Below are 57,671 nucleotides of genomic sequence, written 5' to 3'. Positions count from 1 at the left end.
GACTTACATAATTAAAGCCATGGTCTATCCTAATATGTTTACCATAACCGCTAGAATTTGCATCAGCTCTTGTTACTGTTCCATTCCCAGATGCATATATTGGTGTTCCTGTGGCCGCAGAAAAATCCATTCCGTAATGAAATTTTCTAGCCTTAGTAAAAGGATCACTTCTCCATCCATATCCAGATGCCATTCTTTTTAAATCAGAATTTTGAATTGGTTGGATTGCTGGAATTGTTGATAGTAATTCTTCTTTTTGCTCTGCTAAATTTTTAATTTCATCTAATGAAATAGATTGCACAGCTATTTGTTTTGTAAGCTTGTCTATTTGTTTTTGACTTTCGATAATCATTTCAGAATTATCATAACCTTCATAGCCTTTATATCTATTAACACCTCCATAACCAGCACCTCTCACTTCTTCAGGAATTGGTGGCGCACCAAAGTATAATCTGTAAATATTATCATCTCTTTCAGCAATTTCGGCAAGAACAGCGTGATCTTTTTTTAACTGTTTATTCATAAGCTCATACTGCAGCTTCATGTTATCCAGTTCCCTTTTGTAAGCCTTTTCTTTTGGAGTTTCTAGTTGAGGAATGTTTAGATAGATTAATAAAAGCACAAAACCAGCCAAAAAAGCACCAAGAATTCCTAAAATGGCGAAACCAAATTTACGTCCTTTCTTTTGCTCAATTCTACGATAAGATAGCGTCTCGCTATCGTAGTAATATTTAACCTTTGACATAATCTAAAATATACTATTTTTGCAGGATATTAGCCAAAAATAGGCTTGTTTATACTTTGAGGCGAGAACAAATATAATAAATTGTCACAAAGTCCAGAAAAAACTGACAAATATCGATAGCATATCTTTAGGTTGCTTGCGGTAATTAATTGATTATAAAGAAAATATAAAAAAATGAAATCCCAAGACATCAGAAACCAATTTTTAGCGTTTTTTGAATCCAAAAAACACAGTATAGTGCCTTCTGCGCCTATGGTTATTAAGGACGATCCTACTTTGATGTTCACCAATGCCGGGATGAATCAATTTAAAGAATACTTTCTAGGAAATGGAATTCCTAAGAATAATCGTTTGACCGATACTCAAAAATGCCTTAGAGTTAGTGGTAAGCATAATGATCTAGAAGAAGTAGGGATGGATACGTATCATCATACCATGTTCGAGATGTTAGGGAATTGGAGCTTTGGTGATTATTTTAAGAAAGAGGCAATCGAGTGGGCTTGGGAATTGTTAACCGAGGTTTACGGTATAGATAAAAACATTCTATATGTTTCAGTTTTTGAAGGAGCAAAAGATGAAAATCTAGAGATGGACCAAGAAGCGTATGATTTATGGAAAAAAATTGTTCCAGAAGATCGTATTATCATGGGAAATAAAAAAGATAATTTCTGGGAAATGGGAGATCAAGGACCTTGTGGGCCATGTTCAGAAATTCATGTAGATCTAAGATCGGAAGAAGAAAAAGCTAAAATACCGGGTCGTGATTTGGTAAATCAAGATGATCCATTAGTGGTAGAAATATGGAATCTCGTATTTATGCAATTTAATCGTAAAGCTGATAGTTCTTTAGAAAAATTACCAGCACAACATGTGGATACGGGAATGGGGTTTGAAAGATTGTGTATGGCTTTACAAGGTGTAAAATCTAACTATGACACTGATGTATTTACACCTTTAATTAGGGAAATAGAAACGATTACAAATGCTGCATATGATAAAGATAGTTTACCAACAGATGAGAATGGTAAAGTTAGTGTAGCAATTCGGGTGATTGCAGATCATCTTAGAGCAGTATCATTTTCTATAGCGGATGGGCAATTGCCAAGTAATACTGGAGCTGGATATGTAATACGTAGGATTTTAAGAAGAGCAATTAGATATGGTTTTACGTTTTTAAATACAAAAGAACCTTTTATATATAAGCTGGTAGATACACTTAGTGGTCAAATGGGTGGAGCTTTTCCAGAATTAAAATCCCAGAAAAACCTAATTGTAAATGTTATTAAAGAAGAAGAGAATTCATTTTTAAGAACATTAGATCAAGGGCTAGTATTGCTTGATAATGTAATTAAAGGTACCAAGGGTAAAGTAGTTTCTGGAGAAAAAGTTTTTGAATTGTATGATACTTTTGGTTTTCCAGAAGATCTTACAGCATTGATATTATCTGAGCAAGGATATGAGTATGAAGAAGATGTGTTTAAAGCTGAGTTGCAGAAACAAAAAGATCGTTCTAGAGCAGCTTCTGAGGTAAAAGCTGGAGATTGGGAAATATTAATTCCTGGTGCTGCAGAAGAATTTATCGGATATGATCATACTTCGGGAGAAACGAGAATTTCTCGTTACCGAAAAGTAAATAGTAAAAAGGATGGAGAATTATATCAATTAGTTCTAGATAAGACTCCTTTTTATCCGGAAGGTGGGGGACAAGTTGGTGACAAAGGATATTTGGAAGTAGCTAATGGAGATGTAGTTTATATTGTTGATACTAAAAAGGAAAACAATTTAATCATTCATTTTGCTAAAACCTTACCAAAACATATCAATGAAACTCATAAGGCTGTTGTAGACGTCAAACAGCGATCTAGAACAGCATCTAATCATACAGCAACTCATTTATTACACCAAGCGTTACGTACCATTCTTGGTACGCACGTAGAACAAAAAGGTTCTATGGTTCATAGTGGGAATTTAAGATTTGATTTTTCGCATTTTTCAAAAGTTTCTTCTGATGAATTACAGGAAGTAGAGGATTTTGTAAATGCTAGAATAAGAGAGGCGTTACCATTAGAAGAAAAGCGTAGTATATCATATGATCAGGCTATTGAAGAAGGAGCGATTGCTTTATTTGGAGAGAAATATGGAGATGATGTTAGGGCAATACGCTTTGGAGAATCTATGGAGCTATGTGGAGGAATTCATGTCCAAAACACAAGTGATATATGGCATTTTAAAATAACATCCGAAAGTGCAGTTGCAGCTGGGATAAGAAGAGTTGAAGCGATCACTAGTGATGCTGCAAAGGATTATTTTACAAATCAATCTGAAGCATTTTCGGAAGTAAAAGCAATTTTGAAAAACCCTAAAGATCCTATTAAAGCAATAACTACTTTACAGGATGAGAATGCGAATCTTAAAAAGCAAATAGAAGTATTATTGAAAGATAAGGCTAAAAACCTAAAAGGAGATCTTAAGTCAGAATTTGAAGAAATAAACGGAATTCAATTTTTAGGTAAAAAAGTAGATCTTGACCCAGCAGGAATAAAAGATTTATCTTTTGAGCTAGGAGGAGAAATAGAAAATGCTTTTATGATCTTTGGAGCAGATAATAATGGTAAAGCATTATTGTCGTGTTACATTTCTAAAAACTTAGTAGAAGAAAAGGGATTGAATGCTGGTCAAGTAGTTCGTGAGCTTGGAAAGTATATCCAAGGTGGAGGAGGCGGGCAACCATTTTTTGCCACTGCAGGAGGTAAAAATCCAAAAGGAATTGAGGAAGCTTTAGAAAAAGCAAAACAATATGTTTAATTAAAAACCAATACCCCTCTTACCAATTAAGGTGAGAGTTGGTACTATGTATGAATTTACAAACCAAAATACCCTTAAAGCCTCAGCAACCGAAGATTGATTATAACTCAGAGTTATTGTTAATAGGATCTTGTTTTGCTGAAAATATTGGAGAAAAATTTTCATACTTTAAATATAAATCTTTAGTAAATCCTTTCGGAATACTTTTTCATCCCAAAGCAATTGAAACTTTTCTATGGATGGCTACTCAACGAGAGTCGTATACAGAAACGGATTTGTTTTATCATAATGAACAGTGGCATTGTTTTGACGCGCATTCTAGATTAAGTCATTCGGATAAGGAGTATTTGTTACAATCTCTAAATGGAGCATTAGAACAGACGTATATGAAGATTCAATCGGCAACTCATATATATATTACTTTGGGCACAGCTTGGGTCTATCGTTTACAATCGCTGGATATGGTAGTAGCAAATTGTCATAAAGTATCTCAAAAGGAGTTTAGTAAAGAGCTCCTATCTGTAGAAGAAGTAACTCAATGTTTGCTAAATAGCGTTGGATTAATCAAAAGTTTGAATCCCAATGTAAAAGTGGTGTTTACCGTTTCTCCAGTAAGACATAGTAAAGATGGTTTTGTAGAAAATAATCAAAGTAAATCACATTTAATCGCTGGTATACATCAGGTGATAAATAAAGACATCACAGCTGCGTATTTCCCTTCTTATGAAATTATGATGGATGAGCTAAGGGATTATAGGTTTTATAATACAGATATGATTCATCCAAGTGATGTAGCAATTGACTATATATGGGAGTACTTTAAGCAAACTTGGGTCTCTAATGAAGCGTTAATTGTTATGAACAAAGTTAAAGAAGTGCAAAGTGCCATATCACATAGACCTTTTAATCCAAATAGTCGGCAGCATCAACAATTTCTTGAGAGACTAGAACAGAAAAAAAGTGAAATTCAAAAAGAATATGCTTTTATTACATTCTGATTTTCGAGATATTGGATAATTAACAGTAAGGTTTTTAATTAAAGAAACCAGATAGTAAATGTAAGCTACCAGCTATTACTCCTGCTCCGAACGAGTCAGAATTTAATGGATTATCCCAAGATTGGTTTTGTAATGAGATGTTTGCTACTGGATCAAATAAGGATTTATGAGTGAATGCATTGTTTCTTACTATTAAATAAGGGCGAGTTCTGGAAACTCCAAAAGCAGGATAGTCCGTAAATCGAGAAATTCCAAAAAACAACCTATAGTCATTACTTTTATTATTAATTCCGGATAAACGATAGCTTTTAGTTATATCCACTGGAATAGAGTCTATGATCAACGTCTTAGGGGGCTTTTTATTACTTAAAGACGGGGACTTTATTGATTGAGAATATATTACGCCAAAGCCCATAAAAAGAATAACAGAAAGTAAAATTTTAAAATTCTTCATAATTAGCAAACTGATTTACTTCATTGCATCAAAAAACATTCCATAAATATACGTTTTATAATGTTAACCTATTGATTTTTAGTCTCACTAATGTGTAGGATAGATATATGTGTATAGAAAACTTTATTGTGAGGTTTTTTTACGTGAGATCGGGTTATAACTATAAAAGTTATGCCCGATCTTTATTTAGTTATTTCTTTTTAATTCTTCTTCTAACAAAACAATTTTAGTCTCCAAGTCATGTAAACGATCGTAAACATCCACAGGTTCAGGCATTTGTTTAGAAGCAAACATAGTGATATACCAGGCTTCCATGATTTCTTCAGAATTTATAGTATATGTGGGGTAATTGCCATCTTTATTGTCAGATTTTAGAATAAGCTTACCTCGTTCTTCAATTCTATTGATAATTCGTTTTAAAACAATACCATCATTTTTACTAACGATTACGTAGATCCTTCCATCTTTTATGTCATTTAGGTCTTCTACATATTTTCCAAAAACAAGATCTCCATCAAAAAATGTTCTGACCATAGAATTACCTTGTACTTCGAAACATCTAAAAGTGCCGTTACTCAGATGAGGCATATTGAATGTAGGAAGAGTTTCTATATATTCTGTGTCACCATAACCATCTAGGTATCCCGCTCTTGCTTTTATGGGGACATAAACTACATTTTCATCTCCTTCTTGATTTACAGCGACTACTTGTGGGATTCCACCATATGTTGTAGTTTCCTCTTTTTTGTTTATTAATATGTTGCTGCTTTTTCCAAAAAGATATTCTGGGTTAATAGAGAATTCATTAATAATGCGTTCTAGTAAATCGTAACCAGGTTTGGTTCTTTTTCTAGAGCCATCTGGTTGGAGTCTTCCTGTAGTAATACTATCTATTGTAGTACTGGTGACTCCTATTTTTTTAGCGAAGGAATGATTGTTTAAACTAAAAAAATCTATTATTTCCCTAATTTTTTCATCAATTGCTATCATTATGTTGATTTTTTAATTTAAAACTTCTAAAATAAATAAATTCAAACAAAATACACAAAACATCTGTATTTTGTTGGTTATTTCTGTAAAATGTTGTATATTTGTATTGTAATTAGTTGCTAAAATAGGAAAAATTATTCATAATCAAACATTTGTGTTAATTCTATTGCAACATTTTCGGGTAAAATAGCATAAGACGTCGTGCTAGAGTCACTTTAGAAGGATAACTATTCAAACTTTTGTTTGAATAAGGTGGTGTTTTTATGTTTAATTTAAAATTAAATGGCTTATGCAGCGAAGTAAACTGTTATTAGAAAAGCGTAAACAGTTTGTTCAGAATTATGTCGAAAGCAATTCGGAAAAACAAATGAAGGTTATTGTAGAAGAGTTGATAGAACAACTTTTTATTTCAGAAAAAACAATTTATAATATTCTAAAAAACTAAGGATGAGTCGTGATATTAAGAACTTATAATGCAGATTTAAGATTAGATTATTTCCAAAATTATATAAATAATGCTTTTGTAAGAAGGTTCGTTTTAGGTTTATAGAAAATCAAAATAAGGACTGATTTAGGATGTTTTTTACTAGTTAATCTATTGATAAACTGGAGTATTACAAAGGGGAAAAGATCTGATTTTGCATCGCTGTTTTGATGTTTTTTAACTTATCTTTATAATTATTAAAACCAATTTAACTATAAAGACTGCTTATAACCAAAGTATGTCTTACACAAACACTCTTAAAACCATGAAGAACAAACGAATACTTGCCTTATGGGTCTGTCTGATCCTAGGTGTGTCGCTATTTGCGCAGAAAACTCAAAAAGAACAGGCAATTGAGTATATAAACCTCAAAGGAGAGGTGATATTCGATATTAAGATAGAAAGCCCGTCTCAGCTACAAACCTTTACAAAAGGATTATCCATTGTCCATTATGATCAGGTGACAGGTGTTGTAAAGTTAATGGCTAATAAGTCTCAATTTGATGAATTTCTAGATAAGGAGATTCCTTTTACTACAACCGAAGATGATAATATCATCGGGTATAGAACAATGACATCGGATCTTTCTATTAAAGCTGCAACATTTCCTTTAACTGCTTACCCAACATATGCTGATTATGTGAGTATGATGAATGATTTTGCTACCAATAACCCAACGATATGTCAAATCCAAAATATTGGCGCCACCACAGAAGGGGATAAAGCATTGCTTTTTGTGAAATTGTCTGATAATGTAGGTGCAAATGAACAAGAGCCACGTGTTATGTATACGTCTTCTATGCACGGAGATGAGATTGCTGGATATCCAATGATGCTTAATCTTATTGATTTTTTATTAACTGCTTATAATGATACCTCTCATCCAAGGCATGTAGAAATTAAGCAGCTTTTGGATAATAATGAAGTATGGATTAATCCATTAGCGAATCCTGATGGAACGTATAGAAATAGTGCTAGTAATACATCGGTAGCTAATGCTACTCGTGGTAATGCTAACAATGTAGATCTTAATCGTAATTACCCTGATCCAGATGATGGAGCGAATCCTGACGGAAATAGTTATCAAATAGAAACACAACATTTTATGAATTTTGCTGCATCAACACACTTCGTACTGTCAGCTAACTTTCATGGAGGTATTGAGTTGATTAATTATCCTTGGGATACTTATGCTGGAGCGCATCCTGATGAGGATTATTTTGTTCATGTTTCCGAAGAATATAGAGATTTCTGTCAGCAGAATAGTCCAAGTGGATATTTTGATGCCTTAAATAATGGAGTTACTAATGGATATGATTGGTATGAGGTACAAGGAGGAAGACAGGATTATCAAATACATTTTCATAAAGGGAGAGAAGTAACTGTAGAGCTTTCTAACGCAAAAACTCCTCCTGCAAATCAATTAGTGAATTTCTGGAATTATAATCAAGAAGCACTTATTGGTTTTTTAAAACAAGTAAATTATGGAATACGTGGTATTGTTACTGATGCTGCAACGAATCAACCTATAGATGCAAAAGTGACTGTTGTTGGGAAAGAGGCGTATGAAACATGGACACCTACCGAATTGCCAGAAGGGGATTATTATAGACCAATTAAAGCAGGAACGTATACCGTTCTTTATGAAGCGGAATGTTATGAGTCAAAAACTATAACAGGTATCGTAATTGCAGATGGTCAATCGGTAATACAAGATGTTCAACTTACCCCATTAGGAGCAACTGCTCCAACAGGATTAACAGTTTCTTCTGTGCAATCGACTAGTGCTGATTTAAATTGGTCAGGTAGTGCCGGAGCTAGTTTTGATCTTCGGTATAGGGAGATAGGCACTGTTAATTGGACGGTAGTTTCAGTAAATACTAATACGACTAGTATTTCAGGTTTAATGGTCGATACTGATTACGAAGCTCAGGTTCGTAGTATATGTACAGCAACAATTGTTTCTCCCTATAGTGATTCTGTATCCTTTACTACAACTACTACACCTGCTTGCACTGGGATTACTATATTTCCATATGCAGAAGGTTTTGAGTCGAATATTGGACTATGGACGAATAATACTGATGATGATATTAATTGGACTCGTGATAGTAATGGAACACCTTCTAGTGGAACAGGACCATCTTCTGCTCAAGAAGGCTCATTTTATATGTTTATAGAAGCTTCAGGAAATGGTACTGGATATCCTGGGAAAATAGCATTATTTGATAGTCCTTGTGTCGACCTTTCGGTATTAACGGGTGCAACGTTAGAGTTTGGATATCATATGAATGGGACTAATATGGGATCTTTAGAAGTTTTGGTTAGTAACAATGATGGATCAAGTTATGCATCGATTTGGAGTAAGAGTGGAAGTCAAGGAGATCAATGGAATCAGGTCTCATTAGATATTTCTGCATATGCTGGTTCGGTGATGCAGCTCAGGTTTAAGGGAACTACGGGAAATGGATTTCGAAGTGATATGGCTATTGATGATTTAAAAATTATTTCCACAACACCTGATTCTCAAGCTCCGTCAACACCGACCAATCTAATTGCGTCTAATATTACAGGTACTACTGTGGATTTATCTTGGAATGCGTCTATAGATGATATAGGTGTTTCTGAATATGAAGTATATCAAGGAGCAACTTTAATAGGAACTTCGGCAGCTACGAATACTACTATTGGTGGATTAAACCCAGATTCAGAATATACTTTTGTGGTGATAGCAAAAGATGCTGCTGGGAATAGTTCTTCTGCAAGTGATTCTGTGACTTTTACCACAACTGGTGTTGTAATTACATATTGTAATAGTCAAGGTACTAATGTAAATGATGAATATATTGATTATGTAGGTATAGGAGGTATAGATAATGTTTCTGCTGCAACGAGCGGATATACGGATTACACAAGCCAAACTGGTGCTGTGTCTTATGGACAAAATACTATTGTGTTAAGTCTTAATTATACAGGGACAGTATATACAGAATATTGGAATGTTTGGATTGATTATAATAAAAATGGAGCTTTTGAGAGTTCGGAGTTAATAGTTTCCGAATCTACACGTAGTGATGCAAATCAATCATATGATTTTACGATACCTTCTAGTGCATTGTCAGGAGCAACAAGAATGCGAGTAACTTTAAAGTATAATGCAACAGCTACACCTTGTGAGACTTTTACATATGGAGAAGTAGAAGATTATACTATAAATATTGGAGGAGTTACTGCTTCCCGAGAAAGTAATGTTTTAAGTTTTGGGACGAATGAAAAATTACAATTATACCCTAACCCCGTTAGCAAAGGAGTTTTATTTGTTAGAGGAGTTTCTGATGAAGAGTCAAAAGTTACTATTTATAATTATGCCGGACAGAAAGTAATAAATACTAAAATCATTAATGGTAATATTGATGTAAGTAGTTTGTCTAGTGGATTATATCTTTTACAATTAGGGAACAATGATCATAAAAGAATGAAAAGATTTATAGTTCAATAAATATAGTTTTGAAATAACAAAATATAAAATTATAAGAAGGTTAAATCAAGAGGTTTTCCTCCGAAAGTTTAGCCTTCTTTTTTACTCCCGTAGTTGCAGTATTTGCCAATAAAAAACCTTTAGAAATCTTTACTGTTTTCGTATATTTATATATGCTTTTCAACGCACTGTATGTATTGGTTTTATTGTAAAATCTATGACAAAAGTGTGCAAATGGTTTACTGTAATTATGTGCAAAAAAGAAAAAAATTCTGGGTTCCTGCAGGTTCATAATTAAGCCTTGGAATTTTAACTTTTTAGTACTCTTAATCAAGCTCTAGATGATGATTTAAATTCAAGAAAAAGTCTGAAAAATTTAGTTATATGGATAAAGGTTTTTTCGAATAAAGTAATTCTTGTAGAGGTAATCAAATTTTTTTAACGTATGAATATTTTAGAAATGGCGCTATCTCAGTATGGCGTTACAGAGATTAATGGTTCTAAAGATCACCCACAGATCGTTTCTTATTTTAATGAAATTGGTTTTGACGGTCCCCAATTACGTAATGACACTGCTTGGTGCAGTGCATTTGCTAATTGGGTAGCAAAAAAGACTGGATATTCCTATTCAGGACAGCTTAATGCTCGTAGTTGGCTTAATGTAGGTGAATCTACAGATACACCGACTGCTGGTGATATAGTGGTTTTGTGGAAAGAAAAGCCGTGCAGTAGAAAAGGTCATGTAGGTTTTTTTATTAAAGAAACTAGAGGGTTTGTATACGTTCTGGGAGGAAATCAAGATAATAGAGTATGTATAAGAGCATATCCTAAAAATCGAGTATTAGATTACAAAAAATTAATGAAACATGGATAAAATTATAAGTATGGTATTTTGGTTGCTTACGATTCTTTCACCAGTTAATGGAGTAATGATGACAATGGTCTTCCTTATTTTGGTAGACTTTATTACAGGTTCGTATGCGGCTTATAAAAATAAAATCCCAATAAGTAGCGAACGAATTGGGAATACGATCTCTAAGTTTTTTATATATAACTTAGTAATTCTAGCATCGTTCTTATTAGAAGAGTATATTGTAAATGAGGTTCCCTTTCTTAAGATAATAGCAGGTTTTGTTGCTATTACAGAGATAAAATCTATTTTAGAAAATTTTAATAAAATTTATGGTCTTGACCTTTTTAGAGCTTTAGTAAGTTTATTAAAGTCCGGAGACCTTTCAGATACAATACGAGCTATCTCAAAAGAGGGAAAAAAGTAATTAAATAAAAAACTGGTATATTCTGATTATTTCTTCATCAAAATTACAACAACCGCTATTTTGATAATATCGTGATAAACGAATGCTTGGGTAATGTCAAAATCAAGAAATAATCAGAGTATATCTTATTTACTAGACTAAAAGTAAAACTTTAAAATTAGGCTATTAAAGTCTTTTGGTTAATAATTTTAATCCCGCTATCTATTAGGTGTCTTATTTCTGTCTTTTTTGTTTTAATATGATCTAAATGATTTAATATTTCAGTTGCAAATTTAGGTTCTCTGTCATGAACTAATTCGTAAATCTCAATAGATAATAACCAATCCTCTGAATGATCTTTTTTTATAATGTCAAATACCGATTCTAGGGAAAATTTAGAATTTTCTCCATTTCGTATATTTTTAACCGCTTGATATAAGGAATGTAATTCTTGCTCTTTTGTAGAGTATGTTCGTTTTATTGTATTCATATCTGGGTTATGAGTAATCATGTCAAATGAGTAATCATCAGCAGGTCCAGAAAATGCTGAAAGAATCTCTTTTCCTACAGCTAAATCAAATGTCCCCCATTCAGGTTTAAACAAATATTCATTTTGATATTTAATAGTACATTCTTTAAACTGAATTAAAATAAGTTCTCCTTTAATGTTTCTCATTCCGGTAATATTTATTCCTGCGATTGTAATCCCACTTTCGAACTCAAATTCTATATATTCTCCATCATAGAAATTATAGGCTTTTAAATCTCTCGGTGACATGTTTTCAATAGCTAAATTGATACCTTTAAGTTTACCAAGAGGTGATCTAAAACCATTAGGGTGTATGTCAATACCTTGGCCAATTAATTCTTTTTCTCTAAACGAAAGTGCAGTAGGACCTTCAGTTTCAAAATAAATTACTTCATTATCTTCGTTCTTGATCATTCTTGTAAATACACCAGAAATTTGTAAACCAGTACTTAATTCTATAGTTCCCAAATTCTGAGATTCAATAAGTTTGGCTAGTCCTCGATGTCCTCCTTTTCTTAAAGCCATGGTATCCGCAAATTCTTCTAAAACTTGACATAGATAGGCAAAATCTGGAGTGACGAATAATTGGGGTTGAGGTTTTGTAATATCAAAATCACGGAACGCAGCATCAGGTGTGTAAGAAAGTTTTTCTACATTATCAGTCATGCACCATTCGCTTTCTCCGATAGATGAAAGTAATCCTGCACCGTAAATTTTAGGATCCTCTACAGTGCCAATAAGGCCGTATTCCACTGTCCACCAATGTAGATTACGAATTAAAGCCATTTCCGAAGGCTCTGATTTTTGATTTTGTAGTTCATTTACTCTGTTTTCAGCGTCTTTAATAGCTTCTGGATCAGTATCTGGTGATTCTTTAAGAATTGACAATGTCCGCACTGCATCATACATATCGTAGTCTCTCTTAGAGGAAATAGCTTTGCAGCCAATTTTTCCAAATCGTCGCAAATATTCGGCATAATCTGGATTAGCAATAATGGGAGCATGTCCTGCTGCTTCATGGATAATATCTGGAGCAGGAGTATATTCTATGTTTTCTAGCTGTCTTATATCAGATGCTATAACTAGTATGTTATATGCTTGAAATTCCATAAAAGCATTGGGAGGAATAAATCCGTCTACAGCAACTGCTGCCCAGCCAATTTCTTTTAGGATTCTATTCATGCCATACATACTTGGAATTTCATCGATAGAAATTCCTGTTTTTTCTAACCCTTTTAAATAAGATTTATGAGCCACTTTGCTTAATGAAACTATGTTTTTTCGCATCACATATCTCCAGACGGCTTGATCAATAGCAGTGTATTCATCGTAATTCTGAGGTTTGATAAATTGCTTGAGGTGTGGGGGTAACCTGTCAAGTAATGGATTGGATTCTATTTGTGATGACATTTTTAAATCAAATTTTGATGCTAAATTCTACAAGCCGAAAAGTACTAGTTTTAATGCTAAGATTAGAATTAATTAACTAATTTTGTTTAGATAGTGTAGGGTTTTAAGCAGATATGTTGTTATTATTACAAGTGATTTTGAGATCTTTATCTCGTCTAAAGTAATACATCTTAAAATCATAACAATTTAATGGATTAGACAAATATTATGAAAAAATTTATTTCTTATGTTCTTATATTGTTTTTTAATGCTGCCATTTTTGGTCAAGTAACTAATGAACTTCCTAAGAGTTTAGATGTTAATCTAGTTAAAACAATAAATGAGGTTAAAGTACCATCAGTTAGAATGCCGTATTTTGATTTCCAAAAATTAAAAGAAGAAGATAAAATCAATGATAAGGACAAGTCGAAAGTGTATAGGTTTGGTCATGAGTTTAAAGTAGATCTTGGGATTACAAATGCTGGATTATGGACGGATTTGCCTAATGGCGATAGAATATGGAGAATAAATATTGTCTCTGAAGGAGCGAATACACTGAATTTTGTGTTTGATTCTTTTAGGCTGCCAAAAGGAGGTAAAGTGTATTTGTATAATGAGGAGAAAACATTTCATTTAGGAGCCTATACTGATAAGATGAATAATCCTGATGAAACAATTGGTACGTGGCTTGCTGATGGAGAAAGTATTATAATTGAGTATTATGAGCCTAGCGCAGTTAAAGGAGAAGGGAAATTAAATATAGGTTCTGTTGTACATGGATATAGAAGCGTTAGTAATTATAAAGCGTATCAAAAGGATTTAAATACATCCGGTGATTGTAATCAGGATGTAAATTGTCCTGTAGGATCCGATTTTGATAATATAAAAGATATCATCAAAAAAGCTGTTGGAATTACTCTTGTAGGAACTAGTGGGTTCTGTTCTGGAACCTTAATTAATAACACTAGCAATGATAAAGCTCCTTATTTTCTTACAGCAAATCATTGTGGAACAGCCAATGCCAATTGGGCATTTCGATTTAATTGGATAAGTACCAATGCGGTTTGTGCAACTTCCGACAATAGCACTGATAATGGTCCATCTAATTATTTTCAAACAACTAGTGGAGCTATTTCTAGAGCTAGTAACCCAGAATCTGATGTGCAACTTGTAGAAATTACAGGTGGTTTGGATGAAGACTGGGATATTGATTGGGCAGGTTGGGATAGAACGGGTAATACTCCAAGTTTTGTTGTTGGGATTCATCATCCTGATGGAGATATCATGAAAGTATGTAGAGAGAATGTAAGTCCTACTATCGCTGATAATATAAATATTGGAGGAATACCAGATCCTGTTGATACTTGGAGAGTAGATGATTGGGATTTGGGAGTTACAGAAGGAGGATCTTCTGGGTCTGCTATTTTTGATCCTTCGGGTAGAATTGTGGGACAGCTTGCTGGAGGTGGTGCTGCCTGTTCTGGAACTAATGATAATGGTGCGCCTGATTTTTATGGAAGATTTAGTATTTCTTGGGATTTTGGGACTACAAATAATACTAGATTGTCAAATTGGCTTGATCCAGAAAATACTGGGAGGACAACACTTAATGCACTTTCGCAAGGGGATGACCCAGGAGATGGTGGTGGAGAAACTTCAGAAGAAATAGTTCTTTTTCCTAATCCAACAGAAGGTGTATTGATGATTTCTGATGGAGATGAAAGTGAATTTAGTTATATGGTTTTTGATATATTCGGTCAATTGGTTTTAGAAGGACAAGTCAATGATAATAGGCAAATAGACTTATCCTCAATGTCTTCAGGGATGTATTTTGTATGTATGGAAAATCTTTCGGTCGGAGGTAGCTTTACTAAAAAAGTGATAGTACGATAATAATATTAGAGGATTTTTTTTGCTACAATAATTTTTTGATCATTTTGATTAATTAAATGAAGAGTATTTCCATCTAGTTTTGGGTTTTTCTCATCAGAGAAGATCTTAAAAAAATCTTTTTCAACAGCACTAGTTTCTTCACAATGTATTTTAGTGCCAATAGGGAAACTAGTTGTTAACGAGTTTTCTTCTATATTGTAATTGCAGGAGTAAGAGTTGCATCCGGAAAAACCAGAAAGCGTCTTTTTAGAAGGGTTAAAAATTAAAGTTAGTTTGTATTCAGAGACATCATTTCCGTAAAGTGATGTTACGGCATATGTACCTTCGAGTTCTGATTGTGTGACTGCTTTAGTATCATTAGAATTAACAGCGTTTATAGTATTACAGTTGCCAAATAATAATAAAGAAATTAAAAATAAACCTGCATATTTCATAGTAATTTATATTTCGTGTAAAATATCAAAGAGATGTAGTAATGTTTCCAATATAACAAATTTATTATATTTTTAGTCTTTAATCTCTAAAGAAGGTTTTTGTTAGAGTTTAATGTTTTTATCAATAAGTAAACCCCATTTCCAATGAAACAAGAAAGTAGAAAACAAGAAATTGTAAACGCTGCAGCCATTCTTTTTAAAGAAAAAGGATATAGCGCGGTTACAATGAGAGATTTGGCAACCGCTATGGGGATCAAAGCTGCTAGTTTGTATAATCATATCCAATCCAAACAAGAAATTTTATCTACAATTATTATTGAACTTGCAGAAGAATTTACTACAGGAATGAACCTTATAGTAAAATCTGATCAAAATGCTATTCAGAAGTTAGAAAACATAATAAGTCTTCATATCGATGTTACTTTAAGAAATGCTGATGGGTTGGCATCACTTAATAATGATTGGATGCATTTAGAAGAAGATAATCTTTTGTCATTTGAAAAAATGCGAAATGATTATGAGGAAAATTTTAGACGAATAGTGAAAAAGGGAGTGGATGCAAAAGAGATTAAATCCAACAATATTGAAATTATAGTATTCTCTACTTTATCTACGTTAAGAACTCTTTATTTATGGTATCCGAAGCAAAAAAATATTGATGCTGGGATACTAAAAAAAGATATGATTGAAGTATTACTAAAAGGTGTAGTTTAAAATTAACTGTTAATTAATTGTTTATCAAACTAACAATTGTTAGTTTTGTTATACTATAACGTTATAGTATAATATTTCATGAGTGATTTTCATACCATAAAAATAGCTGAGGTTCTTAAAGAAACTAAGGACTGTACTTCAATAACTTTTGACATTCCTCAAAGTTTAAAGGAGGAATTTGCATATAAACAAGGTCAGTATTTAACTTTAAGAACCGAATTAGATGGGCAAGATGTAAGGCGTAACTATTCCTTATGCTCAAGTCCTATTGATGATGAGTGGAAAGTTGCTGTTAAAAGAATAGAGGGAGGCCTTTTTTCCAATTATGCTTGTAATGTTTTAAAAGCTGGAGATGAATTAGAAGTCTTGCCTCCCAATGGGAGTTTTTTTACAGACGTAGATACAACAAGATCTAAGAATTATATTGTTTTCGCTGCAGGTAGTGGGATTACTCCAATTCTTTCGATCATAAAAACTCATTTAGCTTTAGAACCCGATAGTACATTCAAGTTATTTTACTTGAATCGAACTGTTAAATCTATTATCTTTAAAGAAGAGATAGAAGCATTGAGAAACACTTATTTTGGAAGGTTTGAGATATTTTATTTTCTAACAAAAGAGCATAGGGATATTCCTTTGTTAAATGGAAGATTTACCTCGGATAAGTTAAAAGAACTTACTAATAAGATTATTAATGTTCCTGAGGTAGATGAGTGTTTTATTTGTGGTCCAGAAGAGATGATTTTTCTTGTTAGAGATGAATTAGCTGATGCGGGACTATCTAAGGATCATATTCATTACGAGTTGTTTTTTTCAGGCGCTTCAGAAGAAGATAAGAAACAAGCTGCAATTGCTGTAGAACATAAGTTCGAGGGGACTGAGGTTACAATAATTGATGGTGGAAAAGAATTCCATTTCGGAATGGATGATGAATATGATAATATTCTAGATGGAGCATTGGCTGCTGGAGCCGACCTTCCATTTGCTTGTAAAGGTGGTGTTTGTAGTACTTGTAAATGTAAATTGATAGAAGGAGAAGTAGCAATGAAAATAAATTATGCACTCGAAGAAGATGAAGTGGCAAAGGGCTTAGTGTTATCTTGTCAAGCAGTGCCAACTACAGAAAAGGTAGTAGTTGATTTTGATGTGTAATCAGGATATTTTGTAGTTCTGATAAGAAAACTGAACTTGGTTTCAGAATAATAAAACTCCAATGTTATGAGTGAAAAAGAAATAAAAAATCTGGAAGAACTTTTTGACCAAAGAATTGCCAGAGATGAAAAAATCGAACCTAAAGATTGGATGCCAGAAAAGTATCGAAAGACTCATATAAGGCAGATATCGCAACATGCACATTCGGAAATAGTAGGAATGCTACCAGAAGGTAACTGGATATCTAGAGCTCCTTCTATGAGACGTAAAGTAGCATTATTAGCTAAAGTACAGGATGAAGCTGGACATGGGTTATACTTATATAGTGCTTGTGAAACTTTAGGGATTTCTAGAGAGGAATTATACGAGCAATTACACTCTGGAAAAGCTAAATATTCTAGTATTTTCAATTATCCTACATTAACTTGGGCAGATATAGGTGCAATAGGATGGTTGGTTGATGGTGCAGCAATAATTAATCAAGTACCTCTTTGTAGTACTTCATATGGTCCTTATGCAAGAGCCATGATTCGTGTTTGTAAAGAAGAAAGTTTCCATCAACGTCAAGGATATGAAATTATGATGACATTGGCTAAAGGAACACCAGAGCAAAAAGAATTAGCTCAGGATGCTTTAAATAGATGGTGGTGGCCATCTCTTATGATGCTTGGTCCTACCGATGCAGAATCTGTGCATACAGAACAATCCATGAAATGGAAGTTAAAAAGAAAAACAAATGATGAACTACGTCAGCAATTTATAGATCAAACTGTTCCTCAGGCAGACCTTATTGGTTTAACGGTACCGGATCCAGATTTAAAATGGAATGAGAAAACTAAGCATTATGATTTTGGAGAAATTGATTGGGATGAGTTTTGGCAGGTAGTTAAAGGTCACGGACCTTGTAATAAAGAAAGGTTGTCAGCTAGAGTCAATGCTTGGGAAGAAGGAGAATGGGTACGTGATGCTGCTATGGCTTATGCAGAAAAACAACAGAATAATAAAATAAAGAAAGCAATTTAATAAATACCTTATTAACTCACTTCTTTCTTTTTTGAGAATTAATGAGAATAAGGGCTTAATGATTATGAAAAAAAATTGGCCACTTTGGGAAGTCTTTGTAAGAAGTAAAAATGGATTAGAACACCGACATTTCGGGAGTTTACATGCTGCTGATGAGGAAATGGCATTAGAAAATGCTAGAGATGTATATACTCGTAGAAGCGAAGGAGTTAGTATATGGGTTGTAGAATCTAAACATATAACTGCTTCTAATCCAGAGAATAATGGAGAGTTGTTCGAGCCTGCTCAGGATAAAGTATATAGGCATCCTACATTTTATACATTGCCGGATGAGGTAAAGCATATGTAATGCATAAAAGGCAATAGTATATCTGTAAAATGGCAATTTGCTTAATTAATGCGATTTTTTAAAATGGAAAAAGAAAATTTAATACAATATATCTACGGAATTTCGGATAATGCTCTAATCTTAGGACAACGACTTTCTGAATTATGTGGGCATGGGCCAAATTTAGAGACAGATATTGCATGTACTAATATAGCATTAGATTTATTAGGACAAACACGTAGTTATTATCAATACGCTGCACAACTTTCTGGAGATAAGGTAACAGAAGACGATATTGCTTTTTTGAGAACAGAAAGACAATATAAAAATGTACTACTAGTAGAGCAACCAAATATTAATTTTGGATATGTTATCACTCGTCAGTTTTTTTACGATGTTTTTCATTTGTTACTACTACAAGAGTTACAAAAAAGTAAAGATGAAACACTTTCTGCAATAGCTAAAAAATCGATAAAAGAAGTTAGTTATCATCAACGTTTTTCGTCGGACTGGATCAAAAGATTGGGGGATGGAACAGAGATTAGTAGAAATAAGGTTCAAGAGGCGGTGAATGATCTTTGGAAGTTTACTGATGAATTATTTCATATGACAGAAGATGATAAAAAGATGCTTGAAAATGAAGTTGGAGTGGATGTTAGTCTTTTAAAAGAAAAATACTACCAGGTTATAAACGAAATTTTAGAAGAAGCAACTCTAGTGATTCCTGAACTAAAATGGTTTAGAAAAGGAGGCAAAGAAGGAATTCATAGTGAACATATGGGATATCTTCTTTCAGATCTTCAGTATATGCAGAGAACTTACCCAAATATGAAGTGGTGATGATATATTAGACATCATTCAAACGATTTATCAAAAGGGTTGTTTTTCAAGAGTAATATTAAAAGTAATATGACAATCACATTAGAACAACATATTGATCCAAAATTATACGAGATTCTACAGAAAGTTAGTGATCCAGAGATTCCCGTATTATCTATTATGGATATGGGAGTGGTAAGATCTGCCAAAATCGTTGATGATACTGTGTATGTTAATATTACTCCCACATATAGTGGGTGCCCAGCAATGGATGTTATAGGAGATGATATTGTAAGTGCTTTTCAAAAAGAACGGATGGATGCTAAGGTGTCATTAGTACTCTCTCCTGCTTGGACTACAGATTGGATAACACCTAGAGGACGAAAAGCCCTTGAGGATTATGGGATTGCTGCTCCTTTAGAAGAAGAAGCTGATAAAGAAGTTTTATTAGGGAATAAGCGAATAGTAAAATGTCCTCAATGCGGATCAACAAATACAAAAATGGTAAGTCAGTTTGGATCTACCGCTTGTAAAGCTTTGTTTCAATGTGATGATTGTTTAGAACCTTTTGATTATTTCAAATGTCTTAAATAATATGCTAGGATTAAGAACAACTATATATAAAGTAACTGATTTAGAAAAAGCTAAACAATGGTATGCTAATGCTTTTGATACAAAACAATATTTTGATGAACCCTTCTACGTAGGTTTCAATATTGGAGGATATGAATTAGGGTTGTTACCAGAAGAGGATGTAGTAGAAAACAAAACCGATAATGTGCTTTCTTATTGGGGAGTGAATGATATTCATAAAACCTATGAGAAACTTCTAAAGTTAGGAGCTATAGAACACGAAAAACCAACTAATGTTGGAGGAGAATTAATGGTTGCTTCGGTAAAAGATCCTTGGAGTAATGTTATCGGAATTATATACAATCCGCAGTTTAAATTAATAGAAAAATAATTCCTTAGAGACGTTGTAGTATTTAAGGTAATAAAAACATAAAGTGTGAACTCAATAGAATTAAAAATAGAAAATAATATAGCTAAGATAACTTTAAACCGTCCTGAAACTTTTAATAGTTTCAATAGAGAAATGGCATTAAGACTTCAGGATACTTTAGATACTTGTGAGGCTAACGATGAGGTCAGAGCGATACTGTTAATTGGTAATGGTAAAGCGTTTTGTGCAGGTCAGGATTTAAATGAAGTTACCTCTCCAGAACTAAACCCAGGATTCAGAAAAATATTGGAAGAACATTATAATCCAATAGTACAGAGAATACGAAATATAGAAAAACCAATTATTGCAGCCGTTAATGGAGTTGCTGCTGGAGCAGGAGCAAATATTGCTTTGGCTTGCGATATTGTTGTAGCATCAGAAGTAGCAAGTTTTATTCAGGCTTTCAGTAAAATTGGTTTAATTCCTGATAGTGCAGGGACTTTTTTCTTACCAAGGTTGATTGGTTTTCAGAAAGCTTCAGCCCTAATGATGTTGGGTGATAAAGTGAGTGCAGAGCAAGCCGAAGATTTAGGAATGTTATATAAGGTATTTCCAGTTGACACTTTTGAAGATCAAGTTCTTAAACTAGCAAGTAAAGTTGCGCAAATGCCAACTAAGGCTTTAGGGCTTACCAAAAGATTATTAAATCAATCGATGGTAAATACATTAGATCAGCAATTAGCGATGGAGTCTGATCTACAGATAGAAGCAGCTGAAACTAATGATTATGCAGAAGGAGTAAATGCTTTTATAGAAAAAAGAAAACCTGTTTTTAAAGGAAATTAAGATATGGTGGTAGGAGTTATAGGATCCGGAACAATGGGTAGTGGGATAGCGCAAGTTGCCGCAACAGCCGGATGCAAAGTAAAAGTGTTTGATACAAAACAAGAAGCACTTGATAAAAGTCAAAAAGCTTTGGAAAAAATTCTTTCTCGTTTAATTGAAAAAGGAAGGATTGATAAAGAAGAAAAGGATCGGATTCAAACAAATATTACATATGTAAACGAGCTAAAAGAGTTGAGTGATGCCAATCTAACTATAGAGGCTATCATCGAAGATTTATCAATTAAGCAACGTGTGTTTTCTGAATTAGAAACCTATGTTTCTGATGATACTATTATAGCATCAAATACATCTTCATTATCTATAGCTTCTATAGCTTCTTCGTTAAAAAGACCTGAACGTTGTATCGGAATTCATTTCTTTAATCCTGCTCCCTTAATGAAATTAGTAGAGGTGATACCGGCTGTACAAACGTCGGATGCCGTAATAAATGAAGTGACTGATACTATTAGGGATTGGAAAAAAGTAGTAGCCATTGCTAAGGATACTCCTGGTTTTATTGTGAATCGTGTAGCGAGACCTTTTTATGGAGAATCACTTCGTATTTATGAAGAAGGACTGGCAGACCTAGCAACCATAGATAGTAGCTTAAAGGAATTGGGAGGTTTTAGAATGGGACCTTTTGAATTGATGGATTTTATAGGGAATGATGTTAATTATACGGTAACTGAAACCGTATTCAAAGCATTTTACTACGACCCTAGATACAAACCATCCTTTACTCAAAAAAGACTGTCAGAAGCAGGATACCTTGGAAGAAAATCTGGTAAAGGATACTATAATTATGATGAACAAGGAAAAATAACATCTCCGAATATTGGTAGTTCAGTTACTCCCAACGGAGCTGAAAAGTTATCCAAAGAAGAACTCTCACAGTATATATTTAATCGTGTATTAGTGATGTTGATTAATGAAGCTGCAGATGCACTATTTTGGAATATCGCTTCTCCAGAAGATATTGATAATGCAATGACTAAAGGTGTTAACTACCCTAAGGGTTTACTTGCTTGGGCCGATAAAAAAGGAATTGACTGGTGCGTAAATAAACTTGATAAATTATATGATGAATACCGAGAAGATAGGTATCGATGTAGCCCATTATTAAGAAGAATGGATAGAGAGAATAGAACATTTTTTCCAATTAATTAATTAGAAAAAGATCTAAGATTATGATTGACTCTCAAAAAATACCTCAAAAAATGCTAGACCAAGACCCTTTTAGTCAATGGTTAGGGATAGAAGTTATACAAGTAGAAGTAGGAAGATGTAAAGTGGGAATGACGGTACGAAAAGAGATGCTTAATAGTATGGGTAAAGCTCATGGAGGGATATCATATAGTTTGGCAGATACAGCATTTGGTTTTTCTGCAAATACCCATGGTAAGTATGCAGTTTCTATAGAAACATCGATCAACCATATTGAAGCTTTAGAAGAAGGAGATTATCTTACTGCCGAGGCAGTTACCGATATAGCAAAGACTAAAATAGGGTTTAATATTGTTGAGGTTAAAAGAGGTGATCAAATAGTAGCACTATTCAAAGGAGTAGTATACAGAACCAATAAAGATTGGCAATAATTAATCAACTAATACACAAACCAATGAGAATATTTTTAGTATCCATTTTATGTTTGTCAATTTTTTCTTGTGGAAAAGAGACGAAATCAAAAAAAGAAACTTTAGAAGGCACAGAACCAATTGTTACCGAAACAAAAGAAAAAGTATCCGAGGATGTTCAAAATGCTATGGGAGATCTTTTTAATGATCAAATAGTAATGGAAGTGGATGAAACTGTTTTTGTTATTGACAATGGAACTAATCGTGCGAACGAGGATATGTCTGCGGGAATTATGAAAATGGTAGCTCCTCAATCTTATGATGCCTTTAAAGTAAAGATGATGCAAGAACCAGAAGAACAAAATGGAGTTACTTCATTAGGAATTAAAGAAGTTGAGTTGGAAGGTAAAAAAGTACTTGTTCAGAAGTCAATGACTTTAGACGAGACAGGTGATAAAATGATTATGATGATGTATGCAATGCCTGCAGGAGAAAAAACAATAATGATATCTTCCTATTTTATGGAAAAGGAAGAATCTAAATACTTACCACTAATTGAAAAATCAGTGGTAACGGCAAAATTGAAAGAATAAAATAGTGATTAAAGTACTATAACCAGATACGCACATATCAAAATGAAAGAAGCATATATAATAGATGGAGTTAGAACTCCTATTGGAAATTATAAAGGAACATTATCTGCGGTAAGAACAGATGATTTAGGAGCTTTAGTTATTAAAGAATTAGTAAAAAAGAATCCAAATATTCCTAAGGAAGATTATGATGATGTGATTATGGGATGTGCTAATCAAGCAGGAGAAGATAATAGAAATGTAGCTAGAATGTGTTCTTTATTAGCTGGACTTCCTTTTACAGTTCCAGGAGAAACAGTAAATCGTCTTTGTAGTTCTGGACTTTCGGCAATAATACATGCAAACAGAGCTATAAAAGCTGATGATGGAGATATCTTTATTTCTGGAGGAGTTGAGAATATGACACGTGGTCCATACGTAATTGCAAAACCATCTTCGGCATTTGGTAATGATTCCAAAATGTATGATTCAAGTTTTGGATGGAGGTTTGTAAACCAAAAGATGCATGAGTTATATGGTACGGATGGAATGGGAAATACAGCTGAGAATTTGGTAGAGAAGTATAATATCTCTAGAGAGGATCAGGATGCTTTTGCATACTGGAGTCAAATGAAAGCTACCAAAGCGCAAGAATCTGGGAGATTAGCAAAAGAAATTACTACTGTAGAGATACCGCAACGAAAAAAAGATCCTATTAAGTTTGTTAATGATGAGTTTGTAAAACCTGCTACAAGCAAAGAAGTTTTAGCAAAGTTACGTCCTGCTTTTAAGAAAGATGGAAGTGTAACTGCAGGAAATTCTTCAGGACTAAATGATGGAGCAGCTGCTACAATTATTGCTTCTTCAGATGCAGTCAAAAAATACAACCTTACACCCATTGCACGAATTGTTAGTTCTGCAGTGGTTGGAGTAGAGCCCAGAATTATGGGAATTGGTCCGGTTCAGGCATCTAATAGGGCATTAGAAAAAGCAGGTATTACTATGGATGATATTGATATCATAGAATTAAATGAAGCTTTTGCTTCTCAAGCATTGGCTTGTATAAGAGAATGGGGATTAAAAGATGATGATCCTAGAATCAACCCTAATGGAGGCTCTATAGCAATTGGACATCCACTTGGAGTTACAGGAACTAGAATCACATATTCAGCTGCTTTAGAGTTACAAGAGCAAAATAAACGATATGCACTAATCACTATGTGTGTAGGTGTAGGACAAGGATATGCTTGTGTAATAGAAAACACGAATCTATAATTTATGAAAACACTAGAAAGCTATATAACTGGAAAATGGGCAACAGGTTCAGGTGATGGTATTGTGATGAACGATGCAGTTACTGGAGAAATAATTGGTACATCCACAACAGATGGTCTAGATATTCCAGAAGTTTTACATTACGGTAGAACCAAAGGAGGAGAAGTACTTAGAAAAATGACTTTTCAGGAGCGTGGAAATATGCTAAAGTCATTAGCTTTATATCTTACTAAAAGAAAAGAGCAATTTTATGAGCTTAGTTATAGAACAGGAGCAACTAGAGTTGATAGTTGGATTGATATTGAAGGTGGTTTTGGTAATCTTTTTGCAAATGCATCTTTACGTAAATTATTTCCGAATCAATCTTATCATGTAGAAGGAGATCCTATTGATTTATCGAGAGGAGGAAGGTTTATGGCGCATCATATCCTAGTACCAAAACGTGGAGTAGCGGTTCACATCAATGCTTTTAATTTTCCAATTTGGGGGATGTTAGAAAAATGTGCGGTTAATTGGATGGCTGGAATGCCGGCAGTAGTTCTACCAGCTCCGCAAACTGCTTACCTTACGGAAGCAGTGGTACGAGTAATTGTAGATTCAGGAATTTTACCAGAAGGAGCATTACAGCTTTTAAGCGGAATGACTAAAAATATCTTAGATACTGTTGGATCACAAGATGTGGTAACATTTACAGGTTCGGCACATACTGGAAGAGTTTTAAAAGCACACCCAAGGTTGATAGAAGAATCTGTACCGTTTACTATGGAAGCAGATTCACTAAACGCTTGTGTGCTTGGAGAAGATGCAGTACCAGGAACACCAGAATTTGATTTGTTTGTAAAAGAAGTTAGAAAAGAAATGACCGTTAAGACAGGTCAGAAATGTACTGCTATTCGTAGAATCATAGTTCCTTCAAAATTAGTCGAAGATGTTCAGATTGCTTTAGGTAAACAATTAGATAAGGTAACTATTGGGGACCCTAGATTGAAAGAAGTGAGAATGGGGGCTTTGGCAAGTAAAAAACAAGTCGAAAGCTTTAAAAATAATGTTGCAGAAATAGCTAAAACAGCTCAAATAGTTTATGGAAATTTAGATACAATAGAAACTGTTGGTGCTGATGCACAAAAAGGAGCTTTTGTAAGTCCAATTCTGATGAGACAAGATAACCCGTTTCAGCATAAAGGTGTTCATGAGATAGAAGCTTTTGGACCAGTTTCTACAATTATGCCTTATGATACACTTGATGATGCTATAACATTATCTCAGATGGGTAAAGGATCTTTAGTATCCTCTATATTTACTTATGATGATCAGATTGCGAAAGAATACGTAGTAGGAGCAGCTTCTCATCACGGACGTATTTTGATTGGTAATAGAGAAAATGCTAAACAAAGTACAGGGCACGGTTCTCCGCTACCAATGCTTACTCACGGAGGTCCAGGAAGAGCAGGAGGAGGAGAAGAAATGGGCGGAATGCGCGGAATCAAGCATTACATGCAACGTTGTGCAATACAAGGAACACCAACAACTTTAACAGAGGTTACTGGAATTTATCAAGCAAATTCTAAATATAAAGAGTCGGATAAACATCCGTTTGCATATCATTGGGAAGATATCGAACCAGGAATGTCTCTTAAAACTCATAAAAGAACAATTACAGATACAGATATTATCAATTTTGGTAATCTTACTTGGGATCATTTTTACGCACATACGGATATAACTTCTCTTGATGGAAGTATTTTCGAAAAAAGAACTGCGCACGGATATTTCATTCTTGCTGCAGCAGCTGGATTGTTTGTATATCCAAATAAAGGACCGGTTGCCGCAAATTATGGGTTGGAGGAATGTAGATTCTTGCGTCCGATTTATCATAATGATACCGTTTACGTAAGATTAACTTGTAAACAAAAAATTGATCGTGATCATCGAGGAAAAGAATTGCCAAGTGGTATCGTAAAGTGGTTTGTAGAAGTATTTGATCAAGAAGATGAGTTGACTGCTATCGCAACGATTTTAACGATGGTACAAAAAAAATCACCATTTGTACAAGTAAATCGAGCAAATATTGAGGGATATTTAGCAAGGCTAAAAGAGGATACCAAAGCTACATGGGGATTGATGACCGCTCAGCATATGATAGAACATATAGAGAAAACCATTAGAATTGGTGCCGGAGAGATTCAAGATTTTGAAATAGCTACACCAGAGCAGTATTTAGAAAAAGTACAAGAAATGGTGTATAACCATAAACCAATGCCTAAAGGTCATAAACATCCTTTAATGAAAGAAGAGTCGTTGGAAGCGTTAGTTCACGAAGATCTAATAACTGCTAAAAAGAAGTTGTTGGAAGCAATGGATGAATTTGAAATCTATTTTAAAGAAAATCCTGACGCAATTACGAAAAATGCCGTATTTGGTGAGATGAACAAGTTTGAATGGGATTTGTTAAATGTAAAACATTTGAATCATCATTTCGAACAGTTTGGATTATTGTAAAACATTTAAGAATAAACATTGACACAACCATACGTAAATATAACAACAGAAAATGGAGTAGGAACCATAGAGTTTTTTCATCCAGCACATAATTCTTTACCTGGTGATATTTTAGCCAAATTAGCTAAAACTATAACAGAAGCAGGAGATAATGATGATATTAAAGTAATTGTCTTGAAAAGTGGAGGAAATAGAACATTTTGTGCAGGTGCAAGTTTTAAGGAGTTAATAAATATTAACGATGCAGAAACTGGTAAGATATTTTTCTCTGGTTTTGCAAATGTAATTAATGCAATGCGTATCTGTCCAAAATTTATTATTGGACGCGTACAAGGTAAAACTGTAGGAGGTGGAGTTGGAGTGGCGTCTGCAACAGATTATTGTATGGCTACAAAATTTGCCGCTATTAAATTAAGTGAATTGAATGTGGGAATAGGTCCTTTTGTTGTGGGACCCGCGGTGGAACGTAAAATAGGATTGTCAGCAATGACGCAAATAGCCATTGATGCTAATTCTTTTTATGATGCAGAATGGGCAAGAGATAAAGGGTTATTTACTAAAGTTTTTGAAGATACAGAGGCATTGGATATTGCGGTAAAAGAATTTGCCGAACATTTATGTACCTATAACCCCGAGGCGATGAAAGATATGAAAAAGGCATTTTGGGAAGGAACAGAACATTGGGATACATTGTTAGCAGAGAGAGCAATCATCAGTGGTAGGTTAGTGTTAAGCGATTTTACCAAAGAAACGCTTAAAAGATTTAAATAAAACGCTTTGTTATTTCAGCTCAGGCTGGAATCCATATAATATAATAATGATTTATAGTTTTAAAGGATACATACCAGTAGTGCACGAAAGTAGTTTTGTACACCCGTTAGCAGCGGTAACAGGTAATGTTATTATAGGTAAAAATTGTTATATAGGTCCTGGAGCTGCTATCAGAGGAGATTGGGGCGAGATTATTCTTGAAGATGGAGTAAATGTTCAAGAAAACTGTACCGTACATATGTTTCCTGGGAAATCTATAGTGTTAAAAGAAAGTACGCATGTAGGTCATGGCGCTGTTATTCACGGAGCTAATTTGGGTCGTAATTGTCTTATAGGAATGAATACAGTGATAATGGATGATGCGGAGATTGGTGATGAGTGTATTGTTGGAGCAATGTCTTTTGTAAAAGCAAATACCATTTTTCCAAAGAGAAGTTTGATAGTAGGAAATCCGGCGAAAGTAATAAAAACTGTTAGCGATGAGATGATTGGGTGGAAAACAAAAGGGACTAAGTTGTACCAACAATTACCTGAAGATTGCTTTGATTATTTAGAAGAAGTGGAGCCTTTAAGAGAGATTCCGAAAGATCGTCCAACACAAGAAGCTTTCTATAAAACTTTAGAAGAATTTAAAGATAAAAAGTGATCCCTATGGGTTGAACAAATAGTGTAAATATCTAAGAAGTAATAATTACAAACTAACTAACATTAGTTAACTAAAATGTCAAGAGTAGAACTAAAAATGCCCAAAATGGGTGAAAGTATATCAGAAGCAACCATTCTTAATTGGTTAAAGAATGTAGGAGATACTGTAGAAGAAGATGAAACTATTTTGGAAGTGGCTACTGATAAAGTAGATTCTGAAGTACCTTCTCCTTGTGATGGTATCATCACAGAATTACTTTTTCAATCTAATGATGTGGTAGAAGTTGGTAAAGTAATAGCCGTTATTGATGCTGATGATGATTCTGGATCAAGTGAAAAAAAATCACAATCAGAAGGAAAGGAATTATCTAATAATAATGTAAATGTAAAACCTCAATCATCAATTAAATCAAAGGTTAAGCCGGATATTAAATCTGATTTTAAAATTCAAAATACAGGAGATAATGATGGTTTCCTTTCTCCTTTGGTAATTAGTATAGCTCAAAAAGAAAACTTGACAATAGAAGAGGTTCAAAGTATCTCTGGAACTGGCGATGGTGGCAGGATTCGTAAGAGTGATGTTATGTTGTACCTTAAACACAGAAAATATCCTTTACCAAGTAGACCGCAACCAACTGCACCAAAACCATCATATAACGCACCTCCAATTTCCTATATAGAAGGAAAGGATCGCATTGTAGAAATGGATCGTATGAGAACGATGATAGCAGACCATATGGTGTATTCTAAACATACATCACCACATGTAACAAGTTATATAGAAGTGGATGTTACCAATATGGTGAATTGGCGTAATAAGATGAAACTAGAATTTTTAGAAAAACATGGAGAAAAGTTAACGTTTACTCCAATTTTTATAGAAGCAGTTTCAAAAGCAATCCAAGAATACCCTATGATTAATGTTTCTGTAGACGGAAAGAAGATTGTGGTCCATAAAGATATTAATGTAGGTATGGCTACGGCATTACCTAGTGGTAATTTAATTGTTCCCGTAGTAAGAAATGCTGATGAAAAAGACTTACTAGGTTTAGCGCAACGTGTAAATCATTTAGCGAATAATGCTAGAAATAATGCATTAAAACCTGATGAAATAGGAGGAAGTACGTTTACAATTTCTAATGTAGGAACATTTGGTAGTCTCATGGGGACACCTATCATTAATCAACCAGAGGTAGCTATTCTAGCCTTGGGAATTATTAAGAAACGACCAGAAGTTATTACAACAGATAGCGGAGATGAAATTGCAATTAGAAGTATGATGTACTTATCGTTATCATTTGATCATCGAGTTGTAGATGGGTTTTTAGGAGGATCTTTTTTAAGAAAGGTTGGGGACGAATTAGAAGCTTTTGATAGTAATAGAGAAATATAATAAATGTACAATGGATAGCATATACCCAACAATAGTGTTTATCCAATAGTTTGTGTGATTAAAATAAAATAAGAATGGAACAACAAATCAAAATTACAAAGACCGCAAATTCAAAACTTAAGGATATTGATTTTGATAATATTCCTTTAGGAACAACTTTTACAGACCATATGTTTATCTGTGAATATGAAAATGGCGCTTGGAACAATCCCAGAATAGAACCATTAGAATTAATTCCAACACATCCTGCTGCAATGGCATTGCATTACGGACAAGCAATTTTTGAAGGAATGAAAGCTACCGTAGGTAAGGAGAATACACCATTACTTTTTAGACCAGAAGAGAATGCAAAACGTTTTAATCATAGTGCTGCGAGATTAGGAATGCCTTTAGTTCCGGTGGATTTATTTGTAGAAGCGGTAAAACAAATTGTTGGGGTAGAACACAGTTGGATTCCTCCAAAAGATGGAAGCGCTTTGTATCTAAGACCTTTCATGTATGCAGATGAACCTTTTATAGGTATGAGAGCTGCTACAAGTTACAAGTTCATAGTGATCTGTTCTCCTGCAGGACCATTTTTTACAAAAAAGATTAGATTATATGCAGAAACAGAGTATATAAGAGCTGCAGATGGTGGTACAGGAGAAGCAAAAGCTGCGGGTAATTATGCAGCAGCAATTCTACCAACAGAAAAAGCCAAGGCAAAGGGATATGATCAAGTATTATGGTTAGATGCTAACGAGCATAAGTATATCCAGGAAGTAGGGACCATGAATATATTTTTCAAAATAGGAGGCAAATTTATTACACCTTCTACAGACGGTTCTATATTAAAAGGAATTACAAGGGATAGTGTTATCACTTTATTGAAAGATAAAGGTTTTGAGGTAGAAGAGCGTCCAATTACAATTGATGAGTTAATAACATGTGCTAACGAAGGACAATTAGAAGAAGCCTTTGGTACAGGAACAGCAGTAGCTATTGCTATGATAGAAGCTATAGGGTATAAAGATGAGGTACTTACTTTATCCGACAACAACCCCGTGAGCCAAGATGTAAAAAATACACTTGATAATATCAAGACTCAAAAAATGGAAGATACGTTTAATTGGATAATACCGGTATCAATAACAGAGAAGGTAGGATAATAGTTATCGCCAATACTGGTGATTCGTAGATTGTAGATCAAAAAAATAAGGGATATATGGTAGCCTCAACAACTATAGAAAAAGAAGTTCTTAAAAAAGCATTTAGCACACTTTGTACTGCTAAAAGCATGACAGAACTATATGAAGAAAATTTTAAAACAGTTTCAAAATATGTTCATGCGACATCAAGAGGTCATGAAGCAATTCAGATAGCGGTAGCTATGCAATTATTGCCTCAAGATTATGCTTTTCCTTATTATAGAGATGATTCAATGTTATTAGGAATAGGGATGAGACCTTATGACTTAATGTTACAACTGTTAGCAAAGAAAGATGATCCTTTTTCTGGTGGAAAAACCTATTACTCACATCCAAGTTTAAATGAGGATGATAAACCAAAAATCCCTCATCAATCCTCTGCTACAGGTATGCAGGCGATTCCTTCTACTGGTGTAGCACTGGGAATGCAGTATAAAGAGTTATTAAATATTCCACATAATGATTCCAGCAAGAGTGAGATAATAAAAGCACCACTAGTGGTGTGTTCGTTAGGTGATGCTTCGGTAACAGAAGGAGAGATTGCAGAAGCTTTTCAAATGGCAGCTTTAAAGCAGTTACCAATATTATACGTTGTACAAGATAATGGATGGGATATTTCTGCCAATGAGAAAGAAACCAGAGCACAAAGTGCGTACGAATATGCTGCAGGATTTCATGGGTTAGAAGCGATTACAATTGATGGAGCTAATTTTACAGAGAGTTATATAGCTGTTCAAAATGCTATTCGAATTATAAGAGAAGAACGAAGACCAATTTTAGTTCACGCAAGAGTACCTTTACTAAATCATCATACATCTGGAGTACGCATGGAATGGTATAGGGATGACCTGGAAGAAGCTCGTTCTAGAGACCCTTATCCGGTATTGCGAAATCAATTATTAGAAGCTGGTTTTACAGGTGATGAGGTAGATAGTTTGGAAGAGGAGGCTAAACAAACCGTTACTACAGATCTTCAGGAAGCAATGAAAGCAGAAGATCCAAAACCAGAAGATTTGTTTACCCATGATTTCGCGCCTACTCCAATTACTGAAGAAAAAGGAGAACGATCTCCTTCTGATAAGGATGAGGTAGTAATGGTAGATTGTGCTCTGTTTGCAGTAGAAGAGCTAATGAAGAAACATAAAGAGTGTTTATTATATGGACAAGACGTAGGAGGAAGATTAGGTGGAGTATTTAGAGAGGCAGCAACATTAGCGCAAAAGTTTGGTGATGAACGAGTTTTTAATACACCTATACAAGAAGCATTTATTGTAGGGTCTACTGTAGGAATGTCTGCTGTAGGCTTAAAACCAATTGTAGAAGTACAGTTTGCGGACTATATATGGCCAGGATTGAATCAGTTATTTACAGAAGTAAGTAGATCTTGTTATTTATCTAATGGTAAATGGCCTGTTTCTATGATTCTAAGAGTTCCGATAGGGGCATATGGAAGTGGAGGACCTTATCATTCCTCATCGGTAGAATCCGTTGTTACTAATATAAGAGGTATTAAAATAGCTTATCCAAGTAACGGAGCAGACCTAAAAGGTTTAATGAAAGCGGCATATTACGATCCTAATCCCGTGGTGATTTTAGAACATAAAGGATTGTATTGGTCTAAGGTAAAAGGTACAGACGCTGCAAGAACTATAGAACCAGCAGAAGATTATATACTACCTTTTGGCAAAGCTAATGTAGTACAACAAATATGGCCTGAAGATGAGAAGGAGACGTTAACGGTAGTTACTTACGGAATGGGTGTACACTGGGCGCTGAATGCTTCTAAGGAGTTAAAAGAAGTTGTAGAAATAATAGATTTGCGAACACTATATCCATTAGATGAAGAAACTATAATAGAATCAGTAAAAAAGACAAAGAAGTGTTTGGTGGTAACAGAAGAACCAACTAATAATTCCTTCGCAAGAGCATTATCGGGAAAAATTCAGGAAGAATGTTTCCGATATCTTGATGCACCGGTGATGACTATTGGTTCAGAGAATATGCCAGCAATCCCATTAAATAGTACATTAGAACAGACCATGATTCCTTCTACAGAAAAAGTAAAAACTAAGATAGAAGAGTTGTTGAGGTATTAATCATATAGATAGGAAGTAAAATAATAGTCTCATTTGTTGCATAACAGTTGAGGCTATTTTTTTTGTTTAAATTTTAAAAGTAAGAAATAGACTACACAAATGGTAATTATAGATATTTAAATATGTTAAAACGCATTTATTTTAGATAAAATACACAAAAAATTTGGTGGATTTAAAAAAAGCTGTATCTTTACACCAGAGTTAATGAGTTAGCGTTTTCATTCCCCCCAAGATGAAAACATTTAAAAAAAGTGAGTTTTAATTTTAGAATAAGCCCCTAAATTAAGATGATTTGTGTGAAGAAAAAGAGCGTGGAGACGCTCTTTTTTGTTTTTCCAGTATTTTGTATGAATACACTGTAGTGTGTGTTATTTACAATTTTAACAAAAGAAAGAAAAAGACTACAAAATATTATATTTATTTTTATTAAATATGTTAAAATGCATTTATTTTAGATAAAATACATAAAAAGTTTGGTGAATTTAAAAAAAGTTGTATCTTTATATCAGAGTTAATGAGTTAGTACTTTCATTTTCCCCAAGATGAAAGTTTTTATAAAAAGTGAGTTTTAATTTTAGAATAAGCCCCTAAATTAAGATGATTTGTGTGAAGAAAAAGAGCGTGGAGACGCTCTTTTTTGTTTTTCTAACTTTATTGGTTGAATTATCTATACTGCTAATACTTCCAAGAATGTAAAACTACTTGTTTTTTAAACTTAATTAATTTTTTTTATTCTTTAAACAAATGATTATCAATTTTTTGTAATTTAATTTGATTTTTGCTGAATATTTTTTTAGGGTGTTTTGATAGATATATGTTTTAGGGTTGTAAAAATTTTAAAAACGTAAAAAAACAATCATGAAAAAAATCATTTTATTATTAACCGTAGCCACTTCGATTATGTTTACATCTTGTAGTTCTGATGATGATAATTCTGGACCAGTAGATACACAGGACAAATTTATTGGAGTTTGGAAAATAACTCAAGAGTTTGAAGATGGAGTAGAAGTGACTGTCGAAACCTGCGACTTACAGGATGTTCTTACAGTAACAGAAGATGAAAAATTTAGTGGGACCAGTCATGTTATGGAAAATGGTACTTGTGTATTGGAAGATACATTTACAGGTACTTGGGAAAACTTAGGGGATAATAAATACAAGATTACTTCGGATATGGATGGAGCTGAAGCTGTAGAAGCAACCATTACTTTTTCTGGTAATACAATGACAGCAGTAACCAATGATGAAGATGGTGAGTTTAAACAAATATTAACCAGAGTTTAATATTTTTAATCAAAAACAAAACTGTATAAATATACAGTTTTGTTTTTGATTATACTAAAAATTGAATCGTAATACAATATCCGGTGTAAAACGTAAAGATTCATTTTGGGAAGTTTCTAAGGTTCTATTAAAATTAACGTCTGTAAACTCACTGTAACTTTGTCCGATTATATTTTTTCTATTGTAGAGGTTCCTAATAGAAACACCTATCATACCATTCCAATCCTTTTCTTTATCTAATTTAAAGCGATAAACTGCAGAAGCATCTAATCGATGATAATCTCTAAATCTACTAGAATTAATGCCATTTGGATCTATAGTACCTCCAAATATCGCAGCACTATCTGCCACAATTTTTGTGTATGGTCTTCCAGTAGCGTAGTTCCAACCAAGTGCAATTTCAAACTTATTTAGAGTTAGTGTTTGGGATAGATTAAAAACATGTCGTTGATCAAAATTCCCATTGTAGTACGTGTTTTGAACTAATGGAAACGAAGTTATTGTTTTACTCAGCGAATATCCAGCCCAAAACCTATAATTGTTGATTCTTTTTTTAATTAACAAATCAAAACCTATTCGTTCTTCTTCTCCATAAAATATATCAGTTTCAACATCATCTTGGGTAGCTATATCTAATATAAGATCACTAAGAGAAGAAACATCAGTTATTTTTTTGTAGTAACCCTCTAAATCAAAATTCCAGCCATCGTATGTGTATAAGCCTCCAACCGTAAATTGCATACTCTTTAAAACTCTAATTCTAGGAGTATCTGGATTATTACTTGAAGAATTATTAGAAAGAATCCAAACATTATCAGAAACTGGTAATGTAGATAGTCTCCCATCTTCAGTACTAATATAAGTTAAGTAATTATTAAGTTGCTGATTCTTTAATTCAGCAGAAGTATTTATAGTGAAATTTTTAAACAACTCATAAGAAGCAAACATACGAGGCTCGATGAAAAAATCTTTTACATTACTTAATTGAGATGCTCGAAACCCTAAATTAAGATAGGTTTTAGGTGTTTTGTATTGATATTCTGAGTATAGTGTATGATTGGTCCCATTGCCATCTAAAGTGTTTGGGTCATCTCCAAAACCTGTATCGAATAATGCTTTATAACTTGATTCATTATACGAAAATTGATATCCCGTATGAAGGGAATGATTATTAACTAAAGGAAACCGAACAGAATATTCAAACCCTATATCTTTTACAGCATTTTCTATATTGGTACTTTCGTCTATATTATCATCTATTTTATTTAATATAAAGGAATACCTTTGATCATAGGATGAGAAGTAAAAATTGGCATTTTGGGATATAGAATTATTATAATTTTTATCCCAATTTATGCTCGCACCAATATTCCTTAGCTTTAGAACATCCTGAGTTTCATTTCGTTTATCATCAATAATGATGTTTTTTTTATTGTCAAGTCGATTTTCGGCAAGAATAGAACTGAACTTTATTGTAGAGGTACTGTCCGGATGCCAAACGAGTTTGAAATTAACATCAGAAAATGAAATATCATCTTCTCTAGATTCTTCTTCCGAGGTAACCTCGTCACCTACATCAGGAATTGTTGCTCTAGTATTTTGAAAAACTTTTCTTACCAGATTGTTATAAGCAATATTTTGGTAAACATCTGTTGTAGACCTTCTTCCTGCTAATAAGATACCAGCATTTTTAGAGATAGGCATTTTTAAATAAAGATCTCCGTGCGTTAAATTAATACCACCACCAGTTTTTATTTCTTCTATCACATCATCATCAGATTCTACAACGACTACTCCTGATATTCTATCTCCATAGCGAACACTGGTTCCACCTCTGTATACTTGTACATTTTTAGTAATAAAAGGGTTAAAAGTAGAAATTTGGTTAAAAAAATGACCGTTATGATACATCTTAATTCCATCCCAAAGCACTAAATTTTGTCCAGGTGTTCCTCCACGAATATATAATCCAGCCGGATCTTCTGTGGGACTATTAATTCCTGGAAGTAGCTGTAAACTTTGTAAAACATCTGGTTCTACAAGTCCAGGAAGAATACGAAGTTTTTTTGTAGATATATTTACCGACGCATCCTGATTTTTTTGGATACCACCAGTAAGGTATTCTTTTACTAAAACCTGTCCTAGGCTCTGAATTTCTGGTTGTAATCTAATAGTATCACAAGAATTATTAGTCAATTCTGAAATAGTAATTGTTTTGTTTTTATAACCAAAGTAAGATATACTAATGGAGTCAGAAGGGTGAAGTTGTAACTTAAAAACACCATTATTCTCGGTAAGACCAATAGTTTTTTTATTTAGGTGAATATCTGCCTGTGGAAGTTCAAATAGAGAGATAGCATCTACAACTATAGCACAAACATCTATAACTTTTTTGTTTTTTACTAAAATGAAATCTGTCTCACTTACTTTTTGTAATTCATAAGAAGTTTTTTGGGCTATTATTTCTTTAAGCGATATTATAGATAGATTCGCTTTTTGGAGTTCTAAAGATATATTTTCGATAGCCGTAACATCGTAGGAAAAATTGAATTTAAGTTGGTTCTCAAAGGCTTTTAGTATGTCCGTTAGAAGTTGTTTTTCATTTGTTACGGGTAATTTCACTTCTTGTGAATAACCAATAGTGATAGAGAAAAATATAAATAATGTAGTTAGTTTAAATAATCTCACTTAGTTCTTAGCGCTAGGTTTTTTTAATTTTTAAATATAACTATTATTAATGATTCTCGTATATGTTATAGTTTTTGAATCATACTCGCAGAGTTTTTTTTAAAAATATTAATCAGAGTATAGTAATGAATAAAACATATAAATAATTGTAGCATCTACGATTATCTGCGGTCATTTTTTTAGATAAATTAAAAATTAAAACGAAGAACAAAATCTGGAGTAAAACGTAAAGACTTATTTTCATAACCCTCAAGATAAAAATTGAAATTCTCATCTTGATTTTCTCTAAAACCCTGACTAATGGTGTTTTTCCTGTTATATATATTCCTTAGTGAAATCCCAATCATTCCATTTGTATTTTTTGATGTACTTAGAGGAAATCTGTAGGTCACGGAGGCATCTAGTCTATGATATGGTTTAAATCGACTAGAATTAATACCTCTAGGGTCAATAACTCCACCATCTAGGTCGTTATCGTCTCTAAATATTTTAGTAAAAGGCCTTCCAGAAGCATAATTCCAGCCCAAAGCAAACTCAAATTGATTTACTTCTAAGGTCTGCGAAAGATTAAACACATGACGTTGATCATAACTGCCATCAAAATATGAATTTTGTACAAAAGGAAATGATGTAATGGTTTTACTTAGTGAGTAACCAGCCCAAAATCTATAATTGTTGATTCTTTTTTTTATTAAGAAATCAACTCCAATTCTTTCTTCTTTTCCGTAAAAAATAATAGTTTCATCATCATCAGGAACTGCTATATCTAGTACAAGATCACTTAATGAAGAAATGTCGGTTACTTTTTTGTAATATCCTTCTAAGTCAAAATTCCAGCCTTTGAAGGTATATAGAGCTCCTAACGTAAATTGCGCACTTTTTACCACTTTAATAAAAGGAACATTTACATCTTTATTATTTGAAGAGTTATTAGAAAGAATCCAAACATTATCAGCAACAGGAAGTGTAGGAATTGTTCCAAATGCACTATTATACGTAAGATAGTTATTAAGTTGTTGGTTTTTTAGCTCTGCAGAAGTGTTGAGGGTAAAGTTATCCAATAATTCATAAGAAGAAAACATACGTGGTTCTATGAAAAATGAATTAGCGTTACTTACTTGTGATCCTCTCAAACCAATATTTATAAATGTTTTAGAAGTCTTGTATTTGTATTCAGAATATATTGTGTGATTGGTCCCATTTCCATCAATAATAGATCCTCCTTCCTCAAACCCAGTTTCATCAGAAAAAATGTTTTTCGTTTCAAACTCTGTTTGATTATAGGTAAATTGATATCCAATATCTAAAGATTGTTTTTTATTAAGTGGGAAATGTACAGTGTATTCTCCTCCTATATCTTGTACCTTATTATTGTTAATTAGACTTTCTGTTACATCATCACCAAAAGTTCGAGTTTCAATATTGTTATATCTTTGATCATAAGATGAGAAATAGAAGTTCACATTTTGATGTATACCTTCAAGATATTTTTTATCCCAATTTAAACTAAATCCAAAATTTCTGATTTTAAGTATATCTTGAACTTTCGCTTCAAGATTAGCTTCTGAGACGATGACAGTTTTATTATTATCAAGTCTATTTTCTGCGAAGATAGAACTGAACTTTATTGTGTTATTATCATTAGGTTTCCAAAGAATTTTAAAATTGCTATCAGAAAAAGAAAAATCATCTTCTCTACTACGTTCTTCTGATGTTGATGTTTCGCCATTATCCGGAATGTTAGATCGCGTATTCTGGAATACCTTTCTTATTAGATTATTATAGGCTATATTTTGATAGACATCTGTTGTTGATCTCCTACCGGCCAGTAAAAACCCTATTTTTTTTGATAATGGGACTTTTAAATATGCATCTACATGTGTGAAATTAAGGCCTCCTCCAGTTTGTACTTTTTCCAAAAGATCATCGTCAGATTCTATAGCAACCACACCAGATATTCTATCTCCATAACGAACACTGGTACCACCTCTATATACAGTTACATTTTTGGTAATAAATGGATTAAAGGTAGAGATTTGGTTAAAAAAATGACCACTCTGATACATTTTAATTCCATCCCAAAGCACTAAATTTTGTCCTGGTGTTCCTCCACGAATGTATAATCCAGCGGGATCTTCTGTAGGACTGTTAATACCAGGTAATAATTGCAAACTTTGTAAGACATCTGGTTCTACAAGTCCAGGAAGGATACGAAGTTTTTTTGTGGATATATTTACAGATGCATCTTGATTTTTTTGGATACCTCCAGTAAGGTATTCCTTTACCAAAACTTGCCCCAAACTTTGTATTTCCGGTTGTAGCCTAATAGTGTCGCAATTGGTGGTTAACGCAGAAATTTTAATTGTTTTGTTTTGGTAACCTAGATATGAAATGGAGATAGTATCGGAAGGATTAAGTTGTAATTTAAAAATTCCTTTTTTATCAGTAACACCAATAGTTTTCTTATTTAAAAGTATATCTGCGTGCGGTAATTCGAATTTAGAAATCGCATCTATGACAACAGCGCAGATATCTATAACTCTAGTATTTTTAATTAGAATGTAATCATTTTTATCTACTTTTTGTAGTAGATAAGAAGTCTGAAGTTCTATTGCTTTTTGCAATGATGTAATTGATAGTTTTTCTTCATCTATATTTAATACTATATTTTTTATAGCATCTACATCATAGGAGAAATTTATTTGTTGTTGATTCTCAAAAGTTTTTAGTACCTCTTCTAGAGATTTATAATCAGGTTCTTTTGATTGAATCACATCTTGTGAATAACCTAAAGCAGTATAGAAACAAATTAAAAATGTAGTTAGTTTAAATAATCTCACTTATTTTTTAACGATATATTTTTTTGATTATTGACTGTATAATTAATATTCATAGGTTCAAAACAAGTTTTCAACGCTTTATCAAGATCATTGTGTACGAAGAAACCAGAGAATAAGCGTTTGGTATCAATATCATTTGTGGTAATACGAATGTCATACTGCCTTTCTAATTCTTGGATAAGTTGTTGTAAAGTAACTTGATTAAACGTGCTTTTACCCTGCATCCAACTAGGTTTAGATCCTTTGATTTCATTAGGAGATAATGCGCCTTCAGAATTAGATTTAATAGCTTTTCCAGGAGTTAGAATTACTGTTTCTTTAGAGTTACTTACTTGTACCTTGCCTTCAAAACACTGTACTTCTATATGCTCATTTCTAGAATAGACATTGAATTCTGTTCCTAATACAGTAACATCTCCATTTTTAGTTTTCACGGTAAAACTAGAACCCTTCGCTACATCAAAAAAAGCTTCTCCTTTTAAGTGGATAATCCTTGTTTCGGCAAAAGATCTTTTGTCATATTCAACAGAAGAATCAGCATTTAAAGTAACCAATGAATTATCTGGTAATGTCAAGGTTTTAGTTTCTGCCATTTCCGTATATATCTCTGTAGTTGAAAAGAATATTGTTCTTAGTCCAAACAAAACTACTATAGCTGCTGCAGCTGCATACAGCCATGGGCGTAATTTAATTACTTTCTTTCCAGAGGACTTTTTGTATCTTTTATTGTATTCTTTTTGATTTTTAAGTCCTTTATCGAGATCAAAAACAGGGCGGTCGAATTTGTCAACACCTTTTAAAATATCTTTATAAGCAAGATAATCTTTTGAATTTTCGAATTCTTTCTTCTCCTCTTCAGAGATATCATCTACCAGCCATCTTCCTAGAAAATTATCTTTTTCCATAATGTTTTTATTATTACTATACCTTTAACAGGAAACTTTAATACTTTCCAATGTAATTTATACGTTACCTATTTTTTTTCTTAAAACTACTAATGCTAAATGCATTCTTTTTTCTACAGCTTTTACAGAAATGTCAAGCATTTCTGCAATTTCCTTATATGTTTTCTTTTCAATCCGATTTAAAAGAAAAACCTCTCGTTGTCCATCTTTTAATCCTCCAATAGCAGAATTTAAACGGTGCATGAACTCCTTTTCTTCCATCTGAAACTCTGGAGATTCATTGGTGTAGGTTTTTTGTTCAGTTGATTTATATTTTAGTACGGTTTTTTGATGCTTATAATCGTTGATCGAAGCATTATTAGCTATTTTGTATAGAAAACTTTTAGCCGCTCCAAAAATAATTTTAGAGCAATTAGTCCAAAGTTTTGCAAAACTATCCTGTACAATATCTTGAGCTTTTTCCATATCACCATATTTATAATATAGATAGTAGCATATTTTTTCTGCGTGTTCTCTATACAGTTGTTCGTATACTTTCTCATCACATACGCTAATTACATTTTCAGGCATTCTTTATAAAATTTTAGGTCAATTATAAGATTACAATGAATAATATATAAAGTTGTTAATTTAACAATATTACCAAGAATAACCTATAGATATTTCTGGCAAAACATCTATATATGTATTCATTGGTCCTGAAAGTTCCTGCGTATATTGAATGCGATTGGCCGCGCCAACAGTAAATCCAGATTTAAAAACCCATTGATAGCCTCCTTTTATAGAACCTCCAATCATAACCGTGTCATAATCTCTAGGGTTAAATATAGATGCATTATAATCTACTTCCTTATATCCACCAATGATTCCGGCACCAATAAACCAACCTTTTGGAGCATTTTTACGTTTTGAAAAATAATACCTACCTCCAATTTCTAATCCTATCTCGTACGCTGTGATATTACTTTCCGGAACTAGAGTACCATTTGATACAACATCAGTATTTGAAAAATCTCCGTATGCTTGTAACAATAGAGAGAAATTATTTTTTAGGATGCGTTCATATTCAAAATTGATCTCTCCATATAAAGCTGATAGAGGAAGTAAACGGATACTATTTTTATAATTAGCGCTTGCGATTTTATCTTGATTACTCGTAATCGTTTCTTGTGAGTATCCAGTACGTAGTAATGAAACCATAAAGGTTAAGATTAAAACTATTTTTCTCATCAACTTTTTGCTTTATATGTTAAAAATTACAACCCTAAAACAAAAAAGAAAGAGTATACCCTACCTACATTTTAATATATTTTTCAAAACAATAAAATGAAAGAAAAATACTACAAAAAATTGTTTTTTAAATTTGTTTAACGTGTTTAAATACATTTTTTTTAGATAAAATACATAAAAAGTTTGGTGAATTGAAAAATAACTGTATCTTTACACCAGAGTTAATGAGTTAGCGTTTTCATTTTCCCCAAGATGAAAACATTTATAAAAAGTGAGTTTTAATTTTAGAATAAGCCCCTAAATTAAGATGATTTGTGTGAAGAAAAAGAGCGTGGAGACGCTCTTTTTTGTTTTCCTTTATTTTTTTACCTGAAAGTTTAAAAATTACTAGTTTAGATTTACCTATTAAAAATAAAAAATACACTGATTATAATAACCAGTGCATTTTTTTTCACACCTACCTATTCACAGAGAATATGTCTTTCAATTGTTTTACCATTCCACCATTACCAGAAACTGTGATCTCACCAATTTTTTCAGCTATTTTCTCTACATATTCCATTTCTTTAAGCTTGTAGAGCATTTCGTTATCTTCCATTAGTTTTGCTGTATTCAGTAAACTTCTAGTAGATGCTGTTTCCTCACGTCTAGTAATGATATTAGCCTGAGCTCTCTTTTGTGCTACTAGTACTTGGTTCATGATTTCTTTCATTTCACCAGTTAAGATTATATCCCTAATACCACAATTCAATACTCTTACACCTAGTTTGTTTGTTTGATTTTTGGTAGTTTCCAATATAGCTTCTGCCATACTATCTTTACGTTCCAAAAGTTCATCTAAGGTGTAATTTCCTACGAAAGCTCTAAGAGCTAATTGCATCGCGATGTATAATTGTTTTTCGTATTCTTTATTATCAAGCAATGCTTTTTCAATATCTACAACTTTATATTGTATATAGAAATTGATACGAATAGCAGCTTTATCTTTTGTCAATAATTCTTGACCAGCTATTTCTAACTGTAGCTGACGCAGATCTGCCTTAGCGATCTTGATAGTTGTATCATTTCTCCAGAAACGATATGTGCCACTACCTAAAGTTTTAGCGTATACATCATCTACAATGAGTACAGCTTTTTCATACGCGGCAACTTCAAAAACTCGGATATATTTATTGAGCGTATAATTGCTGAATAAAGATTTATCGATTTTTTCGGTAATATAAATTTTACCAAGATCTATTCTTGTAAATTCATACTCTATCAATCCTTTCCAGAGTGTATATCTTCCAGCGGAGAATACGCTTTTAAAATTTCCGTTCTCATAAACTAATACAATTTCACTATCCTTTACCTCAATAACATGTAGCATATCTTCTAACGCCTTATCTTGTAGTAAGAGTTCCAGCGCTATTGGTGTTGAAAAAGGTTTAGAAAGATCATATTGTATTACCTGCTCGTTAAATCCAACCCAATGGATTCCTTGGGTTATTACACGGCTGTAATCTCCTTTTCTGAAAACCAAGCCTACTTTACCAGCGTTGATTCTTACTCTTTTCATTTTTTTTAATTTTTGAGTCTGTTTTCTAACAGACAGATTTAACATTAATTGATCTGATAACTCTGTAACAGAGGTGTTATCTATTTCCTTTTATGCCTATCAAGCATATTTTAAAGATTTTTTAGTTAAAAACGCTGAAAGCAAACCATCTTTCCAGTACGGAGAAAGTAGTATGTGATATTTTCTATAATTAGTTTTTAGTATCGAGATAGAAGAATAGGTATTAAAAAATACTATTATTCTAAAATCTGGATTCAAAAAAGTAACCACTTCTTAGCACCATCATTCTAAATATCTCAAAGAACCTTTAAGACTGTCCTTGTTCCAAGAGTAGAATAAGAACTGATCTACTAGCCAACGTTTTTGTCATTTTTACAGCGTGACAAGCCGTGGATTAGTTTTAGAAGATAACCCGAACTTCATTAAAACGGATTTTGAGTCCATTTTGGCTACATTAAAAGTGTAGTGCTCTACCTACTGAGCTACAAAGCAAATGGTGCTTTGACGGGAATCGAACCCGCGACAACCAATAAGTCTGTTGTTCTAACCACTGAACTATCTGCCTGAGGCAGAGTGGGAGTCGAACCCACGACCCACAGAGTCGAGACTATTATTTGGTTAATAGTCAAACCTTCAAGGCAAGTTGGATATGAAGTGATCATACAAATCTGCAATACTTCATACAATAGTGCTATATAGAAACACCCAACAAGACTTGCTTGATATTTTTAAAGAGTTCAATAAATTTTTCTTTTGAAGCGCAATGGTTCAAAATTGAACTACTCATAAGCTTTAAGGGGTTTGTATTTATAAATAAAATGACCTCATCTATATTGGATAGGACGTCTTTAGAATTATAAAAAGAAACAGTTTTTTCTATATGTTCTTTTGAAAAATCAAAAGCATCAATTCCACAGCATTCAGCAACACAGTATGTTTCTAAATCTCTCCAAAATTCTTTATTGTTTTCTAAGAATTGATCTATATCAATAGTTTTAGATATTTTTTTAGTATTCATAATCATGTTTTTTATCAAAAGCCCTGCTATTTATTCCCCTTACTTAATAGCAGGGCGCTACTACAAACCTTCGTTTTTTTACCCCTTATAAAAGAAGGTTTGTTTAATTACTCTGCAAATATTTAATGTAAAAGCGCAATGTATTTGCGTAGTAATTATTTATTTATAAAAAATTCGATTTTTATCGTTTCTACTTTTTACAGTATCCGTATCAGGATATAGTGCTTTAGTCATACTATTGATATACTTAGATGCCCATTTTAAAAGTAAATTTTGTAAACCGTTTGTTGTTTTTTCTTTGATAATTGTTGGTTGTGTTTTCATGATATTAATTTTTACATCATATTATTACTTATGGATTATTTAATAGCTCATATTCGTGATCACGTCTATCGATTTCACCCAGAGGGCTTCCACGAAAAATAGAGATGTTCTTAAATCCATTTTCTTTCAGAATTAATGAATCTTCTTTTTTAACAGCTCCTCTTCTAGAATTTCCGTAATCACCAGTAAGCTTTTTAGTAGCAGGGTCTAGATCACCCCAAAGCTTATCTGGTTTGCCATTATCGATTGGTTCTACGAAATAGGTAATACCAGTAATTTTGGATTGAACTATGAACCTTCCTGTGTCTTCAGTTTTACATAAAAACCTTTGTAATAGATTGTTTTTCATAGTTTAAAGTTTAATTGTTAGTGGAACAGATAGGATTTGAACCTATATCTTCGGATCTTCAATCCGACGCATTGACCAACTTTGCTACTATTCCTTTTAGGGTGTACTCCGGGACTTGAACCCTGTTCTTCTCATTCACAGTGAGATGCTTTACCAGATAAGCTAGAGACACCATTTTCTAATTTTAGAGTATTTGATTTTCAGAGTATTGATAAATAATTCTTTATATTAGTCCGTAAGATTAGAAAACAAGTTTTATGGATAATATATCGACCATTGTTTTAGCTGCATCCTTATTTATTATAATGTTAGGTATGGGGTTATCTCTTGTTATAGATGATTTTAAGAGAATACTTATTTATCCTAAAGCAATTTTGGTTGGTTTAGCGAATCAGCTTATAGTCTTACCACTTGTAGGTTTTCTGTTAGCATCTGTGCTATCGCTAAAACCGGAAATAGCTATTGGAATTATGATATTAGCAGCCTGTCCAGGTGGAGCGACTTCTAATTTGATTTCTCATTTAGCTAAAGGAGACATTGCATTATCTGTAACGCTTACAGCATTTAGTAGTTTGATAACGATAATTACGATACCGTTCATAGTTAATTTTTCGTTACTTTACTTTTTATCAGAGGATCAAACTATTCAATTAAATGTAATTGAAACTATTATTCAGATTTTAGTTATAATTATTATACCTGTTGCTATTGGCATGATCATAAGAAAGTATAATGAGTCTTTTGCATTAAAGATGGCTAAACCGGTAAAAATAGCTTCAGCATTGGTACTTGCTTTAGTTATTGTTGGTATTCTTATTAAAGAGAAAGACAATTTCATTTTTTATTTTAAAGAAGCTGGTCTTGTCGCTTTATTATTGAATATTTTGACAATGGCTATTGGTTATTATTCTGCAAAGCTATTTCGTGTTCATCAAAAAGGCGCCATATCTATCGGAATAGAATCTGGTATTCAAAATGGTACTTTGGCGATAACCGTTGCAATTGCTATACTTCATAATACTTCTTTTGCAATTGCTCCAGCCGTATATAGTCTGTTAATGTTTTTTACAGGTGGGATCGCAATATTTTTTGGTATTCGAAATAGTAAAAAATAAAGTACTATATATTGACCTTCTTTTTATGAATTGATAGTAACTAAGGCATTGGGAATCGAACCCAAGACTTCCGCGATATAGCCGCGGCACTCTGCCACTGAGTTATACCTTAGTTTGATGACCTGAAAGGATTACTCATTAGGTCAATATTTGATAATTTTGTACTTGTGAATGCTTGGCATTTCGAACCTTTACACCAAGAGTCAAAGTCTTGGATGCTGCCGTTACATCACAGGTTAGTTTGTAAGCTCAATAGGAGTCGAACCTATACTTCAAGGGTCGTAACCTTGGGTGCTTCCATTTACACCATGAGCCTTTCTTGTACTCCACCTAAGATTCGAACTTAGACTGAACCGGGTTTAAACCTGAGCTTCGCTCGCAATCTTCGATAAAGCGTTGCTTTTTCTCGCCTGTCTCTGCCATTTGGGCTAGCGGAGCATTCGTACAGGAAGAGAGATTCGAACTCTCAAGATCTTGATTCTAAGTCAAGCGCGTATGCCGTTCCGCCATTCCTGCATTAAAATTGTACTCTGTAGGAGAATCGAACTCCTATTTCCTCATAGAAAGTGAGGTGTACTAAACCATTATACGAACAGAGCATTTGTATATCTACTAAGACTTGAACTTAGACTTAGGGATTAGAAATCCCTTGTGCTTCCAATTACACCATAGATATAAGTTTAGACCGAGAAACAGAGTTGTCTCTGTTTTCTTAGAGAGTCTAGGCTTGAACTCATTACTGTTAGTTTCAAAATGAGTTAATTTGTCTGAGAAGCAGGATTCGAACCTGCGACCTCTCGCGTCCAAGGCGAGTAAACAAAACCACCGTTATCTTCCCAGATTATATAGCGGAAGAAGTGGGAATCGAACCCACACGAGTCATTAGCTCCTAACAGTTTTCAAGACTGCGGCCACCACCTATTGGCTTGCTCTTCCGTTTTTTAGCAGTATCGAAGGGATTCCCTTCGACCTAGCTCAGGATAAACTTCTCATCCCGAGTCCTGCTTTGCAGTACCGACGGGATTCGAACCCGCGACCTTCCGAGAGACAGTCGGGTGCACTAGCCACTGTGCTACGATACTATATTCCTAAATAGATAGGAGTCTTTAATTTTATAATTTGTATTTAGCGCGCTTACTAGGATTTGAACCCAGATTAAAGATTTTGGAGACCTTTGTGCTACCATTACACTAAAAGCGCCTTATTATTATATTTAGTGGAAGTAGTAGGACTCGAACCTACAAGCCCCGAAGAGACCAGATTTACAGTCTGGTGAGCCAACCAATTGCTCAATACTTCCATTTTTTAGAGACAAGAACAGGAATCGAACCTGTAAAAAACGGAGTTGCAGTCCGTAGCCTTAACCATTCAGCCACCTTGTCTTAGCGATACCAGTAGGATTTGAACCCACATCTTAAGAGTTAACAGCTCTTAGCTTTACCAGTTAAGCTATAGTATCAGTATTGCGGAGGACAAAGGAATTGAACCTTCACTGTGATTAGACAGACTTGTTTAGCAGACAAGCGCAACAAACCAATATTTGCCTATCCTCCTTAAAGTTGACACAGAGGGATTTGAACCCACATCACCTCGATTAAAAGTCGAGTGCTTTTCCAATTAAGCTACGTGTCAATTTTGGTTTTCAGTATGTCAATGAACTATGTAAATAAAAAAAGGCGCCTTATTCGGGCGCCTTTATATATCTTGTGGTTGTATGTCGGTTTATAATCGCATACGTTTCCTTTCTATATAATAGACACCATATATATTCCAATCGGAACAATATTCTCCTTGCTTGCTAAAGAGACGGGTAATACTATGTTGTAACTTATTCGGTATCATTTTAATTTATTTGTTTTAGTAACTATGTAATCAATATTGATATTTAGTTGCACTTTGATTACGATGCAAAGATCAAATTTTTTTTTGAATCTCCAAACATTTTTTGAATTTATTTTACTGATAATCAGTTAGTTATATTTATTTTTGGATATAAGAATCCCTGCTCGTTTTTCAACAAGTTTTGGATGTTTTGGCAATCGTCTGTCTCTCTGATGCTTACTTTCCAAATGCTATTCTTTATGTACTAATTAACTTTTAAACATTTTTTGATTTTTTTTAATAAAAAAAGCGTCCAATTTCTTGGACGCTTGTTATTATATATAGGTTTTATCTAAATCACTTCATAATTTAAGGATTAAAATAGCCACATAACGTCCGGTTTCGATTGGATAATTCTACTATCCATCGATAATCACACTGACTAAACAGCGATTTCGGGTTAATATGTGCTCTATTTCTTGTCATTTGTTATGCAAATATTGGATAATCTAGAGGTATTAACCAAATTTCATTTGCGTTTTTTATATTTAATCCTCTAGTTTAGAATGAATTTAAGCGATTTTTCTTTAAAAAGCAAAAAAGTATTATATAAAACTATATTTGTATTTTTATCAATAATGACGGTACAAGACTTTTTAAATTGGTTCAGCAATCACCCTAATTTATTATTAGGTTATTTTGCAATTATTTTAGCGTGCACTTTAATCGGCTTACTTTTTGTAAAGCCGTCGAATTTTAAACCACCTATTAATTATTTCTACGGAATTTTAATTTATGCGGTAACAATACCTGGCTTGTTATCTTTGGTTTTACTTCTTTATAGTTTTTTCTTTCTAAAAATTAATTTATTACAACTTGATTTGGTAACATACTTTGTTCCATTATTATTCATGATTGTAGCCTTAGTTATTATAAATAAAACGATCCCTATGTCTCGAATTCCTGGTTTCGGAAAGTTATCAGGACTATTCATAATTATTATAATAACGTTCATAATAACATATGTCCTACAGAGAATGTTTTTTGGTGTATTCTTCGTAGGAAGGTTTCAATATTTACTGTTGTTTTTCTTGGCTTTATTATTTGGGCTTAAAATAGCTTGGGACCGTATAGTAAAATGATTGAAAAAATAATAATTGTAACATTTTGATGCTAGATGATACCTATATTATAAAGGTATATAAGGAAATACTTATCTTAGGTCCTTCTAAAAACACTTATTTTTTTAAATTTGTTTAAATTCACTAACCATGCTAAAAAATTTAAAGTCCTTATTTATAGTAGATGATTCTGAAGAAGAGAATAAAGAGACTTCTGGATCATCTGAAAAAGCTGATGTAAGTTCGGATAAAAAGCCAGCCGCTTCGACACCACCGCCGCTTCCTAATAATCCAATAAGTTCTTCCTCAGAAGGAGTTTTGGACACTAAAATCGTAGAAAAGTTATTACAAGCTATAGAGAAAAATAATCTAGATGGTTTTGATTATTTAGAATATAAAAAATCTCTAAAAGCGTTGGAGAAAATGCCAATGGATGAAGCGACGAAATATCGTTCTGCATTTGCCACTGCATCAACAATGGGAGTTACCTTAGATAAGCTTTTACAAACTACTAATTTTTATATAGGAGTTTTAGATAAAGAAAATGAGCAGTTTATAGGCGCTTTTAAAAATCAATTTGACAGCAAGGTATCAGGTAGAGAAAGAGAGATTGCTCAGTTTGAATCAATCATAAAAGAAAAATCAGAGCAAATTAAAAAGCTAACAGAAGAAATTGCGAAACACCAAAAACAGATCGGTGATTTAAAAGCTAAAGTAGAAGAGAGTAATAGTAAGATTAATAAAACACAAAATGATTTTAAGGTATCTTACAGTCATCTAAAAGCTCAGTTCGAAGAAGATATTGTTAAAATGCAGAAATACTTAAAATAAATGGACAACAACTCATTGAAACCAAAAACATTTTGGAAAAGACCCGAAGGTAAAACCGGGATGTTATTTATGGGACTTTTAGGAGCTGGTGGATTATACGGATTGTATAAAGTACTTCCCTTTCTAATTAATATTGTAGAAAATACATTATACCTAGGAGTTTTATTAGCTGTATTAGGGGCATTAATATATATTGTATTAGATCCTAAGATGAGAAACCTTATTTTCTATATGTATAAATCTTTTATGCGTTGGTTAACAGGTCTTTTTATACAGATTGATCCGATAGGGATTCTTAAAAGTTATATTGATGATCTTCATAGTAACTTAAAGAAGATGAATAAGCAAATTGCTGTTCTAAAAGGACAGATGAAACGTTTGCAAACCATTATATATGATAATAAGAAGAATATCAATAATAATCTAAAGCTAGCAAGTGCTGCAAAAGAAAGAGATAAGAAAGGGATTATGATTCTTAAATCTAGAAAAGCTGGTAGATTAAAAGAATCTAATATGAAATTAGATGAACTTTATAAGAAGATGGAAATCTTATATAGAGTTTTAGTTAAGATGTACGAGAATTCAGAGATATTATTGGAAGATATAGAGGATCAAGTGATGGTTAAGGAGCAAGAAAGAAAAGCAGTAAGAGCTGGACATTCTGCAATGAAATCTGCAATGAACATTATTGCAGGAAATAATGACAAGAAGGAAATGTTTGATCGCGCATTAGAAGCAATAGCTGATGATGTAAGTATGAAGATAGGAGAGATGGAGCGTTTTATGGAAATGTCTAATAACTTCATGGATTCTATTGATTTACAGAATGGAATATTCGAAGAAGAAGGTTTAGAATTACTTGAGAAATGGGAGAATGAAGGAGTTTCTCTTATTCTTGGAAATCAAAAAGACCTGTTAGTGCATGATCAACATAGTGTAGATCTGGATGCACCTATAGTTAAAACTAAAACCCAAAATAATCAATACTCAGACTTATTTAATTTTGAGGATTAAAAAATAACACTAATCAAAAATCATGGCAAAAGGAAGATTAACACCGTTTTCAAAAATTTTAATTGTAGTGCTCATTATTGGAGGACTATATTTTTTACTAAATAAATTTGTAAGAAATAACCCAGAGGCTAAAGAAAAAATAGAAGAACTAACTTCTTCTTCTGATAAAGGAGAAACAAAAGAAGGATATAAAGATGTTATTAATGTAGGGGTAGTAACTTGGGGAGGATATGCTGGAGGACAGTATTTCAACGAAGGATTTAAAGCCAATACAGCATCGAGATTCTATAAAGATTATGGATTTAAGGTAAACTTCGAAGTTATTGATGACTTTGATGCTTCTAGAGATGCATTTAAAAATGGTTCTATAGATCTAATGTGGGCAACAATTGATGCGTTCCCGACAGAAGTAGAAGGGTTATCGCAATACCAACCACAAGTTGTGTTCCAGGCAGATTGGAGTCGTGGAGGAGATGCTATTGTAGCAGCAAGAGGAATTAATAAGGTCAGTGATCTTAGAGGTAAGAAAATAGCCGTAGCGCCAATGACACCATCACATTCTTTTTTAATTTGGTTATTGGAAGCTAGTGATATGACGACCAAAGATGTTCAGTTGGTAGAAGTACCAAGTGCAATTGATGCTGCTGATTCTTTTAAAAGTAATACTGTTGATGCCGCTGTTGTTTGGAGTCCGGATGATGCGGATTGTGTAGCAAAAGTAGCAGGTTCTAAAGTATTAGAAAGCACTAAGAATGCAACACATATTATTGCTGATGTATTTGTTTCTAAAAAAGAATTTATAGAAACGCATAAAGAGCAGTTGCAAGATTTATATGAAGGATGGATGATAGGAGCTTCAGAATTAAATAATTCTGATAGTAACAAAAGAAAAGCAGCAAAAATTCTTGCAGAAGGATTATCACAGCCAGAAGATTTCTGTTATGACGCTATAAATAATGTACGATTAGCTACTCATGGAGATAATAAAGATTTCTTTGGGTTGAATTCAAATTATACAGGTGTTACAGGAGAGGATTTGTATAATAAAATGAAAGTGAAATATAATGCTCTTGGATATAGTACTGCTGGTGCAAAAAGCTGGAGGTTACTTTCTACAAAGGATTTAGTGAATAAAACATCACTATCTGGTGCTTCTCATAATGCCGAACAACAAAAGCAGTTTACTGCAGTTGATAAAACATTGGAGAAAAAAGAATCGCTTTCGTCAAAAAAAGTAAGTATTAGTTTTAGAACTGGAGAGTTTCAATTAGATGAAAATTCTAAACAATTAATAGATCTTCAGTTTACGCCAATCGCAAAAGCATTTGCGAACGCACGTATTAGAATTGAAGGAAATACTGATAATGTTGGATCTAGAGGTCCTAATGTTGCACTATCTAAGAAAAGAGCGCAATCAGTTGCAGATTATTTGATCCAGCAACACAGCATGCCAACGAACAGATTTATTATTTTAGGAAATGGTCCAGATAAACCAGTTCCTGGATGCGAAAGAAATCAAAATGCAGATTGTAAGTCTAAGAACAGAAGAACAGATTTTGAACTGGTAGTAGACTAATGGTAGGGATCAAAAAACTGTTTGAACTTAGGGGAAACTTAGAATCAAAGGATAAAGCGATACTTACTGTAATCGGTGCTTTGATTCTAATTGGATTATGGTTTTTGTTAGCAGAAGTTTTATCTACCTCTGTAATTACACAAGATGAATCGATAGATATTTCTAAGATCGCTCAAAATGAGCGTAAGTACTACGAAAACGATTCACTGTTAGTTGCTAGTTATGATGCTCTAGAGCAAATGAGTCTTGAAGAGTTAACAACATTTGGATTAAAGAAAAACAAGGTATATCCTTTACTACCATCACCAATTAAAGTGATTAAAGCTTTTCCTGATCTAAATAAAAACGATGATGTAATCGGAAATACTTTTTATTCTATTAAATTAAATTTTTTAGGATATCTGGTAGCAATCCTTGTATCTATACCTATTGGTTTTTTATTAGGTTTGATTCCGTTATTTCGAGGGTTATTTAGTCAGATTATAAACTCTTATCGTTTTATTCCGTTGACTGCGGTGACTGGGATTTTTATTATGTGGCTGGGATTAGGAAGTGATATGAAAGTATCTTTTCTAGCATTCGGTATTATAGTATATCTGATACCTGTCGTCATCCAGCGGATTGATGAAGTCCAGAATGTATATCTTAATACTGTTTTTACCTTAGGAGCTACATCTTGGCAAACTATTAGAACAGTATATATTCCATATGTATTCTCTAAGATTATTGATGATATTAGAGTGTTAACAGCTATCTCTTGGACATATATCACTATTGTAGAGATGTTGAATAAAGGAGGAGGAATAGGAGAATTAATTTGGACTGCGAAACGACAAAGTAGAATAGATAAAGCTTTTGCTATACTAATTATCATAGTGGTTATAGGGATATTACAAGATCGATTGTTTGTAATGATCGATAGAATATTATTTCCATATAAACACATAAATAAAGGAAACAAACATTAATATGGCATTACAGTTTACAGATACTCCTCAGGCTCCTAATGTTATAGAACTTAGAGGGATTTCTCAATCATACGATGGAGGAAAAACTAAAATTATAGAAAACTTAGATTTATTAGTAGAGGACAAACCAATGCAAGGGCAGTTTTCTGTCATTTTAGGAATGTCCGGATGTGGTAAGTCAACTTTACTGAGATATATTGCGGGATTGCAAGAGCCAACTGCAGGAACGGTGTTAGTCAAAGGGAAACCAGTAAGTAAAGAAAATAGGGTAAGCATGGTATTTCAGCAATATTCATCTTTGCCTTGGATGACTGTGTTGGATAATGTTGGTTTGGGGTTACGTTTTAAAGGTGTTTCTAAGAAAGAACGTGATGAAAAAGCGATGGAAATGATCCAGCTGGTTGGATTGGATGGGCACCAAAAGAAGTATGCACAATATCCTACATTATCTGGGGGACAATTACAGCGTGTAGCCATAGCTCGTAGTTTGATGTCTAATCCAGAAATTTTATTGATGGATGAGCCTTTTGGAGCACTTGATATTAAGACACGTTTACAAATGCAAGATTTACTAATCGGTATTTGGGAAAAGTTTAGCCCTACAATTTTATTTGTTACTCACGATATACAAGAAGCTGTATACTTAGCAGATGATATTTATATAATGAAACATGCGCCGTCTCATTTTGTTAAGCATATAGATGTTGATTTACCGTTTAATAGAAATAGAGAAACGAAGCGATTAGCTCATTTTGACGAATTGGTGCATCAAGTAGAAGATGCAATGATGCAGATTGATGCAGGGAGTTAATTCTTAATTTTAGTATTGCTTTATAGTTTTTAGTGATCTATAAACTATATTATAAAAACGAAAAAAAGGAAGAAATGAGAAATATAATCAGTATTGTGCTAATTCTAGTATCATTTACAATTTTTGGAGTTCGAATCGCTAAAAAGATACAGTTTAAACAGAATGTTTCTGGATATTTAAAGAGAGCAGCAGATGCAAATACTATTGAACTTGCTCATGAAGAACTGACCAAAGTTATTGATTATTTAGAAGCTAATAATATCACTAGTGGATATACTTCTATGATATGGGAAACTCCTGATGAAGATATTAGTTTTTGGTATAGAAATTTAAAAGCCAGTCAAGCTGAACTTCAAAATTTAAAATCTAATAGTGCTTTAGAACGGACTAATGTATTGATAAAACTACGAGAAACATTGGTAGATACTGGTAAAAGTACTAAAGTTACCGTGCCGAGAGGTTTAGCGGTTTATCCTAATAATGGATTGTGGGGGATTTTAATTTTAATAGCATTATTGTCCTTGTTTTTTAGTTTTATATTATTTGCAATAGAATCCGAGAAAAAATCTAAAAAGAAGAAAGAACAACAATTATCATCATCCTAAATTAAATAGTGTAGGAGTATTATGACCAATAGAAAATACCATAAAACCACAGATCATTTTTTTTCAAAATTAACTCAGGAACATAAAGCTTCTTTTTTTAAAGGAAAATCGGTTAATCCTTTAAAGATATTATCTATTTTTTCTGCATTTCCAACGCTAAGAATAAAGGATGAAGATCTGTTAGTGTTATATTCTTTAAAAGATTCAATTGACGAATTAGATTTTATTATTACTACACAACATATCCATCTTGCGGATAACAAGATTCCATTAGTTAAGGATGTGTTTCTAGATGTCAAGTTTAGTGCTTTTCCTAAGGAGCAGATTACGTTACTTAATAATTTGGTAGATGATTTGTTATTAACTAAGAAAGATGAGAAAAAAAATCTTTCTGATTTTACCAATAAGTTTAAAGATTTCGTAAATCAAAAAGAAGATACCACTCAAGATTTTGATATCGATTATGAGTTTCTACAAATTCTAAAAAACGAAGGAGAGAAGATTCAGAATTTGGCAGAAGACTTAAATAATAACAAGCGTTTTTCTAATACGATTAATGCTATCGTTCATAAAACAGATGATGCTATTGAGTTTAAGGCAGAACATGTAATTCTTCAGGACATCATTAGGGTATTCAATATGATATATCCGCTAAGTGATAAAAAAAATACGGTTGCAGATGCTAAGGTGAAATTTTTATTAGCATTTATGTTCGAGAAGCTTCAGGGAAATGATATTATAGCTTCTTTGTCTATAGAACGGATTAACAAATTTGTTCAATCAGAAAAGTTTGATGAAAACATAGAAGTAATTAAAACGGCTAGTCTTTTTGATTTAGGCAATGAATATAAGAATGAATTTTTATTACCGTCACTTTTAAAACGATTAGATAGCCAGCATTTTGCTAATTCTGCATCATTTTTATATAGAATAGCTTCTTTGATAACTAAAGCGGATGGGACAATCTCTGAGGAAGAGACAACCTTACTGAAGAAGATCAATAGTAAATTACAACATCCTAAAGAAAAATTAGAAGGAGTAAAGCAAACAGAGATCGATGAAAATGAAACGTTAGATGATGTAATGGATGAATTGAATGAGTTAATTGGTCTAGACAATATCAAAACTTCTGTAAAAGAATTATCTAACTTTTTAAAGGTACAAAAGCTACGAGAAGAAAAGGGTCTTAAGAATGTAAATAACTCATTACATTCGGTTTTTATGGGACCTCCGGGAACTGGTAAAACAACAGTAGCACGTTTGGTGTCTAAAATATATAAACATTTAGGATATTTAGAAAAAGGACATCTTGTAGAAACAGATAGAACAGGAATGGTAGCTGGGTATGTAGGTCAAACTGCATTAAAGGTAGAAGAGGTAGTAAAGACTTCGCTAGATGGAGTGTTGTTTATTGATGAAGCATATTCTCTGGCAAAGGATAATAAAAAGGATTTTGGTAATGAAGCTGTAGAGGTATTGCTAAAAAAGATGGAAGATCATCGAGATCAATTGGTTGTTATTGCTGCGGGATATCCAGATGAGATGGAAGAATTTATAGAGTCGAACCCTGGATTACAATCACGATTTAATAGATACTTTACATTTGATCATTATAAGCCAAAAGAACTCATAGGTATTTTTGAATTGTTTTGTGGCAAGAATGATTTTGTATTGGCAGATGAAGCAAAGGAAAAATTAGAGTTTATTTTTGATAAACTATACGAAAAAAGACATAAAAGTTTTGGTAATGCTAGAGTTGCTAGAAATTTGTTTGAAAAGATTATAGAATACCAAGCGAATCGTATTGTATCAATAACTCCACTTACCGAAGAATTATTAAAGACAATCATAGAGGATGATATTCCACCGATTAATCAAACCGTAGATGATTATTTAAGATTTCAGAAGGACGAAGAAGAAGCTTAATTTTAGTAGGATATGCATATAGAAAAAGTACTATCATACTATCAGGATTGTTATAAGCAAGAATTTAGAGATAATGATATATTAAATTTTTTAGGAACAAAAGTTCACAAGCGATTCTTTCTAAGTAGTATTGATCAGTTATATCGTGAAGATGATTCCGTCTTTATGAAAACAGATTTTGGAGAAGAGTTGTATAAGTATCTCGAGATCCATAGAAAAGAAAAGACATTTGTTGCCTGTAGTTTTTTTATTACCGGAAAGCTAACTTTTTTAGGTAAAAAGAGAACAATATGTGCTCCCTTAATTATTACTCCTGCGTCATTAGAAATTAATAATGAAGCATTATATCATATCAA

The 57,671-nt window shown here is 33.1% G+C and carries 49 protein-coding genes and 14 tRNA genes (2 of these 63 only partly in view); 35 read left to right on the top strand and 28 right to left on the bottom strand.

The genetic code is table 11. The annotated features are described in order from the left end of the window. Positions 1-745, bottom strand: partial view of a M23 family metallopeptidase gene (locus tag D1815_RS13345; RefSeq protein WP_027395259.1) — the 5' portion only. The gene continues 233 nt to the left of window position 1, outside the view; the window shows 745 of its 978 coding nt (coding positions 1-745); it begins with the start codon at positions 743-745; its stop codon lies beyond the left edge, outside the window. Between the two features lie 174 nt (positions 746-919). Here D1815_RS13345 and alaS point away from each other — a divergent pair, with 174 nt between their 5' ends. Beyond that, the gene (alaS, locus tag D1815_RS13340; protein WP_118387523.1) at positions 920-3,550 is read left to right on the top strand and encodes an alanine--tRNA ligase; all 2,631 of its coding nucleotides are present in this window, start codon (positions 920-922) and stop codon (positions 3,548-3,550) included. 50 nt (positions 3,551-3,600) lie between these two features. After that, positions 3,601-4,548 carry a GSCFA domain-containing protein gene (locus D1815_RS13335; protein ID WP_118389985.1) on the top strand — a complete coding sequence of 316 codons (948 nt, stop codon included), beginning with the start codon at positions 3,601-3,603 and terminating at the stop codon, positions 4,546-4,548. A 34-nt stretch (positions 4,549-4,582) separates the two neighbouring features. Here D1815_RS13335 and D1815_RS13330 read toward each other — a convergent pair whose 3' ends face one another. Together D1815_RS13330 and D1815_RS13325 are read right to left on the bottom strand one after the other, a co-directional pair. Next, positions 4,583-5,002 carry a hypothetical protein gene (locus tag D1815_RS13330; protein ID WP_120650250.1) on the bottom strand — a complete coding sequence of 140 codons (420 nt, stop codon included), beginning with the start codon at positions 5,000-5,002 and terminating at the stop codon, positions 4,583-4,585. A gap of 186 nt (positions 5,003-5,188) precedes the next feature. Then, positions 5,189-5,992, bottom strand: a complete 804-nt coding sequence (locus D1815_RS13325) for a S24 family peptidase (protein WP_199726728.1) — start codon at positions 5,990-5,992, stop codon at positions 5,189-5,191. 289 nt (positions 5,993-6,281) lie between these two features. Between D1815_RS13325 and D1815_RS23690 the strand changes: the two genes are divergently transcribed. The 4 genes from D1815_RS23690 (at position 6,282) to D1815_RS13305 (ending at position 11,231) form a co-directional block, all read left to right on the top strand. Then, complete coding sequence (locus D1815_RS23690; protein ID WP_155839766.1) at positions 6,282-6,437, top strand: hypothetical protein; 156 nt, start codon at positions 6,282-6,284, stop codon at positions 6,435-6,437. Positions 6,438-6,741: 304 nt separating this feature from the next. Then, positions 6,742-9,975: a M14 family zinc carboxypeptidase gene (locus D1815_RS13320; protein WP_158594502.1), complete on the top strand. Its 3,234-nt coding sequence runs from the start codon at positions 6,742-6,744 to the stop codon at positions 9,973-9,975. A gap of 424 nt (positions 9,976-10,399) precedes the next feature. Continuing rightward, on the top strand, positions 10,400-10,828 hold the full coding sequence (locus tag D1815_RS13310) for a TIGR02594 family protein (RefSeq protein ID WP_027395264.1): 429 nt from the start codon (positions 10,400-10,402) through the stop codon (positions 10,826-10,828). After that, the gene (locus D1815_RS13305; RefSeq protein ID WP_027395265.1) at positions 10,821-11,231 is read left to right on the top strand and encodes a phage holin family protein; all 411 of its coding nucleotides are present in this window, start codon (positions 10,821-10,823) and stop codon (positions 11,229-11,231) included. The genes D1815_RS13310 and D1815_RS13305 overlap by 8 nt, the downstream gene beginning before the upstream one ends. Before the next feature lie 157 nt (positions 11,232-11,388). Here the strand turns inward: D1815_RS13305 and D1815_RS13300 are convergent, their stop codons facing one another. Next, entirely contained in the window at positions 11,389-13,149 is a 1,761-nt protein-coding gene (locus tag D1815_RS13300) for an aromatic amino acid hydroxylase (protein ID WP_027395266.1), read from the bottom strand. Between the two features lie 207 nt (positions 13,150-13,356). Here D1815_RS13300 and D1815_RS13295 point away from each other — a divergent pair, with 207 nt between their 5' ends. Beyond that, positions 13,357-15,021 (top strand): T9SS type A sorting domain-containing protein, encoded by a 1,665-nt coding sequence (locus tag D1815_RS13295; RefSeq protein ID WP_118387517.1) that lies wholly within the window; start codon positions 13,357-13,359, stop codon positions 15,019-15,021. Positions 15,022-15,026: 5 nt separating this feature from the next. On the opposite strand, the gene D1815_RS13290 is transcribed toward D1815_RS13295, so the two are convergent. Further along, positions 15,027-15,455, bottom strand: a complete 429-nt coding sequence (locus D1815_RS13290) for an META domain-containing protein (protein WP_118387514.1) — start codon at positions 15,453-15,455, stop codon at positions 15,027-15,029. Positions 15,456-15,599: 144 nt separating this feature from the next. Between D1815_RS13290 and D1815_RS13285 the strand changes: the two genes are divergently transcribed. The 19 genes from D1815_RS13285 (at position 15,600) to D1815_RS13195 (ending at position 34,615) form a co-directional block, all read left to right on the top strand. Further along, positions 15,600-16,169, top strand: coding sequence for a TetR/AcrR family transcriptional regulator (locus tag D1815_RS13285; protein WP_027395268.1), 570 nt, complete (start codon positions 15,600-15,602; stop codon positions 16,167-16,169). A gap of 78 nt (positions 16,170-16,247) precedes the next feature. After that, the gene (gene paaE / locus D1815_RS13280) at positions 16,248-17,321 is read left to right on the top strand and encodes a 1,2-phenylacetyl-CoA epoxidase subunit PaaE (RefSeq protein ID WP_118387512.1); all 1,074 of its coding nucleotides are present in this window, start codon (positions 16,248-16,250) and stop codon (positions 17,319-17,321) included. Between the two features lie 66 nt (positions 17,322-17,387). Next, positions 17,388-18,344, top strand: a complete 957-nt coding sequence (gene paaA, locus D1815_RS13275; RefSeq protein WP_027395270.1) for a 1,2-phenylacetyl-CoA epoxidase subunit PaaA — start codon at positions 17,388-17,390, stop codon at positions 18,342-18,344. A gap of 64 nt (positions 18,345-18,408) precedes the next feature. Then, positions 18,409-18,693: a 1,2-phenylacetyl-CoA epoxidase subunit PaaB gene (gene paaB / locus D1815_RS13270; protein WP_027395271.1), complete on the top strand. Its 285-nt coding sequence runs from the start codon at positions 18,409-18,411 to the stop codon at positions 18,691-18,693. A gap of 63 nt (positions 18,694-18,756) precedes the next feature. Continuing rightward, entirely contained in the window at positions 18,757-19,512 is a 756-nt protein-coding gene (paaC, locus tag D1815_RS13265; protein ID WP_118389981.1) for a 1,2-phenylacetyl-CoA epoxidase subunit PaaC, read from the top strand. 69 nt (positions 19,513-19,581) lie between these two features. After that, positions 19,582-20,085, top strand: a complete 504-nt coding sequence (paaD, locus tag D1815_RS13260; protein WP_108805179.1) for a 1,2-phenylacetyl-CoA epoxidase subunit PaaD — start codon at positions 19,582-19,584, stop codon at positions 20,083-20,085. A 1-nt stretch (position 20,086) separates the two neighbouring features. Further along, the gene (locus D1815_RS13255; protein ID WP_108805485.1) at positions 20,087-20,455 is read left to right on the top strand and encodes a VOC family protein; all 369 of its coding nucleotides are present in this window, start codon (positions 20,087-20,089) and stop codon (positions 20,453-20,455) included. 45 nt (positions 20,456-20,500) lie between these two features. After that, entirely contained in the window at positions 20,501-21,280 is a 780-nt protein-coding gene (locus tag D1815_RS13250) for an enoyl-CoA hydratase-related protein (RefSeq protein WP_118387510.1), read from the top strand. Between the two features lie 3 nt (positions 21,281-21,283). After that, positions 21,284-22,486 (top strand): 3-hydroxyacyl-CoA dehydrogenase NAD-binding domain-containing protein, encoded by a 1,203-nt coding sequence (locus D1815_RS13245; protein WP_118387508.1) that lies wholly within the window; start codon positions 21,284-21,286, stop codon positions 22,484-22,486. A gap of 20 nt (positions 22,487-22,506) precedes the next feature. Continuing rightward, positions 22,507-22,914 (top strand): PaaI family thioesterase, encoded by a 408-nt coding sequence (locus D1815_RS13240; protein WP_027395277.1) that lies wholly within the window; start codon positions 22,507-22,509, stop codon positions 22,912-22,914. Positions 22,915-22,937: 23 nt separating this feature from the next. After that, positions 22,938-23,486 carry a hypothetical protein gene (locus D1815_RS13235; RefSeq protein WP_118387506.1) on the top strand — a complete coding sequence of 183 codons (549 nt, stop codon included), beginning with the start codon at positions 22,938-22,940 and terminating at the stop codon, positions 23,484-23,486. 42 nt (positions 23,487-23,528) lie between these two features. After that, a complete protein-coding gene (locus D1815_RS13230; RefSeq protein WP_118387503.1) occupies positions 23,529-24,740 on the top strand; it encodes an acetyl-CoA C-acyltransferase in 1,212 nt (403 codons plus the stop codon). Between the two features lie 3 nt (positions 24,741-24,743). After that, positions 24,744-27,239 (top strand): phenylacetic acid degradation bifunctional protein PaaZ, encoded by a 2,496-nt coding sequence (gene paaZ / locus D1815_RS13225; RefSeq protein WP_118387501.1) that lies wholly within the window; start codon positions 24,744-24,746, stop codon positions 27,237-27,239. 18 nt (positions 27,240-27,257) lie between these two features. Further along, positions 27,258-28,010 carry an enoyl-CoA hydratase/isomerase family protein gene (locus tag D1815_RS13220; RefSeq protein WP_118387499.1) on the top strand — a complete coding sequence of 251 codons (753 nt, stop codon included), beginning with the start codon at positions 27,258-27,260 and terminating at the stop codon, positions 28,008-28,010. Between the two features lie 46 nt (positions 28,011-28,056). Next, positions 28,057-28,656, top strand: coding sequence for a transferase hexapeptide repeat family protein (locus D1815_RS13215; RefSeq protein WP_118387497.1), 600 nt, complete (start codon positions 28,057-28,059; stop codon positions 28,654-28,656). Between the two features lie 105 nt (positions 28,657-28,761). Continuing rightward, positions 28,762-30,048, top strand: a complete 1,287-nt coding sequence (locus tag D1815_RS13210; RefSeq protein WP_233557545.1) for a dihydrolipoamide acetyltransferase family protein — start codon at positions 28,762-28,764, stop codon at positions 30,046-30,048. Positions 30,049-30,122: 74 nt separating this feature from the next. Then, positions 30,123-31,196, top strand: coding sequence for a branched-chain amino acid aminotransferase (locus D1815_RS13205; RefSeq protein ID WP_118387493.1), 1,074 nt, complete (start codon positions 30,123-30,125; stop codon positions 31,194-31,196). A 56-nt stretch (positions 31,197-31,252) separates the two neighbouring features. Then, on the top strand, positions 31,253-33,331 hold the full coding sequence (locus D1815_RS13200; RefSeq protein WP_118387491.1) for a thiamine pyrophosphate-dependent enzyme: 2,079 nt from the start codon (positions 31,253-31,255) through the stop codon (positions 33,329-33,331). Positions 33,332-34,189: 858 nt separating this feature from the next. Further along, positions 34,190-34,615 carry a lipocalin family protein gene (locus tag D1815_RS13195; protein ID WP_118387489.1) on the top strand — a complete coding sequence of 142 codons (426 nt, stop codon included), beginning with the start codon at positions 34,190-34,192 and terminating at the stop codon, positions 34,613-34,615. Between the two features lie 54 nt (positions 34,616-34,669). Here D1815_RS13195 and D1815_RS13190 read toward each other — a convergent pair whose 3' ends face one another. From D1815_RS13190 to D1815_RS13145, 11 genes are all read right to left on the bottom strand, one after another. After that, positions 34,670-37,303: a TonB-dependent receptor plug domain-containing protein gene (locus D1815_RS13190; protein WP_118387487.1), complete on the bottom strand. Its 2,634-nt coding sequence runs from the start codon at positions 37,301-37,303 to the stop codon at positions 34,670-34,672. Positions 37,304-37,491: 188 nt separating this feature from the next. After that, positions 37,492-40,143 (bottom strand): TonB-dependent receptor plug domain-containing protein, encoded by a 2,652-nt coding sequence (locus D1815_RS13185; RefSeq protein ID WP_118387485.1) that lies wholly within the window; start codon positions 40,141-40,143, stop codon positions 37,492-37,494. Beyond that, positions 40,140-41,048 (bottom strand): FecR family protein, encoded by a 909-nt coding sequence (locus D1815_RS13180; protein ID WP_027395289.1) that lies wholly within the window; start codon positions 41,046-41,048, stop codon positions 40,140-40,142. The genes D1815_RS13185 and D1815_RS13180 overlap by 4 nt, the downstream gene beginning before the upstream one ends. Positions 41,049-41,105: 57 nt before the next feature. Further along, a complete protein-coding gene (locus D1815_RS13175; protein ID WP_027395290.1) occupies positions 41,106-41,618 on the bottom strand; it encodes an RNA polymerase sigma factor in 513 nt (170 codons plus the stop codon). A 69-nt stretch (positions 41,619-41,687) separates the two neighbouring features. Beyond that, positions 41,688-42,278 (bottom strand): DUF3575 domain-containing protein, encoded by a 591-nt coding sequence (locus D1815_RS13170; RefSeq protein ID WP_118387482.1) that lies wholly within the window; start codon positions 42,276-42,278, stop codon positions 41,688-41,690. Positions 42,279-42,735: 457 nt separating this feature from the next. Continuing rightward, the gene (locus D1815_RS13165; protein WP_118389979.1) at positions 42,736-43,836 is read right to left on the bottom strand and encodes a slipin family protein; all 1,101 of its coding nucleotides are present in this window, start codon (positions 43,834-43,836) and stop codon (positions 42,736-42,738) included. A gap of 691 nt (positions 43,837-44,527) precedes the next feature. Further along, positions 44,528-44,854 carry a DUF6331 family protein gene (locus tag D1815_RS13160; protein ID WP_118387480.1) on the bottom strand — a complete coding sequence of 109 codons (327 nt, stop codon included), beginning with the start codon at positions 44,852-44,854 and terminating at the stop codon, positions 44,528-44,530. 159 nt (positions 44,855-45,013) lie between these two features. Beyond that, on the bottom strand, positions 45,014-45,178 hold the full coding sequence (locus D1815_RS23685) for a hypothetical protein (protein ID WP_158594494.1): 165 nt from the start codon (positions 45,176-45,178) through the stop codon (positions 45,014-45,016). 28 nt (positions 45,179-45,206) lie between these two features. Continuing rightward, the gene (locus D1815_RS13155) at positions 45,207-45,527 is read right to left on the bottom strand and encodes a hypothetical protein (protein WP_118387478.1); all 321 of its coding nucleotides are present in this window, start codon (positions 45,525-45,527) and stop codon (positions 45,207-45,209) included. Positions 45,528-45,548: 21 nt separating this feature from the next. Beyond that, positions 45,549-45,621: transfer RNA gene (locus D1815_RS13150), tRNA-Phe, on the bottom strand. Positions 45,622-45,624: 3 nt separating this feature from the next. Next, positions 45,625-45,702: transfer RNA gene (locus D1815_RS13145), tRNA-His, on the bottom strand. Between the two features lie 82 nt (positions 45,703-45,784). On the opposite strand from D1815_RS13145, the gene D1815_RS13140 reads away from it, so the two are divergent. Then, on the top strand, positions 45,785-46,642 hold the full coding sequence (locus D1815_RS13140) for a bile acid:sodium symporter family protein (RefSeq protein WP_108805195.1): 858 nt from the start codon (positions 45,785-45,787) through the stop codon (positions 46,640-46,642). A 40-nt stretch (positions 46,643-46,682) separates the two neighbouring features. Here the strand turns inward: D1815_RS13140 and D1815_RS23680 are convergent. The 12 genes from D1815_RS23680 to D1815_RS13090 all read right to left on the bottom strand — a co-directional run bounded on the left by D1815_RS23680 (position 46,683) and on the right by D1815_RS13090 (position 48,274). Next, positions 46,683-46,754: transfer RNA gene (locus D1815_RS23680), tRNA-Ile, on the bottom strand. Between the two features lie 132 nt (positions 46,755-46,886). Next, a tRNA-Arg gene (locus tag D1815_RS13135) sits at positions 46,887-46,958 on the bottom strand. A gap of 127 nt (positions 46,959-47,085) precedes the next feature. Beyond that, positions 47,086-47,158, bottom strand: a tRNA-Leu gene (locus D1815_RS13130). Between the two features lie 250 nt (positions 47,159-47,408). Continuing rightward, positions 47,409-47,482, bottom strand: a tRNA-Pro gene (locus D1815_RS23675). Positions 47,483-47,491: 9 nt separating this feature from the next. Continuing rightward, positions 47,492-47,578: transfer RNA gene (locus D1815_RS23670), tRNA-Ser, on the bottom strand. Positions 47,579-47,651: 73 nt separating this feature from the next. Further along, positions 47,652-47,724: transfer RNA gene (locus tag D1815_RS13115), tRNA-Asp, on the bottom strand. Between the two features lie 47 nt (positions 47,725-47,771). Further along, a tRNA-Trp gene (locus D1815_RS13110) sits at positions 47,772-47,842 on the bottom strand. 17 nt (positions 47,843-47,859) lie between these two features. Beyond that, a tRNA-Tyr gene (locus tag D1815_RS13105) sits at positions 47,860-47,942 on the bottom strand. A 9-nt stretch (positions 47,943-47,951) separates the two neighbouring features. Next, positions 47,952-48,024 (bottom strand) — tRNA-Cys (locus D1815_RS13100). A 4-nt stretch (positions 48,025-48,028) separates the two neighbouring features. Continuing rightward, positions 48,029-48,101: transfer RNA gene (locus D1815_RS13095), tRNA-Asn, on the bottom strand. A 7-nt stretch (positions 48,102-48,108) separates the two neighbouring features. Then, positions 48,109-48,195: transfer RNA gene (locus D1815_RS23665), tRNA-Ser, on the bottom strand. A 6-nt stretch (positions 48,196-48,201) separates the two neighbouring features. Beyond that, positions 48,202-48,274 (bottom strand) — tRNA-Lys (locus tag D1815_RS13090). Positions 48,275-49,734: 1,460 nt separating this feature from the next. Here D1815_RS13090 and D1815_RS13080 point away from each other — a divergent pair. The 8 genes from D1815_RS13080 to D1815_RS13045 all read left to right on the top strand — a co-directional run. Next, positions 49,735-50,415, top strand: coding sequence for a hypothetical protein (locus tag D1815_RS13080; RefSeq protein WP_027395297.1), 681 nt, complete (start codon positions 49,735-49,737; stop codon positions 50,413-50,415). Then, the gene (locus tag D1815_RS13075) at positions 50,416-51,429 is read left to right on the top strand and encodes a hypothetical protein (protein ID WP_027395298.1); all 1,014 of its coding nucleotides are present in this window, start codon (positions 50,416-50,418) and stop codon (positions 51,427-51,429) included. A 22-nt stretch (positions 51,430-51,451) separates the two neighbouring features. Then, positions 51,452-53,005 carry a phosphate ABC transporter substrate-binding/OmpA family protein gene (locus D1815_RS13070; RefSeq protein WP_118387474.1) on the top strand — a complete coding sequence of 518 codons (1,554 nt, stop codon included), beginning with the start codon at positions 51,452-51,454 and terminating at the stop codon, positions 53,003-53,005. Next, complete coding sequence (locus D1815_RS13065; protein ID WP_118387472.1) at positions 53,005-53,973, top strand: ABC transporter permease; 969 nt, start codon at positions 53,005-53,007, stop codon at positions 53,971-53,973. The genes D1815_RS13070 and D1815_RS13065 overlap by 1 nt, the downstream gene beginning before the upstream one ends. Position 53,974: 1 nt before the next feature. Next, positions 53,975-54,784, top strand: coding sequence for an ABC transporter ATP-binding protein (locus D1815_RS13060; RefSeq protein ID WP_027395301.1), 810 nt, complete (start codon positions 53,975-53,977; stop codon positions 54,782-54,784). Between the two features lie 74 nt (positions 54,785-54,858). Further along, positions 54,859-55,389, top strand: a complete 531-nt coding sequence (locus D1815_RS13055; RefSeq protein WP_035086350.1) for a hypothetical protein — start codon at positions 54,859-54,861, stop codon at positions 55,387-55,389. Between the two features lie 21 nt (positions 55,390-55,410). Further along, positions 55,411-57,315 (top strand): AAA family ATPase, encoded by a 1,905-nt coding sequence (locus tag D1815_RS23830; protein ID WP_199726746.1) that lies wholly within the window; start codon positions 55,411-55,413, stop codon positions 57,313-57,315. Between the two features lie 12 nt (positions 57,316-57,327). After that, positions 57,328-57,671: the 5' portion of a DEAD/DEAH box helicase gene (locus D1815_RS13045; protein WP_118387470.1), read on the top strand. Its footprint extends 2,374 nt past the window's final position; 344 of the gene's 2,718 nt are visible here — the first part of the coding sequence; it begins with the start codon at positions 57,328-57,330; its stop codon lies off the right edge, out of view.

This window comes from Aquimarina sp. AD1 (genome assembly GCF_003443695.1).
GTDB lineage: Bacteria > Bacteroidota > Bacteroidia > Flavobacteriales > Flavobacteriaceae > Aquimarina > Aquimarina latercula.
This window is presented reverse-complemented; position numbering and strand designations above follow the sequence as displayed.

What these genes read in the sequence shown, in the direction of transcription:
- alaS (WP_118387523.1), top strand. Translation starts at nt 920, where the DNA reads ATGAAATCCCAAGACATCAGAAACCAATTTTTAGCGTTTTTTGAATCC.
- D1815_RS13335 (WP_118389985.1), top strand. Translation starts at nt 3,601, where the DNA reads ATGAATTTACAAACCAAAATACCCTTAAAGCCTCAGCAACCGAAGATT.
- D1815_RS13330 (WP_120650250.1), bottom strand. Translation starts at nt 5,002, where the DNA reads ATGAAGAATTTTAAAATTTTACTTTCTGTTATTCTTTTTATGGGCTTT.
- D1815_RS13325 (WP_199726728.1), bottom strand. Translation starts at nt 5,992, where the DNA reads ATGATAGCAATTGATGAAAAAATTAGGGAAATAATAGATTTTTTTAGT.
- D1815_RS23690 (WP_155839766.1), top strand. Translation starts at nt 6,282, where the DNA reads ATGCAGCGAAGTAAACTGTTATTAGAAAAGCGTAAACAGTTTGTTCAG.
- D1815_RS13320 (WP_158594502.1), top strand. Translation starts at nt 6,742, where the DNA reads ATGAAGAACAAACGAATACTTGCCTTATGGGTCTGTCTGATCCTAGGT.
- D1815_RS13310 (WP_027395264.1), top strand. Translation starts at nt 10,400, where the DNA reads ATGAATATTTTAGAAATGGCGCTATCTCAGTATGGCGTTACAGAGATT.
- D1815_RS13305 (WP_027395265.1), top strand. Translation starts at nt 10,821, where the DNA reads ATGGATAAAATTATAAGTATGGTATTTTGGTTGCTTACGATTCTTTCA.
- D1815_RS13300 (WP_027395266.1), bottom strand. Translation starts at nt 13,149, where the DNA reads ATGTCATCACAAATAGAATCCAATCCATTACTTGACAGGTTACCCCCA.
- D1815_RS13295 (WP_118387517.1), top strand. Translation starts at nt 13,357, where the DNA reads ATGAAAAAATTTATTTCTTATGTTCTTATATTGTTTTTTAATGCTGCC.
- D1815_RS13290 (WP_118387514.1), bottom strand. Translation starts at nt 15,455, where the DNA reads ATGAAATATGCAGGTTTATTTTTAATTTCTTTATTATTATTTGGCAAC.
- D1815_RS13285 (WP_027395268.1), top strand. Translation starts at nt 15,600, where the DNA reads ATGAAACAAGAAAGTAGAAAACAAGAAATTGTAAACGCTGCAGCCATT.
- paaE (WP_118387512.1), top strand. Translation starts at nt 16,248, where the DNA reads ATGAGTGATTTTCATACCATAAAAATAGCTGAGGTTCTTAAAGAAACT.
- paaA (WP_027395270.1), top strand. Translation starts at nt 17,388, where the DNA reads ATGAGTGAAAAAGAAATAAAAAATCTGGAAGAACTTTTTGACCAAAGA.
- paaB (WP_027395271.1), top strand. Translation starts at nt 18,409, where the DNA reads ATGAAAAAAAATTGGCCACTTTGGGAAGTCTTTGTAAGAAGTAAAAAT.
- paaC (WP_118389981.1), top strand. Translation starts at nt 18,757, where the DNA reads ATGGAAAAAGAAAATTTAATACAATATATCTACGGAATTTCGGATAAT.
- paaD (WP_108805179.1), top strand. Translation starts at nt 19,582, where the DNA reads ATGACAATCACATTAGAACAACATATTGATCCAAAATTATACGAGATT.
- D1815_RS13255 (WP_108805485.1), top strand. Translation starts at nt 20,087, where the DNA reads ATGCTAGGATTAAGAACAACTATATATAAAGTAACTGATTTAGAAAAA.
- D1815_RS13245 (WP_118387508.1), top strand. Translation starts at nt 21,284, where the DNA reads ATGGTGGTAGGAGTTATAGGATCCGGAACAATGGGTAGTGGGATAGCG.
- D1815_RS13240 (WP_027395277.1), top strand. Translation starts at nt 22,507, where the DNA reads ATGATTGACTCTCAAAAAATACCTCAAAAAATGCTAGACCAAGACCCT.
- D1815_RS13235 (WP_118387506.1), top strand. Translation starts at nt 22,938, where the DNA reads ATGAGAATATTTTTAGTATCCATTTTATGTTTGTCAATTTTTTCTTGT.
- D1815_RS13230 (WP_118387503.1), top strand. Translation starts at nt 23,529, where the DNA reads ATGAAAGAAGCATATATAATAGATGGAGTTAGAACTCCTATTGGAAAT.
- paaZ (WP_118387501.1), top strand. Translation starts at nt 24,744, where the DNA reads ATGAAAACACTAGAAAGCTATATAACTGGAAAATGGGCAACAGGTTCA.
- D1815_RS13215 (WP_118387497.1), top strand. Translation starts at nt 28,057, where the DNA reads ATGATTTATAGTTTTAAAGGATACATACCAGTAGTGCACGAAAGTAGT.
- D1815_RS13210 (WP_233557545.1), top strand. Translation starts at nt 28,762, where the DNA reads ATGGGTGAAAGTATATCAGAAGCAACCATTCTTAATTGGTTAAAGAAT.
- D1815_RS13205 (WP_118387493.1), top strand. Translation starts at nt 30,123, where the DNA reads ATGGAACAACAAATCAAAATTACAAAGACCGCAAATTCAAAACTTAAG.
- D1815_RS13200 (WP_118387491.1), top strand. Translation starts at nt 31,253, where the DNA reads ATGGTAGCCTCAACAACTATAGAAAAAGAAGTTCTTAAAAAAGCATTT.
- D1815_RS13195 (WP_118387489.1), top strand. Translation starts at nt 34,190, where the DNA reads ATGAAAAAAATCATTTTATTATTAACCGTAGCCACTTCGATTATGTTT.
- D1815_RS13180 (WP_027395289.1), bottom strand. Translation starts at nt 41,048, where the DNA reads ATGGAAAAAGATAATTTTCTAGGAAGATGGCTGGTAGATGATATCTCT.
- D1815_RS13175 (WP_027395290.1), bottom strand. Translation starts at nt 41,618, where the DNA reads ATGCCTGAAAATGTAATTAGCGTATGTGATGAGAAAGTATACGAACAA.
- D1815_RS13170 (WP_118387482.1), bottom strand. Translation starts at nt 42,278, where the DNA reads ATGAGAAAAATAGTTTTAATCTTAACCTTTATGGTTTCATTACTACGT.
- D1815_RS13165 (WP_118389979.1), bottom strand. Translation starts at nt 43,836, where the DNA reads ATGAAAAGAGTAAGAATCAACGCTGGTAAAGTAGGCTTGGTTTTCAGA.
- D1815_RS13160 (WP_118387480.1), bottom strand. Translation starts at nt 44,854, where the DNA reads ATGAATACTAAAAAAATATCTAAAACTATTGATATAGATCAATTCTTA.
- D1815_RS23685 (WP_158594494.1), bottom strand. Translation starts at nt 45,178, where the DNA reads ATGAAAACACAACCAACAATTATCAAAGAAAAAACAACAAACGGTTTA.
- D1815_RS13155 (WP_118387478.1), bottom strand. Translation starts at nt 45,527, where the DNA reads ATGAAAAACAATCTATTACAAAGGTTTTTATGTAAAACTGAAGACACA.
- D1815_RS13140 (WP_108805195.1), top strand. Translation starts at nt 45,785, where the DNA reads ATGGATAATATATCGACCATTGTTTTAGCTGCATCCTTATTTATTATA.
- D1815_RS13080 (WP_027395297.1), top strand. Translation starts at nt 49,735, where the DNA reads ATGCTAAAAAATTTAAAGTCCTTATTTATAGTAGATGATTCTGAAGAA.
- D1815_RS13075 (WP_027395298.1), top strand. Translation starts at nt 50,416, where the DNA reads ATGGACAACAACTCATTGAAACCAAAAACATTTTGGAAAAGACCCGAA.
- D1815_RS13070 (WP_118387474.1), top strand. Translation starts at nt 51,452, where the DNA reads ATGGCAAAAGGAAGATTAACACCGTTTTCAAAAATTTTAATTGTAGTG.
- D1815_RS13065 (WP_118387472.1), top strand. Translation starts at nt 53,005, where the DNA reads ATGGTAGGGATCAAAAAACTGTTTGAACTTAGGGGAAACTTAGAATCA.
- D1815_RS13060 (WP_027395301.1), top strand. Translation starts at nt 53,975, where the DNA reads ATGGCATTACAGTTTACAGATACTCCTCAGGCTCCTAATGTTATAGAA.
- D1815_RS13055 (WP_035086350.1), top strand. Translation starts at nt 54,859, where the DNA reads ATGAGAAATATAATCAGTATTGTGCTAATTCTAGTATCATTTACAATT.
- D1815_RS23830 (WP_199726746.1), top strand. Translation starts at nt 55,411, where the DNA reads ATGACCAATAGAAAATACCATAAAACCACAGATCATTTTTTTTCAAAA.